This is a genomic window from Nonomuraea wenchangensis, assembly GCF_900111685.1.
Lineage (GTDB): Bacteria > Actinomycetota > Actinomycetes > Streptosporangiales > Streptosporangiaceae > Nonomuraea > Nonomuraea wenchangensis.
In genome coordinates this window covers 1-57,375 of the sequence record NZ_FOHX01000006.1, presented here as the reverse complement: position 1 = coordinate 57,375, position 57,375 = coordinate 1, and the positions used below count along the sequence as shown (strand labels likewise).

Genomic DNA, 57,375 nt, shown 5'->3' with positions numbered 1-57,375 from the left:
ACCGGTCACGTCGTCGGCCCAGGTGCGCCAGATGGCCAGCGGGTCGCCGTACAGGTCCTCCATGTCGTCCCTCGACGACCAGAGGAACAGCGTCGGGCAGGTGACGCGGCGGCCCGCCGCCTGGTCGGCGTCGTCGGCGGCCCGGTCCACCGTCAGCCCGGCCCGGTAGTCCTCGCACATGGCGTGGACCGTGACCGGGTCGTGCACGGCGCGGCGGAAGTCCAGGTAAGCCTCCGGCCCCATCTGCTCCTCCGTGGCCCCGTACCAGGCGTCGGGGTCGGCGTTGATGAGGTGCTCCGCCGGCTTGTCGGTCTGGCCGAGGAAGAACCAGTGCCACCAGGCCGCGGCGAAGCGCGCGTCGGCGCGGGCCAGCGCCTCGCCGATCGGGATCGCGTCCATCACGACCAGGCGGGTGACCTCGCCGGGATGGTCGGCGGCCAGGCGGTGGGCGACGTACGCGCCCCGGTCGTGCCCCGCCACGGCGAAGCGGTCGTGGCCGAGCGCCCGCATGAGGGCGACCAGGTCCCGCGCCATCGCGCGCTTGCCGTAGGGGGCGTGGTCGGGGGTGGTGGGCGGCTTGCCGGAGCGGCCGTAACCGCGCAGGTCGGGGCAGACCACGTAGTGGTGGGGGGACAGGAGAGGGGCGACGCGGTGCCAGGTGGCGTGCGTACGCGGATGACCGTGCAGGAGCAGCAGCGGGGTGCCGGAGCCGCCGTGCCGGACGTACAGCTCCGTCTCGCCCACGTCGATCACGTCGGTCGCGAAGTCGTCGAACATCCGCGGCCACTACCCAGCCGGGCGGCTACCCGCTCATCGCCGCCCCGCCGGCGGGCGGGCGCCCTCCACCGCGTACGTGACCAGCGTGGTCAGCACCTCCTTGACCGAATCGCGGCGCCGCACGTCGCACAGCACGATCGGGGTCGTCTCGCTCAGCCCGAGCGCGCGCCGCACCTTGGCGGGCTCGTACCTGCGGGCCCCGTCGAAGCAGTTCACGGCCACCACGAACGGGATGCCGCGCTGCTCGAAGTAGTCCACGGCGGGGAAACACTCCTGGAGGCGGCGGGTGTCGGCCAGCACCACCGCGCCGAGCGCGCCGAGCGCCAGCTCGTCCCACATGAACCAGAACCGGTCCTGCCCCGGCGTCCCGAACAGGTACAGCCACAACCCGTCGCGGATCGTGATGCGGCCGAAGTCGAGCGCCACGGTGGTGGTGGTCTTGGACTCCACGCCCGACAGGTCGTCCACCCCGACGCCCCGCTCGCTCAGCAGCTCCTCGGTGTGCAGGGGACGGATCTCGCTGATGGTCCCGACCATGGTCGTCTTGCCGACGCCGAACCCGCCCGCGATGAGGATCTTGATGGCCAAGGCCGGGGCGACGGCCGTCGTCCCCGGCTCAGAGGCTGCGTAGCCCATGCAGCACTTCCCTGTAGATGCGTTCGTCGATCGTCTGCGCCACCGGGCGCGGCCGTTCGATGGTGACCAGGCCCTCGCGCCGCAGGTCGCCCAGGATCACCCGGGTGATGTTGAGCGGCAGCCTGAGATGCGCCGCGACGTCGGCCACCGGCGTGGGCCGGCGGCACAGCGACAGCACGGCGCGGTGCTCGGGGATCAGGTCCGCGAACTCGTGCGACCCGGCGACCGTCACGACGATGGCCACCAGGTCGAACGTCTCCCCCTGCGGGCGCGCCCGGCCCCCGGTCAGTCCGTACAGCCGGATCAGGGGGCCGGGATCCTCTCCTGTCACGGTCTCGCGCCGTTCCAGGCGGGTGCCGGTGCCGCTCCCCTCGGCTGCGCGGAGAGGTGCTCGCCGACCCTCTTGACCATCAGCGCCATCTCGTAGGTGACCATGCCGAGCTCGGCGTCGGCCGCCGCGAGCACCGCCAGCCGGGCTCCCTGGCCCGCGGCGGTGACGAACAGGAAGCCCCCTTCCATCTCGATGATCGTCTGCCGTACGCCGCCCAGGCCGAAGTGCCGGCCCGCGCCCATGGCGAGGCTGTGGCTGCCGGCGGAGATGGCGGACAGGTGCTCGGCGTCCTCACGGGTCAGGTCACGGGAGCCGCCCATGGCGAGCCCGTCGGCGGACAGCACGATGGCGTGCCGGACGCCGGGGACGCGCTGGGTGAGGTCGTCGAGAAGCCAGCTCAGTTCATTTCTGGGGTCGGGCATCGGGATGGTCGTCCTTTCGGTTCCACACGTCTTGTCCTTGCGGCTCGTCGGCCAGGCGGCGTCCTTGCTGCCAGCCTTGCTGCATGGACGACATGAGCTGTGCGAGCTCCTCCGGCGAGCGTACGGAGACGCCGCGCGCCTGGGTCCGTCTCGCGGTGCGGAGCTGAGGGGCGAGGCTGGCCTGCGGGACCCGCATGGGCAGCCCGTCCAGGTCCTCGTCGGCCTCCTGCGGCGGAACGGTCACGCTCCAGCCCGGAGGCGGGCCCGGCGGGACGGCCGGGGCGGGGCGCGCGGGCGGCGCGGGCGGCGGTTCCGCGGCGGGAGCAGCGCCGCCGCCCCTGCCGTTGCCCGCCCGCGACGGGGGAGCGGCCTCGAACCAGGTGCCGCGCTCGGGCCGCGCCGGCTCCTCCGCCACCGGCTCCGGCGCGCTCTCCGCCGGCTGCTCCTCCGGGTCGTCGCCGGGGGCGTCCCCGGGCGCGTCGGCGAAGCGGACCGGGTGGCCGTTGAGCACCTTGGCGTCGAGAGGCGGCCCGAGGGGCGGGTCGAGGGGCGGGCGGGGCTCCGGCGCGCGGTGCCGCGACTCGGCGGGCGCGGAGTCGATCGCCCGCATGGGCCGGCCAGCCGTCACCGGCCCGGCCGGCCGCGCCGGGGCGTCCACGCCGGCCAGCAGCCCGACGGGCAGCAGCACGATCGCGGTCGTCCCGTCGTACGGCGAACGCCGCAGCGAGATCTTGATGCCGTGCCGGGCCGCGAGCCGGGACACCACGAACAGCCCGAGCCGGTCGCTGTCGGCCAGGTCGAACTCCGGCGGCTCGGTGAGCCGCGCGTTCAGCTCGTCCAGCGTGGCCTGGTTCAGCCCGAGTCCGCGGTCCTCCACCTCCAGGGCGAAGCCGTTGGCCGCGGTCATGCCGCGGATCTGCACGGAGGTGTCCGGCGGGGAGAAGACGGTGGCGTTCTCCACCAGTTCGGCCACGAGGTGGATGACGTCGGTGACCGCCGCACCGACCAGCATCGGGGCCTGCGGCATGGGCGCGACGGTGACGCGGGTGTAGTCCTCGACCTCCAGGACCGCGGCCCGTACGACGTCGAACAGCGGCACCGGGTCGCGCCAGCGGCGCGCGGGCACGGAGTCGGACAGGATGATGAGGTTCTCGGCGTGCCGCCGCATGCGGGTGGTGAGGTGGTCGAGCTTGAACAGGTCCTCCAGCACCTCCGGCTCGTCCACCCGGCGCTCCATCGTGTCGAGCAGCGCGAGCTGGCGGTGCAGCAGCGCCTGGTTGCGCCGCGCCAGGTTGAGGAACACCTGCCCGACGCCCTTGCGCAGCGTCGCCTGCCCGACCGCGGCCTCGACCGCGGTGCGGCGCACCGCCGCGAAGGCGTCCACGACCCTGTCCACCTCGGCGGTGTCGGCCGGGTCGAGGGGAGGGGCCTCGGTGGCGGGGTCCACGTCGTCGCCGCGGCGCAGCCGTTCCACCAGGCGGGGCAGCCGCTCCTCGGCCAGCTCCACCGCCGAGCCCTGGAGCCGGCGCAGCTCGGAGATGAGCGAGCGGCCAAACCGGTACGACAGCGCGAGCGACAGCACCATCACGGCGAGCCCCGCGAGCAGGACCAGCCCGATCCGCCAGTAGGCGCCGCTCTTCTGCGCCTCGGCCTCCTCGGCGGCGCGGGCCAGCTCGCTCTGGGTGCCCCGGTTGATGAGGCCGAGCAGCGCCTCGGCGTCGCCCTTCCACTGGGCGGCCTCGACCGGCGGCGCCCCGCCGGTGTCCCAGCTGAACAGCTCGTCCTCGGTCTCGATCACCCGCCGGTACTGCGGGCTGGAGACGAGCTCGTCGTAGTTGGCCTTCAGCTCGGGGCCGGCGTCGCGCTCGGCGTTGGCGAAGACCAGCCGGCGGCTGCTGAAGGCGGCCACGAACGCGGCCCGGTCGGTGGGCGACATGCGGCGGTGGACGATGGTGCTGGTGAGCACCGCGTGCTCGCGGCCCAGATACTCGGCGGTGGCCGCGTAGGCCGCCATGCCGCGGACCGAGCGGAAGGAGGAGACGTCGCTCAGCGCGTCGCGGTCGTTGAACTGCCGGTTGGCGACGGCGATGACGTTGTTGTACGCCTCGATGATGGTCAGCGGCGGGGCCAGGACGCCGCCGTCGGCCGAGGCGCGCAGCGACTGCAGCCCGTCGAGGGCCTGGACGAGCGCGCGCACCTGGGCGGGGGTCTCCTGGCCGCCCTCGGTGACGTCCACGGTGCCGATGACCTCGCGCAGCCGTTCGACCTTGACGTCGGTGTTGCGGCGCTGGTCGATGAGCGGCGCGTACGCGCCGGTGCTGCGCGGCGCCTCGGCCGAGAGCTGCCGCTCGCGCTGGAGCTCGATGATGAGCTGCAGCACCGGCGAGCCGATGGCCTCCCAGCGGTCCTGCGTCTGAGAGACGTCCATGATCTCCTGGACGCTGGAGTAGGCGATGAAGCCCCACAGTGCCACCATCGACACCAGCGGGAGTAAGAGGATCCGGAGCAGCTTGGCACGGATCGGAGGGGGCGAACTCATACGATCATGTCCAATTCCGCCGAGCAGCCGCAGGCCGGTATCGCCCCCCGAGGATGCCCGTCACGACTGATTACTCCTTACAGGTCCGTCCACTATGCCGATGGGGCACATGTACTTCAAGGTACGGATGCGAAGAAAGCGGCTTATAGCGGGTTGACTCTTTGTCAACACACCGATCGTGAACGTAACTGTTGGCATGTCACCTAATGTGACGAAATTTCAGCCACTTTCCGAACATTGTTCCGGAGTGATCGGAAGGGTCAGGCGGCCTCGGCCGCGGCCAGCAGGGACGAGAGCTTGTGCAGGCCGCGCGAGGTGCGGGCCTTGACCGTGCCGAGAGGGACGCGGAGGCGTTCGGCGATCTCCTGCTGGGTCAGCTCGCCGTAGTAGGCGAGCTCGATGACCTGGCGCTGGGCGTGGGAGAGCTCGGCCAGGGCGCGGCGGATCCGGTCGCGGTCGGCCAGCTCCTCGTCCGCCGGGCGCTGCGCGGGCACCGCCGCCTCTGCCGCGGCGTCCAGCGGGACCGTGGACGGGCGGCGGGCGCGCAGGTGGTCCACGGCGCGGCGGTGGGCGATCACGTACAGCCAGGCGGCCTGGCTCCTGGACGGGTCGTAGCGCTCGCGGGAGCGCCAGGCGTCGGCGAACACGACCTGGAGCAGGTCGTCCACGTCCTGGGGTGAGATGAAGCGCCGCAGGTAGGAGCGGAGGGCGGGCGCGTGCGCGCGGTAGCTGTCGCTCAGGGTCTCCTCGTCGTCGCGCTCGGAGTGCCGCTGCTGGCTGGTGGTCGGAGTCATCCCCATGGTCCGTCCTGCTCCCCGGTAAAACCTATTCAAAACCTATTCATATCGGGAGGAGGGGGACAGTACAACGTCATCGGGGGAAAGACACACTCAAGGCAGGGCCCGCCGGATTTGGGACAGCGCCTCGCGGAAGGTATCTACCCTGATCACGCCCTCGGGAAGAGCCCCGTACCAGCCTCGGCCGCCGACGATCAGCCGCGCCGCCGGGCGCAGCCGCGGCAGCGCGGCGAGCGGAGCGGTAGCGCCCGTGAGCTCCTGCTGCGACCAGACGAACACCGCCGCCGGATGCAGCCGGCGCATCGCGTGCGCCAGCGCGGCGTAGGGCGTGCGGGCCCCGAGGACGCGGGTCTCCACGCCCTCCTCGGCCAGGGCGGCGGACAGGGCGTGCACGGGAAGGGTGTGCTGCTCGTCCTCGGCGCAGGCGAGCAGTACGGGGCGGCGGCCTGACGGGGCGGCCTGCCGGAGCGTGTGCCGGTGCAGGGCGGCGAGGATGCGGTCGGAGAGCAGGTGCTCGACGTCGATGCCCGCGCCCGAGTCGTCCTGGCGGCGGCAGACGGCGTCGAAGGCGGGCAGGACCAGCCCCTCCCACGTCGGCCGGACCCCCTGCGCCGCCAGCGACGACTCCAGCAGGTGGGAGACGGCGTGACTGTCCAGCACGAACGCGGCCCGCACAAGCGAGGCGACCCCGGCCCGCGCAGGCCCGGCCGAGGGGACGGCCTCGCCCGGGGCCCCCGCCGCACCGTCCTGCTCCCTGGCCGGCTCGCCGGTGAGGGTGAGGGCGTGGCGGGCGGCCTCGGCGGGTGGCAGGCCCTCGGCGATCAGGCGCTTCATCTCCCGCAGCCGGTGCAGGTCCGCGGCGTCGTAGCGGCGGTGGCCGCCCGCGCTGCGCCGGCTCGGGCCGAGCCCGTAACGCAGGTTCCAGGTGCGCAGCGTGGGCGCGGGCACGCCGAGCAGCCGCGAGACGGCCCCGATGCCGTACCCGGCCTCTTCCTCACTCACCGAACGTCCCCGTCCCCGTGCTCGTCATGGTCGTCCCGCTGGTCCGGACCCTTTTCCGGCACTCCCGTGACCATCCTTTCGCGATCCGCCGACCGCCGGATGCAACCGGCGGGGGATGCCTTCGCGAAGACATATGTACCGACAAGGAGACAGGACGCATGACAATCGTGACCTCGCACACCGTCACCCCGGCCGGCGGCGCAGGGAACGGCCGGGTGCGCCGCCTGGTCGACCAGCGTCTCGGCGAGCTGCTCGACCAGGAGCTCGCCCGGCTGGGCTTCCTCGGCGAGGAGGGTGTCGGCCTGGTCCGCCGCCACCTCGCCGCGTTCGCCCGGGACGGCGGCAAGCGGCTGCGGCCGGCGTTCGTGTACTGGGGGCACCGCGCGGCCGGCGGCACGGCCGCGGAGCTCGGCGCGGTGCTGAACGCCGCCTGCGCCGTCGAGCTGGTGCACGTCGCGGCGCTGCTCCTCGACGACGTCATGGACGAGGCCCCCGGCCGCCGGGGCCGCCCGGCCGCGCACGTCGCGCTGGCCGCCGAGCACCGCCGCGCGGGCCTGCGCGGCGACCCGGCCCGCTACGGCGAGTCGCAGACCACCCTGCTCGCCCTGCTGGCCCTGGCCTGGGCCGACGCCGCGCTGCTCGGCTCCGGGCCGCACCTCGCCGACGCGCTCGGCGTCCTGACCCGGCTGCGCGTGGAGGTCACGGCCGGGCAGCAGCTCGACCTGGCCGGCACCGCCGCCGGCGCGGACACCGGCCGCACCCGTACGATCGCCCTCTACAAGTCGGCCAAGTACACCATCGAGCGCCCCCTGCACCTCGGGCACGCGGTGGCGGGCGGCGAGCCGGCGGCCCGGCGGGCGCTGAGCGCGTACGCGCTGCCGCTGGGGGAGGCGTTCCAGCTCCGCGACGACGTCCTCGGCGTCTTCGGCGACCCGGGCCGCACCGGCAAGCCCGCCGGCGACCTGCGCCAGGGCAAGCCCAACCACCTCGTAGCCGACGCCAGGGAACGCGTGGGGCCGCGCGGCGCCGCCCTCCTCGACACGGTCACCACCGAGCGGGACGCGGCCGTGGCCCGCGAGCTGATCGTCTCCTGCGGCGCGCTGGACGCGGCGGAGCGGCGCATCTCCGGCCTGGCCGCGCGGGCCGTCGGGGCCCTCGGCACGCTGCCCGGCCTGCCCGGCGACGCCCGTGCGGCGCTCACCGAGCTGACCGTGCTCGCCACCGACAGGAGCCGCTGATGCCCCGGCTCGGACCCGCCGTGGTGATCGGCGCCGGCCTCGCCGGTCTCGCCGCCGCCGTACGGCTCGCGGCGGCCGGCCGGGAGGTCACCGTCGTCGAGGCCAGGGACGAGCCGGGTGGCTGCTGCGGGAGCGCCAGGCTCGGCCCGTACCGGTTCGACACCGGCCCGTCTGTGCTGACCATGCCCGGCGTGCTCGCCGAGACCTTCGGCGCGGCGGGGGAGGAGTTGCGCGACTGGCTGCCGCTGCGCCGCCTCGACCCGGCGTACCGCATGGTCTTCCACGACGGCTCCCGCCTGGACCTCACCACGGACGGCGCGGTCATGGCCGAGCGGGTGCGCGAGCTGTGCGGGCCCGCCGAGGCGGCCCGCTACCTGCGTTACCGTCGGCTGCTCGGCGAGCTGTTCGCGGCGGAGTGGCCCGCGTTCATCGACGCCGACATGACCAGGCTGGGCGCCCTCGCCCGCCCGCTCGCGCTGGCCAGGCTCGCCGCGCTCGGCGGTTTCCGCCGCCTGGACCGGCTCGCCGCCCGCCACCTCACCGACGAGCGGCTGATCAGGGCCCACACCTTCCAGTCCCTGTACGTCGGCCTGTCCCCGCAGCGCGCCCTCGGCATCTACGCCGTCATCGCGCACATGGACACCGTCGGCGGCGTCTACTTCCCCGAGCGCGGCGGCATGCACGCCATCCCGTCCGCGCTGGCCGCCCTGCTGGAGAAGCTGGGCGCGCCCGTCCGGTACGCCGCCCGCGCCCGCGAGGTGCAGGCCGATCGGGACGGCGTCACCGGCGTCCTGCTGGAGGACGGCGAACGCCTGCCCGCCGCGCACGTGGTGGTCGCCTGCGACCGGTACGCGGCCCGGCGGCTGCTGCCCGTCCTGGCCACCGACTGGCGGATGCGCCGCCCCCGGTTCTCGCCGTCCTGCCTGGTCGTCCATGCCGGGCTGGAGCGCCCGCCGGCCGGGCAGGCGCACCACACGCTGCACTTCGGGCGGGCGTGGCGGGAGACGTTCGCGGCGCTGGAGTCGGGCCGGCCGCAGCCGGACCCGAGCCTGCTCGTCACCTGCCCCGCCACGGACGAGGACGCCGCGCCGCCGGGGCACGCCACGCTCAGCGTCCTGGAGCCCGCGCCCAACCTGGAGTCCGCCGACTGGGACCGGCTCCGCCCCCGGCTGGAGGAGCGGCTGCTCGGCCGGCTGGCCGCGCTCGGCTACGGCGACCTGTCCGCGTCGCCCCGGCTCGTCCTCGACCCGCCCGCGTGGGCGGCGCTCGGGCACACCGCGGGCACCCCGTTCGCGCTCGACCACCGCTTCACCCAGACGGCGTGGCTGCGCCCGTCCGGCGCCGCTCGGCGGGTGCCCGGACTGCACTTCGCCGGCATGCACACCGCGCCGGGCGTCGGGGTCCCCCCGGTGCTCATCTCCGGCCGGCTCGCCGCAGAACGCATCCTGACTTTGTAAAGGGCACCCGTTGACGCTCACCGCCAGCTACGAACGCTGCCGCCAGTTGCACGCCCGCTACGGCCGGTCCTACTACCTGGCCACGCTGCTGCTGCCCGCGTGGAAACGCCGCCACGTCCACGCGCTGTACGGTTTCGCCCGCTACGCCGACGAGATCGTCGACTCCTTCACCATGACCGCCGACCGGCGGGCGGCGCTCGACGCGCTCTGCGAGCGCACCGGGAGGGGGCTGGCCGGCGAGCCGGTCGCGGACCCGGTGCTGCCCGCGTTCCTGCACACCGTGCGCTCGTTCGGGATCGCGCACGGCGACGTGGACGCCTTCCTCGCCGCGATGCGCGCCGACCTGTCGGTCACCGGCTACGCCACCTACGACGACCTGCTCGGCTACATGGAGGGGTCGGCGGCGGTCATCGGCACCATGATGCTGCCGGTGCTGGAGGCGCTGCCCGGCCAGGAGGCCGCGGCCAGGGAGCCGGCCCGCCAGCTCGGCCTGGCCTTCCAGCTCACGAACTTCCTGCGCGACGTGCGGGAGGACCACGCCCGCGGCCGGGTCTACCTGCCCGCGAAGGACCTCGCCGCGTACGGGGTCGAGCCCGCCGACCTGGGCCGGTCTCGGACGGGGCCGGCGGTGCGCGAGCTGCTGGCCTTCGAGGCGGCCCGCGCCCGCGAGCACTACCGGGCCGCGGCGACGGGCATCGATCTGCTGGTGCCCTCGTCCAGGCCGTGCGTGCGCGCCGCCGTCGAGCTGTACGGCGGGATCCTCGTCGCGATCGAGCGCGGCGGCTTCGCGGTGCTGGAACGGCGGGTACGGGTGCCGCGCCACGTCAGGGCCGCCGCCTTCGCCCGCCATCTGCTGGCCTCCGCCGGGGCGGGCCGCCTCGAACGCCGCGTCCGCGTGGAGCTCCCATGACCGGCCCGTACGCCGTGCACGCGGGCGGGCGGGACGCGGTGGCGCTGGACGCGATGGGCGGCGATCACGGGCCCGCCGAGACCGTGGCGGGCGCGGTGGCGGCCCGGCGGGAGCACGGGGTGCCGGTCGTCCTCGTCGGCCGGGAGCCGGACCTCGCCCGCGAGCTGGCCGTCCACGACGCCGTGGGCGAGATCCCGGTCGTGCACGCCCCCGACGTCGTGCCCATGACGGAGCGGGGCGTGGGCGGCGCCGCCCTGCCCGCCTCCAGCCTGGCCGTGGGCTGCGGCCTGCTCGGCGCAGGCGAGGCCGCCGCGTTCGTGTCGGCCGGCTCCACCGGCGCGGTGGTCGCCCAGGCCGTGCGGCTGGTCGGCAGGGCCGAGGGCGTGCTGCGTCCCGCGCTCGGCGTCGCGCTGCCGACGCTGCCCGGCGGGGCGAGCGTGCTCGTGGACGCCGGCGCCACCGCCGACCCGACGCCGGAGATGATGGCCCAGTTCGCGCTGCTCGGCGCCGGGTACGCCCGCGCCGTGCTGGACGTGCCCGACCCGGTCGCCGGGCTGCTGTCGATCGGCTCGGAGCCCGGCAAGGGCAACCGGCTGGCCCGGCGGGCCGAGGAGCTGCTGCGCGGCCTGCCGATGCGCTTCCACGGCAACATCGAGGGCGACGACGTGCTGTCCGGCGCGGTGGACGTCATCGTCACCGACGGTTTCACCGGCAACGTCGTGCTGAAGAACGTCGAGGGGTGCGTACGGACCGCGCTCGCCATGGTCGCGCGGGCCGGCCTCGCCGAGCCTGGCGCGCTGGCGCGGGTGGCCCGGCGCTACGACCCGCAGACGCACGGCGGGGCGGCGCTGCTGGGGCTGCGCGGCACCGTGATCGTCGCCCACGGCTCCTCGACCGCCGCCACGGTCGCCCGCGCCTGCGCGGTCGCCCACTCCCTGTCCTCTTTGGAACCGGTGTGATGCTCCGTCCCGGGTCAGGCCAGGGGGTCGGAGCCGTTCCAGGTGCCTTCGCTCCCGTACGGGCTGAACCGGGCGAACAGCTCCTCGCTGTACCAGTCGTCCGCGCGCACCCGCGCCACCACCCTCAGATGCTCGTCGTCCCCGTAGGCGAAGCGGCGCATCGCCGCCGCGTCCCGCCACAGGGAGAACGTCGCCTGCCGGGCCAGCGGCCACTCGCCGACCCCGACCGAGGCCAGGCAGCCGTCCTGCCGGGCCAGCAGCCGGTCCACCCGCGGCACCGAACGGTAGAAGGCCGCCAGCCGCCGCGCCCTGATCGAGGCCCGCGTGAGCACGGCGACCGGTCCGCTCCCGCCCTGCCTGACGACGTCCGGCGGGAAGGGGTCGCGGCCGCCCCAGGTGCCGCGCGAGCCCAGCGGCGCGAGGCGGACCTGCCACCGCTCCACCGCCTCCGCCCGCCACCGCCCGGCGATGGGCGAATCGCGCAGGAACGCCTCCAGGTCGGCCTCCTCGCGCCAGACCGCGAACAGCGCCCACCGGCGCAGGTCCGCGCCCAGCGACATCGACCGGCCGCGCCCGGTCCCGAGCAGCCGCCAGAACGTGAGCCCGCCGGTGCGCCGCAGCAGCGGGCGGTCGAAGGCCATGTGACGCATGGCGTCCGCGGAGTCATACCGGATGAGGTGGAACGAGGCCATGGACGTACTGGTGATGTCGGTCATCGTCGGCTACCTGCTGGGGTCGGTCCCGGTGGCGGTGCTGCTGGCGCGCGGGCACGGGTTCGACCCGCGCACGGTGGGCGACCGCAATCCCGGTTTCTGGAACGTCAAGGAGCAGCTCGGCTGGCGGGCCGCCGTGCCGGTGTTCGCCGGTGACACGCTGAAGGGCGTGCTCGCGGCGCTGGCGGCGCTGCTGGTCAGCGGCGGGCACACGACCGCCGTCGGCGCGGTGACGGGGGACAGCGTCCTGCCCGTGTACCTGGCGGTGGCGGCGGCGATGGCCGGGCACGCCTGGCCGGTGTTCGCCGGGTTCCGTGGCGGGCGGTCGATCCTGACCTTCGCCGGCGGGGCCGCGGTCATCTGCCCGCCCGGGTTCGCGCTGGCCGTGGCGGTGCTGGTGGCCGTGGCGCTGGCGGCGCGGTCGTTCGCGGCCGGGGCGCGGGTGGCGGTGTTCGGCCTGCCCGTCCTGCAGTTGTTGTTCGTGCCGGCCGAGGTGGTGGCGGGGACGGGGGCGCTCATGTGCCTCATCGGCCTGCGTTTCGGTCAGGCCGCGCTGTCGGGCCGCCGGGAGTGAGGCCGGTCCCCGCCGGATACGTCCGGCCGCGCCACTCGCGTACCGGGCGGAGCGTCGCCTGGGTGAGGCGGACGGCGGCGGCCGGGTCCAGCAGCGGAGACAGCAGCAGGCCGAGGCCCGGCCGGCGGTAGCTGCCGCGCAGCGCGCCGGTCAGCAGCAGGCGCACGGCCAGCAGCGCCGCGTCCAGCCTCGTCGCCCGGCCGGCGGCGAGGCGCAGCACCGGCAGCGCCGCCGTCAGCCAGATCACCGCTAGGTCGGCGGCCCGCCAGCCGGCGCCGGTCACGTCCGCGAGCGGCAGCGAACGCCCCCACTCGCGCCACAGCTCCGCGGTCGAGTCGTGCATGTCGACCTCCAGCAGCGCGCCGCCGTCCAGGAAGCCGACCCGCCAGCCGCGTCCCGCCAGGAACCGGGCGAGGGCCACGTCGTCGGTCAGATGGCCGCGTACGGCGGCGAAGGCGTCGATCCCCGTCATCGCCGCACGGCGGAAGGCCAGGCACTGGCCGTTGGCCAGGGTCCGGTGCGGCGGGGGCGGCGCCGCCGGGCCGACCGGGCCGAACCGGTAGACGAGCGTGGCCAGCATCGAGGCGTGCAGCGCCTGTTCCAGCGGGCCGTCACAGGCGAACCGGGGGGCGGCGCTGACCAGGTCGTACGCGTCCAGGGCGCGGGCCAGCGCGCCGAACAGGCCGGGCTCGGGGCGCGTGTCGGCGTCGAGGGTCACGACGACGTCGCCGCGGGCGGCGGCCACACCCTGCCGCAGCGCCCACTGCTTGCCGACCCAACCCGGGGGGAGCGGCTCGCCGCGTACGACGGTCGCGCCCAGCCCGGCGGCCAGCGCGGCGGTGCCGTCGGTGGAACGGTCGTCCACGACGATCACCTCCTTGACGGCCGGGTCGGCCAGCACGGCCCGCAGACACGGCCCGATCCGCGCCATTTCGTTACGCGCAGGCACCACGACAGAGATCCCCAGGGCGCTGCCGAGAGGGGCCGCCATCTCACGCCCGGCCCCGCTCCCGGCCCCGGCCCCGCTCCCGCTCGTGGTCCCGCTCCCGGCCCCGGCCCTGCTCCCGGCCCCGGTCCCGTTCCCAGTCCCGCTCTCGGCCGCCGTGGCGGAGACCCAGGCGGAGGGCGCTGCTGTGAGCGGCGGGAGGCGTCGGCGGCCCCGGGCGAGGCGCGCGAGCACGACCCCCGCGGCCACCACCTGCGCCCCCGCCACCAGCCCGCCCGCCACCAGCCGGCCGTTCACCAGCGCGCCCCTCACCAGTCCGCCGCTCATCGGCCCGTCCCTCCTCCTTGGGCCGACGTGCGGGGGTGGGTGAAGTCGTGGCCGATGAGGCCGGTGACGATGTGGGCGCCCAAAGTCACCATGGGGAGCCCGCCGCCGGGGTGCGCCGTGCCGCCGACCACGTACAGGCCGCGTTTCGGCCCCCGGTTCCCCGGCCGCAGGAACGGCGCCAGCCGTCCCCGGTACGCGCTGCCGTAGATCGCCCCCGCCCAGGCCCCGTACCGGTCGCGGAGGTCGGCGGGCGTCAGGACGTCCACGAAGCGCAGCCGCCCGGACAGGTCGAGCCCGCGTCCGGCGAGCCGTTCCAGCACCAGGTCGCGGTAGGCGTCCACGCCGACACGCCACCGGCCGGGGTCGCGGGCGGGGACGTTGACCAGCATCGTCAGGTTCTCCGTCCCGGCCGGCGCCTGGCCGGGGTCGTCGACGGCGGAGCAGCCGACGTACACGGTCGGGTCGTACGGGGGTTCGCGCCGGTCGAAGATGTCGGCGAACTCCCGCTCGTAGTCCCCGGAGAAGAGCACGGTGTGGTGCGCCAGCCCGGGGGTGCGCCCCTCGACCCCGGCCATCAGCAGGAACGCCGACGACGACGGCCCGAGCCTGGCGAGGCGACGGAACCGCCGCCGGTCCGGCAGCAGGCGGCCGTAGAGGGCGGCGGCGTCTACGTTCGCCACCACGACGTCGGCCCGCTCGTGGCCGCCGCCCGCGAGCCGTACCCCGGTGACCCGCCCGTCGTCCATGGTGACGGCCTCGACCGGGGCGGACAGGTGCACGTCCACCCCGGCCTCCTTCAGCAGCGCCGCCAGGTCCTCGGCGAGCCTGGGCAGGCCGCCGGGGACGTACCAGCCGCCCTGGCCGTGCTCCAGCGCGGGCACGCAGGCGAGCGCGGCCGGCGCCCGGTACGGGCTGGACCCGGCGTAGGTGGCGTAGCGGCCTACGTACTGGCGCAGGCGCGGGTCGCGGAAGAAGCGGCGGGCCAGCCCGTCGAGGGTGCGGGCGGGCGCGACGGCGAGCAGGTCGCGCGGCCGGGCCTCGCGGGGCGGGCGGCCGAGCGGCCCGGCGAAGAAGGTACGGCCCGCGGCCCGCAGGCATCCCTCCGCCCAGGCGTGGAAGGCCCGCCAGGCGGCGCCCTCGCCCGGCGCGAGCCGTTCGACCTCGGCCGCCATGAGCTCCGGGTCGCGGCGGGCGGTCAGCGTGGAGCCGTCGGCGAACCGGTAGCGGCACAGCTCGGCCGGCTCGACCAGCTCGCGTTCCAGCCCGAGGTCGCGGAAGAGCGCGGGCATGGTGAGCAGCGACGGCCCCATGGAGAAGGTGAACCCGTCCCGCCGGTGCTCGGCCAGCTTGCCGCCGAGCCGGGGCAGCTGCTCGTACAGGCGTACCCGGTGGCCTCTGCGGGCCAGCAGCAGCGCCGACGCCATGCCTCCGACGCCGCCGCCGATCACGATCACTTCCGCCACAGCCGCCTCCACGCGAGCGCGGCGAACGCGCCCATCGACATGCCCCCGGCCGCGGCGACCAGCGGGTCGGGCGGCTGGAACACCGCCGCGAACCCGACCGTCTCCATGACCGCCATCGTGGTGTAGACGCCCGCCAGCCCGCGTGACGGGCGCGGCCCGCCGCCGAGTATGCGCTCCAGCAGCAGCATGACCAGCGCGGACACCAGCAGCCAGCCGGCGAAGTTGGTCAGCGGGATGCCCCGGTACGCGCCCTGCTCGGCCCACGTCCACAGGCCGAGCCCGACCATCTGCGGGTCGAGGAAGAGGTCCCACGCCGTCAGCGCGAACGCCCCCACGGCGATCCGCGGCCGGCCGGTCGCGACCGCCGCCGCCACCCCGTACGCGGCCAGCCCCATCCCGCCCCAGGCCAGCGCCACCACGACGGGCACGCCGCCGAGCTGCGGCCACAGCAGGCCGGTGTAGTGGTACTCGCCGAACGGGAACCCGGTGCGCACCCCGACGGCCTCGGCCGCGTACCCGGCCGCGACCACCGCCCCGAACGCGGCGAGCGTCCGCCGCGCGCCCCAGCCGGCCGCGGCGAACCCGATCGCGCTGACCGCCAGCACCGCCACGACAATCCCGGTGAAGCGCACCGGCTCCGCGCTGATCCCGGACGCGACCTGAAGGGCCACCATGGCCGCCAGCGCCGCCAGCCCCACCGCCCGTGCCGCCCGTGCGACCCTGGCCGCCGGTGCCCGCGGCGCCGTCGCCCGCGGGGTCGTTCCCCGCGCGCTTCGCGTCGTCTCACTCACACCTTTCCTTTCGTGAGCCCGGCGCCAGCGGTTGCATCAGTGAGAAATCAGACAGATTGCCGGATAGCAAATGATGCGAACGCATCAGTCGCTCTGATCTAGTAATCTCGCTTACGGATCCACGGAGACATCTGCCTGTGTGTCCTGTTCCAGCTGTGATGATCACGCACGGGCGAGTTCCGGGTGTGTGTGGAAGCCCGCTGTCGGGTCATCGAAGGCGCTTGGTCAGAGAATCTCGACGACAAGGGCGGACATGAGTGACACGACAGCCGGCGGGCCGGGCACGACCACCCGCGCGGGCGCCGAGGTCGGCGAGTCCGAGCTGCGGCTGCTCCTCGCGGGCCTGACGGCGGTCAGGGACGGCGACTTCCGCACCACGCTCCCCGAGGACGCCGACGGCCTGCTGGGCGAGATCGCCTCGGTCTTCAACGGCATGGTGAACCAGCTCTCGCTGTTCACCTCGGAGGTCACCCGCGTGGCCCGCGAGGTCGGCACCGAGGGGCGGCTGGGCGGCCAGGCCGAGGTGCCGGCGGTGTCGGGCACGTGGAAGGACCTCACCGAGTCCGTCAACGCGATGGCCGGCAACCTCACCGACCAGGTGCGCAGCATCGCCCAGGTCACCACGGCGGTCGCCCGCGGCGACCTGTCACAGAAGATCACCGTGGACGCCCGGGGCGAGATCCTGGAGCTGAAGAACACCGTCAACACGATGGTCGACCAGCTCTCGTCGTTCGCCGACGAGGTGACCCGCATGGCCCGCGAGGTCGGCACCGAGGGCCAGCTCGGCGGCCAGGCGGACGTCAAGGGCGTGGCGGGCACCTGGCGCGACCTCACCGACTCGGTCAACTTCATGGCCGGCAACCTCACCGACCAGGTCCGCAACATCTCCCAGGTCGCGACCGCCGTCGCACGCGGCGACCTGTCGCAGCGCATCACGGTCTCGGCCCGCGGCGAGATCCTGGAGCTGAAGAACACCCTCAACACGATGGTGGACCAGCTCTCGTCGTTCGCCGACGAGGTGACCAGGGTGGCCCGCGAGGTCGGCACCGACGGCCGCCTCGGCGGCCAGGCCGACGTCAAGGGCGTCTCCGGCACCTGGAAGGCGCTCACCGAGTCGGTCAACGTCATGGCCGACAACCTCACCGCCCAGGTGCGCAGCATCGCCGAGGTCACCACGGCGGTCGCCAAGGGCGACCTGTCGCAGAAGATCCGCGTGGACGCCCGCGGCGAGATCCTGGAGCTCAAGGAGACCATCAACACGATGGTCGACCAGCTCTCTGCCTTCGCCGACGAGGTCACCCGCGTGGCCCGCGAGGTCGGCACCGAGGGCAACCTGGGCGGCCAGGCCACCGTGCGCGGCGTGTCCGGCACGTGGAAGGACCTCACCGACAACGTCAACGTCATGGCCTCCAACCTGACGAGCCAGGTGCGCAGCATCGCCCAGGTGGCCACGGCGGTGGCCCGCGGCGACCTGTCACAGAAGATCACCGTCGAGGCCAAGGGCGAGGTCGCCGCGCTGGCCCAGACCATCAACACCATGGTCGACACGCTCGGCGCGTTCGCCGACGAGGTGACCCGGGTGGCCCGCGAGGTCGGCACCGAGGGCCAGCTCGGCGGCCAGGCCCGGGTGCCCAACGTGGCCGGCACCTGGAAGAACCTCACCGACAACGTCAACTCCATGGCCGACAACCTGACCAACCAGGTGCGCAGCATCGCCCAGGTCACCACGGCGGTCGCCCGCGGCGACCTCACCCGCAAGATCGACGTGGACGCGCGCGGCGAGATCCTGGAGCTGAAGACCACCATCAACACGATGGTCGACCAGCTGTCCTCGTTCGCGGCCGAGGTCACCCGAGTGGCCCGCGAGGTGGGCTCGGAAGGCCGGCTCGGCGGCCAGGCCGAGGTGGAGGGCGTCTCCGGCACCTGGAAGCGGCTCACCGAGAACGTCAACGAGCTGGCCGGCAACCTGACCCGGCAGGTGCGCGCCATCGCCGAGGTGACCAGCGCGGTCACCTCCGGCGATCTGACCCGCTCGATCACCGTCGACGCCGAGGGCGAGCTGGCCGACCTCAAGGACAACATCAACTCGATGGTCAAGTCGCTGCGCGAGACCACCACGGCCAACGAGCAGCAGGACTGGCTGAAGTCCAACCTCGCCCGCATGTCCGGCCTCATGCAGGGCCACCGCGACCTGGCGACGGTCGCCGAGCTGGTGATGAACGAGCTGGCGCCGCTCGTCTCGGCCCAGTACGGCGCGTTCTTCCTCGCCGAGGAGAGCGAGCTGAAGCTGATCAGCGCCTACGGCTACCCCGTGGAGGCCGAGCGCGCCCCCCGGTTCCGGCTCGGCGACGGGCTGATCGGCCAGGCCGCGCGCAGCCGCCGGACGATCGCGCTGACCGAGAACATCCCCTCCGGCGTCATCACCATCGACTCCGGCCTCGGCCGGATCGAGCCCGCCTCGCTCGTCGTGCTGCCCGTGGTCGTCGAGGAGCAGGTGCTCGGCGTGATCGAGCTGGCCTCGGTCCAGGAGTTCACGCCCGTGCACCGGGCGTTCCTGGAGCAGCTCATGGAGACGATCGGGGTCAACCTCAACACGATCGTCGCCAACGCCCGTACCGACGAGCTGCTGAAGGAGTCGCAGCGGCTCGCCGCCGAGCTCCAGGCCCGCTCCGAGGAGCTGCAGAGCCAGCAGGAGGAGCTGCAGCGCTCCAACGCCGAGCTGGAGGAGAAGGCCCGCCTTCTGGTCAGCCAGAACCAGGACATCGAGGCCAAGAACCTTGAGATCGAGCAGGCCAGGCAGGAGCTGGAGGACCGCGCCCAGCAGCTCGCCCTCGCCTCGAAGTACAAGAGCGAGTTCCTGGCGAACATGAGCCACGAGCTGCGCACCCCGCTCAACTCGCTGCTCATCCTGGCCCAGCTCCTGGCCCAGAACCACACGCGCAACCTCACCCCGAAGCAGGTCGAGTACGCCGAGATCATCCACTCGGCCGGCTCCGACCTGCTGCAGCTCATCAACGACATCCTCGACCTGTCGAAGGTCGAGGCGGGCAAGATGGACGTCAACCCCGAGTGGGTGCAGCTGCGCCGTCTGCTCGACTACGTCGAGGCCACCTTCCAGCCGATGACCAGCGAGAAGAGCCTCGACTTCACCATCGCCACCGCCCCCGGCATCCCCAACGAGCTGCTGACCGACGACTCCCGGCTGCGCCAGGTGCTGCGCAACCTGCTGTCGAACGCGGTCAAGTTCACCGAGACCGGCCGGGTCGAGCTGCGCATCGAGCCCGCGGCCCCGGCCGAGCTGCCCGCCACCGTGCGGGCCAACGGCCCGGCACTCGCGCTGCGGGTCGTCGACACCGGCATCGGCATCCCGGAGCAGCAGCTCGAAGTCATCTTCGGGGCGTTCCAGCAGGCCGACGGCACCACCAGCCGCAAGTACGGCGGCACCGGCCTCGGCCTGTCCATCTCGAGGGAGATCGCCTACCTGCTCGGCGGCGCGATCAACGTGCAGAGCACGCCGGGGCAGGGCAGCGTCTTCACGCTCTTCCTGCCGGTCGCCCACCCCGCCTTCACCGACGGCCCCACCCGCGCCGCCGCCGCGGCGGCGGCCCTGCCGGAGGGCGCGGAGGAGCGCGGCCTCGCCACCCCGTCAGGCTCCGGCCCGGCCGCGGGCGGCGGCACGCAGCACCGGCGGCTGCTGGTCATCGAGCAGCGCGCGGGCGGCCTGCTGTCGCTGGTCGCCGAGAGCGTCGTACGCGAGCTGACCGACACCAGGGACGACACCGTCGAGATCATCAGGGCCGCGGGCGCCGAGGAGGCCGCGGCCACGCTCGCCGCCCAGCCCTGCCACGGCATGGTGCTCGACCTCGACATGCCCGACCTGGCGGCGTTCCAGCTCCTGGAGGCCATGGACGGCGACCCGGCGCTCGCGGTCGTGCCCGTGCTGGCCTACAGCAACTGGCGCACCACCTCCCAGCAGAAGGCCCGCCTGCGCGAGCGCGCCGAGAACCAGGCACTGGAGCTGCTGTCCAGCCTCGACGAGCTGCGCGAGCGGATCGCCCTGCACCTCACGGCCGAGCAGCCCGGCGACGTGCTGCCGCTGATCCGGCCCGAGGCCGTCGGCACGCTCGCCCGCCAGGAGGTGGACGGCGAGCTCGCCGGCCGCACCGTGCTCGTCGTGGACGACGACACGCGCAACCTCTACGCGATCACCAGCATCCTGGAGATCCACGGCATGACCGTCCTGCACGCCGAGAACGGCCGCCTGGGCATCGAGACGCTGCTCAACCACCCCGACATCGACATCGTCCTGATGGACGTGATGATGCCGGAGATGGACGGCTACGTCGCCACCGCCAAGATCCGCGAGATGCCGCAGTACGCCCAGCTGCCGATCATCGCGGTGACCGCGAAGGCCATGCCGGGCGACCAGGAGAAGGCCCTGAGCGCCGGCTCCAGCGACTACGTCACCAAGCCGGTGGACGCCGAACACCTGCTCACCCGGATGAGGCACTGGCTCGACGTGCGGGAGCAGCCCCGCTCATAGGCGTACCGCGCGACGAGACCCCCGACCGTCCACGATCCGGCCCGACCGGCGAGGAGTACCCCACAGTGGGAGCCACAGTGCACAGCCCGCAGGAGCCGGGCCTTCCGGCGCCCGCCCCGTCCGAGGCGGTGAGCAACCTCGGGCGGCTGGCCGTCACCATCGACCGGCTGCGCCGGCAGATCCAGGAGGCCCAGCGCGCCGCCGAGGGCCGCGCGCTCATCGAGGTGGCCAAGGGCATCCTCATCGAGCGGCTGCAGTGCGGCCTGGCGGAGGCCGCGCAGCAGCTCGAACTCCTCGCCGAGCAGGCCGGGGTGACCCAGCTCGAACTGGCCGCCGACATCATCAACCAGGCCGCCCAGGACCGCATCAGCGAGGCCACGCGCGAGTTCCTCGACTCCGCCCGCGCCGCCGCCGCCCAGGCGGAGGCGGCCGAGGCGGCGGAGGCAGCCGAGGTGGCCGTGCGGCTGCGTTCGGCGGAGAACGGCATGGTGGAGGCCCCGGACGCGCAGGCCGTGGCCGCCTCGCTGCTGGAGCACGCGCTGAAGCCGCTCGGCGCGACGAACGTCGCCGTCTGGACGGTCGGCTCCGACGGCTCGCTCACCCTGGCCGCCAGCGCCGGCTTCAGCGTCGTCGAGGCCGACCGGTGGCGCTACGTGCCGCCCGGCGTCAACACCCCCGCCCGCAGCGCGCTCGTCGAGCGCCGGGCCGTGTGGGTCCGTTCGCTCGGCGACGTCGGGCTGCCGTCGATCGGGATGACCCTCACACCGGACGGCGGCCGGGTGACCGTGCCCGCGGGCACCGGCGGCCGCATCATGGGCGTGCTGGAGATCGGCTGGCCGGGCCCGGTCGGCCCGCAGCCGCCGCAGGTCCACAAGCAGGTCGAGGCGCTGGCCGAGCTCTGCTCCCACGTCCTCGAACGGCCCGTCGAGCCGGGCGGCGGCGCCGGGCAGGCGGAGCTGATCGGCCTCGCCGAGGCGCTGCCGGACGCCGCGCTCGTGCTGCAGCCGCACCTCGACGCCGACGGCCGGCTCACCGACTTCCGCATCACCCACGCCAATCCGCACTTCGTGGACCCGGCAGGCCGGCCCAAGGGCGCGGTGACCGGGTCGCTGCTGCTGGAGGCGTACCCGCTGGCGGCCGACGAGGGCGGCCTGTTCTCCGTGGTCGAGAACGTGCACGCCACCGGCGAGCCGTTCAAGGCGGAGAACATGACGCTCACCGCGCTCGTGGACGACGTGGCGCTGCCGGGCATCGCCAGCGTCAGCATCACCCGGCACGGCGACGGCGTGCTGCTCATCTGGCGGCTCCAGGACGAGATCACCCGCCTGGCGAGCCTGCTCCAGCACGCCCAGCGGCTCGGTCGCATCGGCGGGTTCGAGGAGAACACGCTGTCCGGCGAGATCACCTGGAACCGGCAGCTCCACGACCTGTACGGGATGAAGCCCGGCGAGCCGCCCATCCCGCTCGAACGGCTGGCCGACCACGCCCACCCCGACGACGCCGTGCTCATCAGCCGTTTCCTGCAGACGCTGCTGCACCGCCGGCGGCCCGCCTCGACCGCGTTCCGGCTGCAGCGCTCCGACGGCATGGCCCGCCACATCCGGGTGGTGGCCGAGCCCGTGCTGTCGCCCGACGGGCGGCTGCTCGCGGTGCGGGGGGCTTACCAGGACGTGTCCTCCCAGCACTGGACGGAGGTGGCGCTGGCCGCCACCCGCGACCAGCTCGCCCACACCGAGCAGCAGGCCGCCGAGCGCAACCGGCTGGCGCTCCAGCTCCAGCAGGCGATCATGCCGCCCACGCGCGGCCCGATGGAGGCGTTCGACCTCAACATCGCCGTCCGCTACCGCCCCGCCGAGAAGGAGCACCTGGTCGGCGGCGACTGGTACGACGCCGTGGTCCTCCCGTCCAAGCAGATCCTGCTGTCCGTCGGCGACGTGGCCGGGCACGGCATCGAGGCGGCCACCGGCATGGTCGTCCTGCGCAACGCGCTGCGCGGCCTGGCCGCCACCGGCGCCGGCCCCGGCCAGCTGCTGACCTGGCTCAACATGGTGGCCCACCACCTGACCGAGAACGTCACGGCCACCGCCATCTGCGGCCTGTACGACCCGGAGACCGGCGTGCTGCGCTGGGCGCGGGGCGGGCACCTGCCGCCCATCCTGATCCGCGGCGACGAGGTGGCCGAGCTCGACCTCATCGGCGGCGTCCTGCTGGGGGCGCTGTCGGAGGTCACGTACGAGGAGAGCCGGATCCAGCTCATGCCCGGCGACACGCTCCTCATGTACACCGACGGGCTGATCGAGCGGCGCGACCGCTCACTGCAGCACTCCCAGCAGCAGCTCCTGCGGACGGCCGGCCATCCGGCGGCCTCGCTGGAGCACCGCCTCGACCACATGCTGACCCACAGCAACTCCGACACCGACGACGACACCTGCCTGGTCGGGATCCAGCTCATCGCGCCGGGCGCGTCCTGACTCCCGCCCTTCCTGGAGGTGCGGCCGGGACGTTATGACGGTTCGCGCATGGGTGGGCATTGATCGGGTAGGCCGGGCGCTATGTCCGTTTCGCGTTACGAAGGCCTGCTGCTCGCCGGTCGATACCGGCTCCAGGCCGAGCTGGGCCACGGCGGCATGGGCCGGGTCTGGCGCGGCCACGACGAACTCCTCGACCGCCCGGTCGCGGTCAAGGAGGTCACCCTCGACCAGCGGCCGCCGGCAGAACGCGAGGCGCTGCTCGGGCGCACCATGAGCGAGGCCCGCCTCGCGGCGCGGCTCAGCCACCCGCACGTCGCCACCGTCTACGACGTGGTCGTGGCCGACGAGCGGCCGTGGATCGTGCTCCAGCTCGTCCCCGCCCCCACGCTGGCCGGCGTGCTAGCCGAGCGCGGGCCGCTGACTCCCGCCGCCGTCGCCGCGCTCGGCCTGCAGGTGCTGGACGCCCTGGAGGCGGCGCACGCCGCCGGCATCGTGCACCGGGACGTCAAGCCCGCCAACATCCTCCTCGACTCCGGCGAGAGTCACGCCGTGCTCACCGACTTCGGCCTGGCCACCAGCATGGAACGGCCGGTCGAGCTCACCGAGGCGGGCTTCGTGGTGGGGACGCCCGCGTACATCGCCCCCGAACGGGCGCGCGGCGGGCCGCCGACGCCCGAGGCGGACCTGTGGTCGCTGGGCGTGACGCTGTACACGGCGGTCGAGGGGCGTTCGCCGTTCGAGCAGGGGAATCCGCTGGCCACGATCAGCGCCGTGCTCACCGCGGCGCCGGCGCCGTTCGAGCTGGCCGGGCCCCTGGCGCCGCTGCTCATGGGGCTCCTGGAGAAGGACCCGGAACAGCGGTGGACCCCCGCCGAGGCCCGCCGTCACCTCACCCGCGTCGCCACCGCCGACCCCGCCGACTCCGCCGACCCCGCCGACCCCGCCGTCCCGGCCGCGTCCCCCGCGCCGTCCTCCACGCCGTCCCGGCCGGGTTTCCGCTCCTGGTCCGGGGCCGGCGCCTGGCACGGTGTACGCGCGCTGGCCGGCGCCATGACCCGCCCCCGGCCGGCCACGTCCGCCACCGCCGGCCCCCAGACCCAGAGCCTCCTCCTTCCGCCCCCGGCTCCCGCCCCGACGCGGACGGGAGTCGCCACGCCCGTGCCCTCGGACCCCGGCTTCTCTCCATCCGTCCCCGAGACGGGGAGTGTCGCGCCCGCGCCGTTCGGCCGGAGAACGGGTGGCACGCCCTCCGCGCTCGGCGTCGGGAGCGGCGCGTTCGAGGTGCTGGGGCGGTGGCTCGCGAGCGGGCAGGTACGGCAGGTGGCGGGGGTGGCGGCGCTCATCGTGGCCGTGCTCGCCGTCACCGGCTGGCCCGGTGACGGCGGCACGACCGGTGGCGGCGGCCCTGAGCAGCGGGTGGAAGCGGCCCTGCCCGCGACCGCGGCGCAACCCGTCACTCCGGAACGGCCGGGGGACACCGACGCGCCGACGCAGCGGGAGACGCCCAGACAGCCTGCGGACAACGGGCAGCCCGCGACCCCCGAACAGCCGGCCGCGAAGCAGGAATCCTCGGCCGACCTGCGGGTACGCTCCGTCGCCGTCCGGCGGACCGAGATCGGCTCCAGGCGGGACACCGGCAGGACCACCGAGGAGAACACCGGGAGGCGCACCGCCGGGCACCCGCCGGGCCAGGCCGAACGGGGCAGGCACGCCGCCCCCTTCGTGCCGCCGGGCCAGGCCAAGAAGGGCCTGACGGGCTTCCCCGGCAAGGGGCACGCGAAGGGCCGCGAGTGACGGGCCGTTGAGCTCGGTCACCGGCCCAGGTTCGGTCCATGTGCCCACGGCGGCGGCAACATGTGCTCCCAAAGTGAGGTCGAGCACCCACCGCCCAAGGAACATACGAGGCATGGACACGAATAAGGGCAACTGCTCCTGCGGTCACGGCTCGTCCTGCTCATGCTCGTCCGACTGCTCCTGCGGCTGCAACTCCTGACGGCCGGCCGGCCGCCCGAAGAGATCGACACACCCCCATCGAGAGCGCCGAGCCGCGGCGCGTGACGAGCGCCGCGGCCCCGGCCAGCTTTCAGAGCGGGAGGGCCGCCTCCACCTGTGTGCCCGTCCCCGGCGAGGTGATGAGGCAGGTGCCGCCGAGTTCGGCGGCCCGTTCGCGCATCGAGGCGAAGCCCACGCCGGAGCGCCGCGCCGCCGGCAGCCCTTTGCCGTCGTCGCGCACCCGTACGACGAGCGCGCCCGCCGAGCGGGCCAGCGTCACGGTGACGTGCCCGGCGGCGGCGTGCTTGCGCACGTTCGTGAGGGCCTCCTGCGCGATCCGGTACGCGGCCACCTCCACCGCCGCCGGCAGGTCGTCCGTCTCGCCCTCGACCACGACCTCCACGGGCGGCCCCGGTTCGGCGGCGAGCGCGCGCACCGCCCCGGCCAGGCCCAGGTCGTCGAGGGTGGGCGGGCGCAGGCCGTACACCAGCTCGCGGACCTCCTGGCTGACCGCGTCCATGCCGGTCCGCAGGTCCAGCAGCAGCGCGTCGGCCGCGCTGGGCGCCTCGCGCAGGTTGATCCTGGCGATGGAGAGCGACATCGCCATGTTGGTCAGCGCCATGCCGAGGCCGTCGTGCAGGTCGCGGCGGAGCCTGCGGCGTTCCTCCTCACGGGCGGTCAGGATGCGTTCCCTGGAACGTTGCAGGTCGGCGGCCATCAGCACGGCGTGCGCCACGTCCGCGACGTAGGGGACCGCCGCCCCGATCAGCCGTTCGGTGTAGGCGGCCGAGAAGCGGCGCGGACCCGGCGGACCGACGAGCATGCGGCCGACCGGCTCGCCGTGCCACACCAGCGGCACCACCCGCGGCTTCGCCCCGGCCACGCCCAGCTCCACCCGCATCTCGGCCCTGCCGGGCTCGCCCGCGGCGTCGGCGGCCCCGCCGACCTCGACGACGACGCCGGTCACGCCGAGCCCGTCGCGCACCACGGACGTGACGGCGGCCAGCGCGTTCGCCGGCTCCCTGGCGCCCACCTCGATCGTCAGCCGCCTGGCCAGCTCCTCGGGGCGGCCGTGCCGGCCGTACAGCATGGTGTCGGTCATCCGGCGCAGCCGGGCGCGCAGCGGCTGGAACAGCGCGCCCGCCGCGAGCGTGGCCGCCAGCCCGGCGATCTGGTCGTAGTCCGACAGCACCAGCCCGGCCAGGGCGCTGACGCCGAAGTACACCGCGCCGACGGTGACGACGAGGCCGGTCGCGACGACCGTACGGCTGATGACGGTGTCGATGCCGTACAGGCGGTGACGCAGCACCGCGAACGCGATCGCCACCGGGATCAGCCCCGTCCAGACCGTCGCGAGCGCCCAGTAGTCCGGCCCGAGCAGCACGAACGCGGTGTAGACGACGAACGCCGACAGCGGCCAGGCGATCTGCCGCCGCCCGGCCGGCGCCGCCCGCCGCATGCGCCCGACCAGCGACAGCACCCCGAGCACCACGCAGCCGTTGATCACCAGCGTCAGCCCGGCCTGCAGGCTCGCGTTGTAGGGGGCCAGGGCCTCGACGGCGAGCGGGTTGGGGATGACCTCGGGATAGCGCTGGGTGAGCGGCGCGGGCCGTACGGCGTTGCGCACGCCCTCGGCGAGGTTCGCCGCCACGCTCAGGACCGCCACCGCCAGCCAGCGCCGCGACGGCAGCCGGTCGTCGGGGGAGAGCAGCGGCAGCAGGGACGCCAGCGTGCACGCGGCCACCGCCCAGCCCGCCACGGCCACGACGCGCAGCCATCCGGCGCTCTCCAGGTCGCCGCCGGCGGCCGAGGCGTTCTGCAGCCCGACGGCCATGACGGCGACCGAGGAGCCGAGCCCGCCCACGCACATCACCCAGGCGAGGCGCAGCCGCGGCCGGTGCCGGATCAGGAACGCCCCGGTCAGCGGGAACGCCAGCCCCGCCGCGTGGTCCGGCACGAACGGCGGCCACGGCGCCCATTCCCGGGGCACCGACAACTGCACGGCCGTGCCGGCGAGGGTCAGCGTCACCGCGAGCGCGGCCAGCGCTCCCGCCGCCCATCGCGCTCCGCCCGCGTCCGAACCAGCCCGCGAAGCGGATAACGTGTCCGTCACCGTGCCCGTCCCGTCTGCCTGGGGAAGCCGCACGTCATCCCCGGTCCTGCCGGCCACCATGGTACGACGCCGCAGATAGGGACGATCTACCGTGTTCTCGGCCGGGGATTCCCTGGTTACACTCCAGTGCGGAGCCCAGCCGCCCCTACCGGGACGGACGCTCCGCTCGTCACCCGCCGGGGAGGGTCGCTCTCTCCGGCATGCCTTCGCGCCGGGTGACGCGACGCCTCCGCGAGCGGGCAGGACGAGGTCCACGCAGCCCCTCGACGAGGAGGTTCTCGTGTCATCCAGCGCCCTGTTACCCCGCGCGCGCAGGCTCGTAGCGGTCGCGGCGGGCCTGAGCGCCGTCCTGGCCCTGAGCCCGGCGGCGCTCGCCACCCCGGAGCCGTCGCCGTCGCCGCCCGGGAAGTGGACGGCCGTCCCGCTGACCGGCGCCGAGCTGGTGGACGGCGCCAAGTCCCCGTCCGGCAAGCTCGCCAAGAGCGATCCAGCCCTGCTTCGCGGCACCTCCACGAAGCCCGTCAACGTCGTCGTCAAGCTCGACTACGACTCGCTCGCCGCCTACCGCGGCGGCCTTCCCGGCCTGCCCGGCACCAGCCCCGCCGTCACCGGCAAGGCCCTCGACACCGGCAGCGCCGACGCCCGCAAGTACACCGGCCACATCCAGAAGGTCGAGGACGCCTTCCTCGCCGAGCTGGCCGCCAAGGTGCCCGGCGCGGCCGTCGGCCAGCGCATCAGGACCGTGTACGGCGGCATCGCGCTGCGCATCCCCGGCGACAAGGCCGACGAGGTGCTGAAGCTGCCCGGCGTCGCGGCCGTCCAGGAGGACAGGCTGGAGCAGCTGCTCACCGACTCCAGCCCGGCCTTCATCGGCGCCGACGCCGTCTGGCCGAAGCTCGGCGGCAGCGGCACGGCCGGCAAGGGCGTGATCGTCGGCGTCCTGGACAGCGGAGCCTGGCCCGAGCACCCGTCCTTCGCCGCCCGGCCGGGACTGCCCGCGCCGCCGCCCACGAAGGACGGCACGCCGCGCGAGTGCGACTTCGGCGACAACCCGCTGACGCCCGCCAACGACCCGTTCACCTGCAACAACAAGCTCATCGGCGGGCGGGCGTTCCTGGAGACGTACAACGAGGTCGTCGGCGGGGACGTCTACCCCGACAGCGCCCGCGACTCCAACGGCCACGGCACCCACACCGCCACCACGTCGGCCGGGGGTCCGGTGGCCGACGCCAACCCGCTCGGCATCAGCCGTGGCCCGATCAACGGCATCGCGCCCGGCGCGGCCGTGTCGGTCTACAAGGTGTGCGGTGCGGAGGGCTGCTTCCAGTCCGACTCGGCGCAGGCGGTCGCGCGGGCCGTCCTCGACGGCGTCCGGGTGATCAACTTCTCCATCTCCGGCGGCAGCGACCCCTACAGCGACCCGGTCGAGCTGGCCTTCCTCGACGCGTACGCGGCCGGCGTGCTCGTCTCGGCCTCGGCCGGCAACTCCGGTCCCGGCGCCAACACCACCGACCACCGCAGCCCGTGGGTCACCACGGTCGCCGCGTCCACGCAGGGCCGTACGTTCCAGTCGACGCTCACGCTGGCCGGCGGCGGCGCGACGGCCACGGTCAAGGGCGCCTCCATCACCGCGGGGCTCGCCTCGCCGCTGCCCGTGGTGCTCGCCTCGGCGCCGCCGTACTCACGGCCGCTGTGCGACGCGCCCGCGCCCCCCGGGCTGTTCACCGGCAAGATCGTCGCCTGTGAGCGCGGCCCCAACCGGGTGCTGAAGGGCTACAACGTCAAGCAGGGCGGCGCGGCCGGGATGATCCTCTACAACGCGTTCCCGTTCGACGTCTTCACCGACGCCCACTGGCTCCCGACGGTCCACCTCGACAAGCCGGAGGCGGACGCGCTGCTCGCCTTCCTGTCCGCCCACCCGGGCTCCACCGCCTCCTTCACCCAGGGCACGAAGACGGCCTGGCAGGGCGACCGGATGACGTACTTCTCCTCGCGCGGCCCCGGCGGCGACTTCCTCAAGCCGGACGTGACCGCGCCGGGCCTGCACATCCTGGCCGGCATGACCCCGACGCCCGAGTCACCGCTCGAAGGGCCGCCCGGCAACTCCTTCCAGGTCATCTCGGGCACCTCGATGTCGGCCCCGCACGTGGCCGGCGCGGCGGCGCTCGTCTTCGCCCTGCACCCGGACTGGACGCCGGGCCAGGTCAAGTCGGCGCTGGAGACCACCGGCAAGACGTCGGTCACCAAGCCGGACGGGACCACCCCGGCCGACCCGTTCGACATGGGCGGCGGGCGCATCGACCTGACCAAGGCCGGCGACCCCGGCCTGACCCTGGACGAGAGCGCCGCGAACTTCGCCGCCTCCGCGACCGACCCCGCCGGCCGCATCGACCTCAACCTGCCGTCGGTGAACGCCCCCGTCATGCCGGGCGTCATCACCGTCAAGCGCACCGTCACGAACGTCACGAACAAGACGCTCGTCTTCACCGCCACGGGCCGGACGGTCAACGGCGCGGCCGTCGCCGTCGTGCCGCCGCTCGTCACCGTCGCGCCCGGCAAGAGCGCCAAGATCACTGTGGTGATCACCGCGCCCGACCTGCCCGACGGGCAGTACTTCGGGCAGGTGGACCTCAAGCAGGTCGGCGGCTCGCGCGCGCTGCACCTGCCCGTGGCGTTCTACCGCCAGGAGGGCATCGTCCCGGTCGAGCAGACCTGCGCGCCGGCGACCATCGCCAGGAACACCGGCGAGTCCACCTGCACCGTCACCGTCCAGAACAACAGCCTGGAGGCCGCCGAGGTCACCGCGCTGAGCACGCTCGACGCGCGGCTGCGGCTGAACAGCGTGACCGGGGCCACGAAGGTCGGCACCCAGATCGCCACCGCCAAGGCCACGCTGGCCGCCCGGCAGCCCGACCGGCCGGCGATCGCGCCCGGCACCGGCCCGGCCGGGTACATCCCGCTCGACATCTTCGGCGTCGCCCCGATCGCGATCGGTGACGAGCAGGCGGTCAACCTCAACGTGCCCGCGTTCACCTACGCCGGCAGGACCTACAACAGGATCGGCGTCGTCTCCAACGGCTACACCGTGGCGGGCGGCACGAACGGCTCGGACGACATCTCCTTCCAGCCGCAGACGCTGCCCGACCCGGCGCGGCCGAACGGCGTCCTCGCCCCCTACTGGACCGACCTCGACGGCACCGGCGCGCCCGGCGTCTACGCCACCATCCTCACGGACGGCGTCAACCGGTGGGTGGTCGTCGAGTGGCGGGTGAACCTGTACGGCACCGGCGACCTCAAGGTCTTCCAGCAGTGGATCGGCGTGAACGGCGCCGAGGACATCAGCTACGCCTACGACCCCGGCAACCTGCCCGGCGCGCCGCCCGCCGCCGCGGGGCTGACCGTGGGCGCCGAGAACGCCGACGGCACCGCCGGCAGCCAGATCTCCGGGCCGCCGACCGAGGACCTCGTCGTGACGAGCACGCCGGGCGCGCCCGGCGGGACGCTGACCTACTCGATGAAGATCAAGGGCGTCAGCGCGGGGGCTGGCAAGGTGACCACGGCCACCTCGACGCCGCAGGTCAAGGGCATCACCGTGGAGGTGGACACGATCAACGTCCAGTGATGGGCCGGGCCGCGGGCGTCGCCCCGCCCGCGGCCCGTTCCGCGCATTCTCGCGAGGAGGTTGCGAGGCCTCCCCGCCTGTGTCTGAATGACGACGGAGAGCTTTTCCTGGCACACGGGAGGAGCGATGGGGCGTGAGCCACTGAGTCACGGCGAGCGGGCCAGGACCGCCGCCGCCGACGCCCGGCGGGCCGCGGAGGCCCGCGCGCTGATCCAGGACCGGCTGGTCCGCATCAGGGCGGGCGCGTACGAGCCCGGCGAGCAGCCGCTCCCGCTGCCCGGCCACGATCCCGGCGAGGCCGCCCGGCGTGTGTGGTCGGCGGCCCTGCGCAGGTCGGAGGCCATGCTGAAGCTCGCCGCCGCGCACGAGCGCAGCGCGCTCCTCCGGGAGCGGCTGGCCGGCTGCGCCGGCCTGGACGACGGGCCCGACCTCCGGCTCGCCCGGTGGCACCGCCACCTGGCCCGCCGCCTGCGTGTCCTCGCGGGGCTGCGCTCGGCGACCTACCCGAGGACTCGGCGCTAGGCTGGGCACGACGAGCGCGAGGGCGCCCGAGGGTGCGGAAGGGGGTCCCGTGGGCCGGTCCGAGACGCCACGCGTCACGATCCACGAGGTGGCCCGGCGCGCCGGCGTCTCCCACCAGACCGTCTCCCGCTACTTCCGGCACAACGAAGGGCTGAAGCCGGAGACCCGCAGGAAGATCGACGAGGTCGTCCAGGAGCTCAACTACCGGCCCAACCTCGTCGCCCGGTCCATGCGCACCCGCCGCACCAACCGGCTGGCGATCACCCTGCCCGCCTCCGCCCACCTGTGGCCGATGCGCCTGCTCGGCGCCGCCTCGGCCGCCGCGCACGCCGAGGGCTTCCAGCTGGAGGTGGTGAGCGTCGTGGGCGACGCGAGGGCGAGGGCCGAGCGGGTGCTGGAGCTGGCGGCGTCGGGGCAGGTGGAGGGCATCCTGTCGCTGTCGCCGCTGGACCTCGACCCGGCGCAAGCCCCGGTCCCGGTGGTCGTCACCGGCGACTACGACGACAACCTGCGCGGCGTCAACGAGCTGGCCGACGCCTCACCGGTCGCGGAGATCATCGACTACCTCGCCGGGCTCGGTCACCGGGTCTTCCTGCACATCGCGGGCGCGCAGACCTTCACCTCCGCCCGCAACCGCAAGCGCGTCTACGAGCAGACCATCGAGAGCCGCGGGCTGACCTCGTACGGCGTCGCCGCCGGCGACTGGAGCGCGCGGTCCGGCTACGACGCCGTCCACGCCCTGCCCGACGACTGCGGCGTGACCGCGATCGTGGCCGCCAACGACCACGTCGCCATGGGGGCGGTGCGGGCCGCGCTCGCCCGCGGCTGGCGGGTCCCCGGCGACGTCAGCGTCTTCGGCTGGGACGACGAGGAGCTGGGCCGCTTCGCCACCCCGTCGCTGTCCACGGTGGCGGTGGACCGCGAGGTCCAGGGGCGCGAGGCGGTCGCCAGGCTGGTCGCGGAGGTGCGCGGCGAGCCGGCGCCCGAGCCCGCCGCGCGCTCACTCAACCAGGTCATCATCCGCGAGTCCGCCGGCCCACCCCCGCGCTAGGTCAGTCCGGGACGGGGGTCCACGTTCTCAGTCGGCCGCACATGCCGAAGGCGCGGGGGCCCGGGCGGGGGGTGGTGCGGACCACGGTCGCCTGCCCGAGGTGGGCGGGGTCGCCTCCGGCGAGGGCCGCGAGCTGGGCGCGGGTGCGCTCGGTCTCGGCCGCGACGGTCTCGTTCCACAGCGCCGTCCACGCCTCCACCCGGGGCCGGACGAGATCCGCGGCGAGCCGGTGCAGGTCCGCCAGCGCAGCCTCGCCCCGCCGTCCGACGTCGTCGAGGAGCCGCCCGAAGCCGGTGATCGCGAGGTCGCGCCGGGCGCGGGCGGCGGCGGCCCGCTCGGCCTCCGTCCCCCCGGCCGGGAGCGTGGCGGCGGCCAGGTACGCCTCGCGGTCGCGCAGCACCTCCTCGGGAAAGGTCAGAACGGCGTCCCCGGCCTCGGGCAGCCCCGCGTTCTGCATGACCACCACCAGCCGCAGCCCCTCCTCGTTGACCAGCCGGTGCACGGTGCCGGGGGAGAACCACAGCACCGAGCCCGGCTCCAGCCGGTCCCTGGCGAAGCCGGCGGCGCTCAGCGTGTGGACCTCGCCGCGGCCCTCGGTCACGACGTACGCCTCGGTGGAGACGGTGTGCAGGTGCGGGGTGCCGCCGTGGCCGCCGTCCGGGCACGCCCAGTCGTAGACGCGCAGGTCGCTGACCGCCGTGCCGCCGGGGAAGAGCGGGGTCACAGCGCGAACTCCTCGCCCAGCTCGTCCAGCTCGGCCCGGTCGCACAGGTGGTCGACGAAGACGTGCCGGTGCGCGAGTTCGAGTGTGCCGCCGGGGGCGAGCGTGAACTCCTCGTCGAAGGAGGGGGAGGGGCTGATCACGGCGAACGGCTCCCGCCGTACGAACCACTTGATCGGCACGGCCGCGCTGGAGCGCCCGGCGAGGACGAGCACGGTGGCGCCGCCGTCGATCTCGTCGTGCTGCCCGGCGAGTGCCAGCCAGTCGGCCTGCTCGCCCATCATCTCGGCGCCGCCGCGCCCGCCGGCCGCGAGGATCGTGCCGCCGGTGAAGGAGCGGGGGCCGCGCCAGCAGAAGCCCGCGTACCCGGCGAGTGGGCGGCCGTGCGTGGTGGGGCTGCCGAAGTCGAGGGCGGCGCCGCGGACGTTGCGCAGCTCGGTGGCGAAGTCCAGCGCCCAGAGCCCGCGCCCGGGGTCCACCCCGTGGAAGTCCAGCCGCCGCCGCTCGGTGATCCAGTGCTCGCCGGCCGCGGTCACCCAGTGCAGGGTCTCCTCGACCGTGACCCGGTCGCCGTCGGCGGTGACGGCGGTGAAGTCCACGTGGCGCATCTGCCCCAGGTTGTCCTCCATCTGGTAGTCGCGCTCGGCCGAGTACGTGGGGCCGCCCCAGAAGTTCTGCCCCGACAGGTGGGCCCAGGTCATCTGCAGGCCCTTGTGCCAGCGGTGGTCCCAGGGCCGGTAGGACGACAGGGGCGCGCCGCTCAGGCTGCGCAGGGGATGCAGGTAGGGCTTCGGGGCCTCGGAGTCGGGGGCGTCAGGCCGGTGGACGTAACGGGCGATCTCCATCTCGCCGGCGGTGACGGCGAGGGCGCTGCCCTCGTCGCGGACATCCAGCTCGCGGTCAGTCACGGTCGCTGCTCTCCTCGTGCTCGCGGCGCAGTACGGCGGTGGCGCGGGCCGGGTCGCCGCCGTTGAGCGCGTGGTAGAAGGGGTTCGGCGGGCCGAGCTCGGCCCGGGTCACGGGGCGGCCGGTCAAGGCCGACTGGTACATCCCGGTGATCAGCTCCATCACCCTGCGCCCGTCGGCCCCGGACGCGGGCGGGCGCTCGCCCGCGCGCATCGCGGCGAGCACCTGGCCGAGCTGCGCCCGGTGGGAGCTGGGCACGTCCTCCTCCGGCGGCCAGCCGGCGATCCGGTCCTGGTCGGTGACGTGCGGCGCGGGCGTCCAGCGCCAGTGGGAGTTGGCGTAGCCGTACAGGTGCTCGACCTCGACCGTGGCGTCGGTGAAGTCGAAGCGCAGGTAGCTCGTCTCGCGCGGGGACAGCACGCTGTTGACGATCGAGGCGATCGCGCCGCTCGCGAACCTGACGATGGCGAACGAGACGTCCTCGGTCTCGGTGCGGCGGCCGAGCGTGGCGGCCACGGCGTGCACCTCGTCCCAGTCGCCGAGCAGGTCGAGCAGCAGGTCCATCTGGTGGATGCCGTGGCCCATGGTGGGGCCGCCGCCCTCGGTCGCCCACTTGGCGCGCCAGGGCACCTCGAAGTAGTCGTGGCCGCGGTACCACAGCGTGTTGCACACGGCGACGTGCGGCCGGCCGAGCTCGCCCGTGGCGAGGTGCCGGCGCAGCCGCCGGGCGGCGCTGCCCGAGCGGTGCTGGAAGACGTAGGCCGCGTACGGGCCGCCCTCCTTCTCGCAGGCGGCGATCTCGTCGTACTCGGCGAGTGACAGCGTGGGCGGCTTCTCGCACCACACCCACGCGCCCGCGCGCAGGCCGGCCATGACCGCCTCCCGGTGCGCGACCGGCGGCGTGGCGACGACGAGGAGGTCGGGGCTCTCGGCGGCCAGCATGGCGGCCAGGTCGGTGTAGCGGCCGGGGATGCCGTGGGCGTCCGCCAGCTCCCCGGCGCGGACGGGGTCGAGGTCGCAGACGGCGGTGACGCGGACGGCCTCGCCCGCGGCGGCCAGGGCGGGCAGGTGGACGCCGCTCGCGATGCCGCCGGCTCCGGCGACGGCGACCCGGATCGGGGTCGGCGGTTCAGGCACGGGCACTCCTCACACCATGAAGGTCACAGCGTAAAGTGATCGATCACTTTTCCGCGCCCAACGTATTTTCCGAGGCAGTGGCCTGTCAACGCCCATCCCGATAAATGGGTGGAACGAGTGAGCACTCGCTCATTACACTCCCTCCCATGACGAAACGGCGAAGAGTGCCGGCCATGGCGCCGGAAGCCCGTCGTGCCGTGCTCATCGCCGCCACGGTTCCCCTGCTGCGCGCGCACGGCACCGCGCTCAGCACCCGGCAGATCGCCGAGGCCGCGGGCGTGGCCGAGGGGACGATCTTCGGCGTCTTCCCCGACAAGGCCTCGCTGCTGCGGGCGGCGCTGATGAGCGCGTTCGACCCCGAGCCCGGTGTGGAGGCGCTGAAGGCCATCGATCCGTCGCTGGACCTGCGCGAACGGCTGTGCAGGGCGGTCACGTTGCTGCGCGAGGGCATGAGCGCCAACGCCAGGCTCATGGCCGCCCCGCGCGAGCTCATGACCGAGGACGCCGAGTTCCACCAGCGGATGTTCGACACCCGCAACCGCATCGCCGCCGGTCTCGCCGCCCTCATGGAGCCCGACCGCGACCGTCTGCGCCGCGCTCCCGAGGCCGCCGCGCACCTGTTGCTCATGCTGATCGCGGTGCGCGTGCACCACGGCCTCACCATCGGCGACTTCGGTGACATGGACGACGAGGAGACCGTCTCCGTGCTGCTCGACGGGCTGCTCGTGCGGCCCTTACCCACCCCACCCACAGAAAGCGCCCCTTGATGCTGCTCCGCCTCCTGCGGGTCCAGCTCAGGCCGTACGGGAAAGAGATCACGCTCGTCGTCCTCTTCCAGTTCGTGCAGACGCTGGCCACGCTCTATCTCCCCACACTGAACGCCGACATCATCGACGACGGCGTCGTCAAGGGCGACACCGCCTACATCATGCGCGTCGGGCTGGTGATGCTCGGCGTCACGCTCGTCCAGGTGGTCTGCTCGGTCGTCGCCGTCTACTACGGCGCCCGCACCTCCATGGCGCTCGGCCGCGACCTGCGGGCCGCGATCTTCCACCGGGTGCAGGACTTCTCCGTCCAGGAGGTCAACAAGTTCGGGGCGCCGTCCCTGATCACCCGGACCACCAACGACGTGCAGCAGATCCAGCTGCTCGTCCTCATGACCTTCACCATGATGGTCGCGGCGCCGATCATGTGCGTCGGCGGCATCGTGCTGGCGCTCAACCAGGACGTCACGCTGTCGTCGCTGCTGCTGGTCGCGCTGCCGGTGATGATCGTCATCGTGGCGCTGGTCGTCGCGCGCATGCGGCCGCTGTTCCGTACCATGCAGGAGCGCATCGACCGCATCAACCAGGTGCTGCGCGAGCAGATCACCGGCATCCGGGTCATCCGCGCCTTCGTGCGCGACACCCACGAGCACGAGCGCTTCGGCGTCGCCAACGACGAGCTGACGGACGTCTCGTTGCGCGTCGGCCGGCTGATGGCGCTGATGTTCCCCACCGTCATGCTGGTCGTCAACCTCTCCAGCGTCGCCGTCGTCTGGTTCGGCGGCCACCGCATCGCCGGCGGGGACATGGAGGTCGGCGCGCTCACCGCGGTGATCTCCTACCTCATGCAGATCCTCATGTCGGTCATGATGGCGATGTTCATGTTCATGATGATCCCGCGTGCCGAGGTGTGCGCCGAGCGCATCGAGGAGGTGCTCGACACCGAGCCGACCGTGCGCCCGCCGGCCGCGCCCGTCACGCCGGAGCGCCACCTCGGCGAGCTGGAGCTGCGCTCGGTCGACTTCCGCTACCCCGGCGCCGAGGAGCCGGTGCTGTCCGGCGTGAGCTTCACGGCCCGGCCCGGCCGCACCACCGCGATCATCGGCAGCACCGGCAGCGGCAAGACCACCCTGCTCAACCTCATCCCGCGGCTGTTCGACGCGAGCGCCGGCGAGGTGCTGGTGGACGGCGTCGACGTACGCGAGCTCGACCCGGCCGCGCTCTCCCGCGCGGTCGGCCTGGTCCCGCAGACGCCCTACCTGTTCTCCGGCACCGTCGCCTCCAACCTGCGCTACGGCCGCCCGGACGCCACCGACGAGGAGCTGTGGCGCGCCCTGGAGGTCGCCCAGGCCCGCGACTTCGTCGAGGCCATGCCCTGCGGCCTGGAGGAGCCCATCTCCCAGGGCGGCACGAACGTCTCCGGAGGGCAGCGCCAGCGCCTGGCCATCGCCAGGACCCTCGTGCACCGGCCCGAGATCTACCTGTTCGACGACTCCTTCTCCGCCCTCGACTACGCCACCGACGCCCGGCTGCGGGCCGCGCTCACCGAGGAGATCACCGACGCCACGCTCGTCATCGTCGCCCAGCGCGTCAGCACGATCCGCGACGCCGACCGCATCCTCGTGCTCGACGACGGCCGCCTGGTCGGCACCGGCACCCATGCCGAGCTGATGGACGACTGCCCGACCTACCGGGAGATCGTGCTGTCCCAGCTCACCGAACAGGAGGCAGCATGACCGCCGCGCAGGCGCCCGCGCGCCGCCCGCAACCCGGCTTCGGCCCCGGCCGCATGATGGCCGGGCCCGCCGAGAAGCCCTCCGACTTCCGCGGGACGCTCCGCAACCTGATGCTGCTGCTGCGTCCGGAACGGAGGCTGCTCGCCGTCGTCCTCGCCCTCGGCACGGCCAGCGTCGCGCTCACCGTGGCCGGGCCCAAGATCCTCGGCCGGGCCACCGACCTGATCTTCTCCGGCATCATCGGCGTCCAGCTCCCCGCCGGCGTCACCAAGGAGCAGGCTGTGGCCGGGCTGCGCGCCCGCGGCCAGGACACCTTCGCCGACATGGTCGCGGCCATGCACGTGGTGCCCGGCCAGGGCATCGACTTCGACGCGCTCGCGTACGTGCTGGCGTGGGCGCTCGCGGTCTACGTGCTGGCGGGGCTGCTCGGCGTCGCCCAGTTCCGGCTGACCACGACGGTCGTGCAGCGGGCCGCGTACCGGCTGCGTGAGCGGATCGAGCTCAAGCTGTCCCGGCTGCCGCTCAGCTACTTCGACGGCCAGCCGCGCGGCGAGGTGCTCAGCCGCGCCACCAACGACACCGACAACATCGCCCAGTCGCTGCAGCAGACGATGAGCCAGCTCGTCTCGTCGGTGCTGACCGTGGTCGCGGTGCTCGCCATGATGTTCTGGATCTCGCCGGTGCTGGCGCTCATCGCGCTGGTCACGGTGCCGGTCTCGATCTACGTCACCGCGATGATCGGCAAGCGCTCGCAGCCGCAGTTCGTCAAGCAGTGGTCCTCCACCGGCAAGCTCAACGGCCACATCGAGGAGATGTACGGCGGGCACACGCTGGTCAGCGTGTTCGGCCGGCAGCACGAGGCCGCCGAGACCTTCGACCGGCACAACGACGCCCTGTACGACTCCAGCTTCCGCGCCCAGTTCATCTCCGGCGTCATCCAGCCGGCGATGATGTTCATCGGCAACCTCAACTACCTGCTGGTCGCCGTGGTCGGCGGGCTCAAGGTCGCCTCGGGCTCGATCTCGCTGGGCGACGTGCAGGCGTTCATCCAGTACTCGCGCCAGTTCAGCCAGCCGCTCATGCAGGTGGCCGGCATGGCGGCCCTGGTGCAGTCGGGCGTCGCCTCGGCCGAGCGTGTCTTCGAGCTGCTGGAGGCCGCCGAGCAGTCGCCGGAGCCGGCCCAGCCGGCCCGCCCCGAGCAGGTCAGGGGCCGGGTGGCGTTCGAGGACGTGTCCTTCCGCTACGACCCCGAGCGGCCGCTGATCGAGGACCTGTCGCTCACCGTCGAGCCCGGCCAGACGGTCGCCATCGTGGGCCCCACGGGAGCGGGCAAGACCACGCTGGTCAACCTCATCATGCGCTTCTACGAGGTGACCGGCGGACGCATCACGCTCGACGGCGTCGACATCGCCACGATGTCCCGCGAGGAGCTGCGCGGCAACATCGGCATGGTGCTCCAGGACACCTGGCTGTTCGGCGGCACGATCGCGGAGAACATCGGCTACGGCGGCGACAAGGCCACCCGCGAGCGCATCGAGGCCGCCGCGGAGGCCGCGCACGTGGACCGTGTCGCGCACACCCTGCCCGACGGCTACGACACCGTGCTCGACGAGGAGGGCGGCACGGTCAGCGCGGGCGAGAAGCAGCTCATCACCATCGCCCGCGCGTTCCTGTCCGACCCGGCGATCCTCATCCTGGACGAGGCCACCAGCTCGGTCGACACCCGGACCGAGGTGCTCATCCAGCGGGCGATGAGCACCCTGCGCGAGGGCCGTACGAGCTTCGTCATCGCCCACCGGCTCTCCACGATCCGCGACGCCAGCCTCATCCTGGTCATGGAGAACGGGCGCATCGTCGAGCAGGGCACGCACGAGTCGCTGCTCGCGGCCGGCGGCGCCTACGCCCGGCTCTACTCCGCCCAGTTCGCCGCGGCCGTGGTGGAGATGGACTAGCGGCCCAGGTCGTCACCAGCGGGGCGGGCCGGTCACCAGCGCAGGAGCACGGTGCCCGCGCTCACCCCGCCGGCCAGGCCCACCAGGGCGACCAGGTCGCCGCGCCGTACGCGGCCGGCCCTGATCGCCTGGTGGAGCTGCACGGGAAGGCTGGAGGCCACCAGGTTGCCGTGCTCCTCGATCGTCACCTCCACCCGGCCCACCGGGATCCCGGCCAGCTCGCAGAAGGCGTGCAGGGACGGCAGCGACGCCTGGTGGACGCAGATGGCGGCCAGGTCGTCCCAGTCCAGGCCCCGGTCGGTCAGGGGACGCCGCAGCACGTCCAGGTCGAGCTTGCACATGCCGATGGCCAGCTCCTGGAAGTCGACGGTGAAGACGCCGATCTCCAGCCCGCCCTCGGGGAGCGGCGTGACCGGGACCCGCGCCGAGCGCCAGGCGGGCGAGTACGCGCAGAACCGGTGCCCCAGCACGCCCGGCGTGGTCGCCGCCTGCAGCAGCAGCGCCGTGCCCGAGTCCGAGACGGTGTAGGAGGGGATCGCCGCGTTGAACTCGTTGTCCGGGCCCAGCCGCCAGCGGATGGCCGAGCTCGCCCGCTCGCCGCACGCGATGAGCACCGTGCGGTACCTGCCCGCCGTGATCAGCGTCTCGGCCAGCTCGATCGCGTTCAGCACGCTGTTGCAGGCGTTGCGCACGTCGAACACCGGGCAGTCCGCGCCCAGCTCGGCGGCCACGATGTGCGCGTTGGCGGGCTCGACGACGTCCGTGCTCACCCCGGCGAAGATGATCAGATCGAGGGCCGGCGGCGTGTGGCCGGTCTCCTCCAGCAACTGGCGGGCGGCCTGCGCGGCCAGCCCCGCGACCGTCTCGCCTGGCTCGGCCACATGCCGCCGCCGCACGCCCGTGGCGTGCTCGATCAGGCCGCGCGGCACGTGTGCCCCAGGATTGCGGGCGGCGAGCTCCTCCTCCAGCTCGGCGCTGGTGAGCGTCCGCTCCGGCAGGTGAACGGCCACCCCGGCCACGTGGGCGTAGCGCATGCCCATTCCCCCCTTGTGTCCCCGTGGCGCCCACCCTAGGGAGCGTGCGCAAGGCGGCCAGGACCGCACACCGCCGAACGGGCAAACTTGATCAATTCCTTAACGGCGGACCTCGCGTCACAAGTGATCATCTTTCCTGCCATCGGCCAGGCTAGGCGGCACGGCCATCACGCTGACCTGCGCGAAAGGGAGCCCGACGTGAGTGACGAAGAGATCCTGGCGGTGGTGCGCGAACGCTGCGCGCACATCCTGAAGGTCGACCCCATGAGGGTCACCGAGGACGCCCTGCTGCGCGAGGACCTGGAGGCCGACAGCCTCGACCTGGCCGAGCTGCACGTCACGCTGGAGGACGAGTGGGGGCCGCTGCCGCGTGAGGCCTTCGCCGACGTACGGACCGTGGGCGACGTGCTGGCCCGCGCCCGCGAGCTGGCGCCGGAGCGTCTGGGATGAGCCCGGCGACCGGCGGACGGGCAGCGGCGGGGCCGCGCACCCGGGTGGCCGTCACCGGGCTCGGCGTGCGCACCCCGGCCGGCGCGAACCCCAAGGAGCTGTGGGACACGCTGCTCGCCGGCCGCTCCACCGCGCGCCGCATCACCTCCTTCGACACAGAAGGGCTCGGGGCCACGTTCGCCTGCGAGGTCCCCGGCCCGGACGTCGAGAGCTACCTGACGCCCAAGCAGGCCTCCCGCCTGGACCGGGTGGCGCAGCTCGCGGTCTGCGCGGCCGGCGACGCCATGGACGACGCCGGACCGGTGCGCACGCCGCCCGAGCGGCAGGCCGTCGTCACCGGCAGCGGCTTCGGCGGCGCCCTGACCTACGAGGCCGGCCTGCTCGCCGGCCGCCACGCGGGCCGCGGCAACCCCGGCCCGCTGCACGTACCGATGGTCATGCACAACGCGATGGCGGCGGCGATCAGCATCCGCCACCGGATCCTCGGCCCCAGCCTGTCCGTGGCCACCGCCTGCGCCTCCGGCGCCCACGCCATCGCCGAGGCCGCCCGGCTGGTCCGCGACGGCACCGCCGACCTCGCCGTCGCGGGCGGCTCCGAGGCGTCCATCACGCCGTCCGTGCTGCTGGCCTTCGAACGCTGCCGCGCGCTGTCGCTGCGCAACGACGAACCGGAACGGGCCAGCCGGCCCTTCGACCGGGACCGTGACGGGTTCGTGCTGGCGGAGGGGGCCGCGTTCGTCGTCCTGGAGAACCTGGAGCACGCCCTCGCACGCGGCGCCCGGATCTACGCCGAGCTGTCGGGGCTCGGGTTCTCCTCCGACGCCCACCACATCACCGCGCCGCCCGAACAGGGCGACGGGGCCGCCCGCTGCATGCGCGCCGCCCTCGCCGACGCCGGGCTGACGCCCGGCGAGATCGCGCACGTCAACGCGCACGGCAGCAGCACCCCGCTCAACGACCTGGCCGAGGCGCGGGCGATCAACCAGGTGTTCGGGACGGTACGGGTGCCGGTGACCTCCACCAAGGGGGTGACCGGGCACGCGATCGGCGCCGCCGGAGCCATCGAGGCCGTGGCCGCCGTCCTCGCGCTGAACGAGTGCGCCGTCCCGCCGACGGCCAACCTGAGCGTGCTCGACCCGCAGTGCGACCTCGACGTCGTCGCCGAGGCCCGGCCCATGCCGGCCGCGCCGGTCATGTCCAACTCCTTCGGCTTCGGCGGGCACAATGCCACCCTGATCTTCTCGCCCGCACCGTCATGACCCGCCCGCTCGTCCGGCTTCGGGACGAGTGGGCGGGTCATGACCGGTACGTGCCCGTCAGGTGACGGGTTGTCCGGGTGGCCGGTGCCCCGCCGATGGCGGGGCGGTCAGCCCGTGCCGCCCACCGGCCGGCCGGCCACTGAAGGCGGCCCCGACGGGGACAGCGGCGTCAGGCTGCCGGTCGGCCGAACGCGGTTTCGGACCTACACGTCGGCGGGCGCGGGCGCAGGGGCCTCTTCGACGGCGGGCGCGGGCGCGGCGGCCTCGTCCACGGCCGGCTCAGGTGCGCCGACCTCTTCGGCGGCGGGCTCAGGCGCGGCGGCCTCTTCGACGGCCGGCTCGGGCGCGGCGGCCTCGTCCATGACGGGCGCGGGTGCGGCAGCCTCGTCCACGGCCGGCTCAGGTGCGCCGACCTCTTCGGCGGCGGGCTCGGGCGCGGTGGCCTCGTCCACGGCCGGCTCAGGTGCGCCGACCTCTTCGGCGGCGGGCTCGGGTGCGGCAGCCTCGTCCATGGCCGGCTCGGGTGCGCCGACCTCTTCGGCGGCGGGCTCAGGCGCGGCGGCCTTGTCCATGACGGGCTGAGCCATGACAGCCCCGTCCGCGACGGGCGCCGGCGCGGCGGCCTCGTCCGCGGCGGGCTGAGGCGCGGCGGCCTCGTCCGCGGCGGGCTGAGGTGCGGCGGCCTCGTCCACGACGGGTGCCGGCGCGGCGGCCTCGTCCATGACGGGTGCCGGTGCGGCGGCCTCGTCCACGGCCGGCTTGGGCGCGGAGCCCTCGTCCACGACGGGCGCGGGCGCGGCGGCGTCCTCGACGACGGGTGCGGCCGCGGGGGCCTCCTCGACGGCCGGTTCGGGTGCGGGCGCGGGTGCGGCTTCGTTGACGGCCGGCTCGGGCGCGGGAGCGGGCTCGGGCGCCGGAGCCGGCACGGGTTCGGGCGCGGGTGCGGGCTCCGCCGCGATGGGAGCAGGTGCGGGTACGTCGGGCGCGGGTGCGGCGAATGCCGGGCTCGACGCGGCGAGCGGCAGCACGGCTGTGGCCGTTCCGGCGGCGATGACGGCGATGAATCGGCGCATGTCTTGGACTCCTAGTCACGTTGAGTAACGTATTGCTACGAATAGTTACCGCGCGCGGATCGCCCAAAACACGACACACCGGGAGGGAGCGCTTTTCATGGATGGAGCCCGGCTCTTCGCCGCCGAGGCCGCGCTGACCGGACGCTGGCCGCATGCCGGTCCCGAGGCCGTCGTCTGCCGCATCGACGGACGGCGTGGCAGAGGCCCGGAGACGCTCACGTACCGCGAGCTGGACGACCTGATCGGCCGCACCGCCCTGGCCCTGGGCCGCGCGGGCATCGGCGCGGGGACGACGACCGCGGTCATGGTGCCGCCGGGCCGGGAGCTGGTGGCGCTGATCCACGCCCTCCTCCGGCTGCGGGCCGTGCCCGTGCTCATCGATCCGGGTCTCGGGCCGCGCGCCATGAGGAGGTGTCTGGCCGAGGCCGCGCCGCAGGCGTTCATCGGCGTGCCACTCGCCCACCTCGCCCGCGTGCTGCTGGGCTGGGCCCGCGGCAGCGTACGGACCACGATCACCGTGGGCCCGCGCACGCTGCGGCTGGCCCGCCCGCCGCTGCCCACTTCCTGGCCCGCGCCGCGCAGTGAGGGCGACGGCCAGGCGTTCGTGGCCTTCACCTCCGGCTCCACCGGCGTGCCCAAGGGCGTGCCGCTCCGGCACCGGCACCTGGCCGGGCAACTGGAGCTGCTGGAGCACCTGGGGGTGCTGCGGCCGGGTGCGACGGTCTGGTCCACGTTCCTGCCGTTCGCGATCGCCGCGCCCGTCATGGGCTGCGCCTCCGTCGTCCCCCGGCTGAACCTGCGCCGGCCGGCCCGCAGTGATCCCGCCGCGATGGCGGAGTCGATCCGCGCGCACCGCGTCACCGGCCTGTTCGCCGCGCCCGCGCTGCTGGACGGGCTGGCCCGCCACTGCCTGGAGCGCGGCCTCACGCTGGACGGCGTCCGGACCGTGCTCACCGCGGGCGCGCCGCTGCCGCACGCGGTCCTGCGCCGCGCCCTCCGTTGCCTGCCGGAGGGGGCCGAACTGCTCTCCGTGTACGGCGCCACCGAATGCCTCCTGGTCAGCGCCGCGAACGCGGCCGAGCTCACCGGGACCGCCGAGGACACGGCGAGAGGGGCGGGCACGTTCCTGGGCGCGCCGCTGCCGGGCAACCGAGTCCGCGTCATCACTGTCACGGACGAGCCCATCCCCTCCTGGTCGGACGACCTGCTGGTGCCGCCGGGCACCGTCGGGGAGATCACCGTGACCGGGCCGGCGGTGAGCGACCCGTACCTCGGCCGCCCGTACGACACCGCCCTGGCCCGCATCGACGACGGCGGCACGCCCGTGCACCGCATGGGAGACCTGGGGTGGATGGACGAGCGGGGCCGACTCTGGTTCGCCGGCCGCAAGGGCGAGCGGGTCCGCACCGCCGATGGCGACCTCTACACCGACCAGGTCGAGCCGGTCGTCAACGACCTGCCCGGCGTGCGCCGCACCGCGCTCGTGGGCGTGGGGCCGGAGGGCCGCCACCGGCCGGTGCTCTGCGTGGAGTGCGAGCCCGGCGTCTCCGGGCGCGAGCGCCGCGCGGTCCTCGCCCGGGTACGCGAGCACGCCCCGGCCGCCGTCGCCGAGGTGCTGGCGCATCCGGGGTTCCCGATGGACGTCCGGCACGCCAGCAAGATCCGCCGCCCGTTGCTGGCCCGCTGGGCCGCCCGCGAGCTGGGGGAGGCCGGGCGATGAACGTGCTGGTGACCGGCGGCGGCGGCTTCCTCGGGCAGGCCGTGTGCCGGCTGCTGGCCGCGCGCGGCGACCGGGTGACCGCGTTCCAGCGCAGCCGGCGTCCGGAGCTGGACGCGTACGGCGTCCTCCAGCGCACCGGCGACGTCCGCGACCTCGACCGGGTCCGCGCCGTCGCCGCCGGGCACGACGCGGTGGTGCACTGCGCCGCGCTGGCCGGGCTGTGGGGCGCGGCCAGCGACTTTCGCGCGATCAACGTGCACGGCACGGCCCACGTGGTCGACGCCTGCCTGAGCGCCGGGATCGGCCGCCTCGTGCACGTCTCCTCGCCGAGCGTCGTGCACGACGGGCGCGACCTGGAGGGCGTGGACGAGTCCGTCCCGTACGCCCGCCGCCACCTCGCCCCCTACCCGGCGACGAAGGCGGCGGCCGAGCGCATCGTGCTGGCCGCGAGCGGCTCGCGGCTGGCCACCGTGGCGCTGCGGCCGCACCTCATCTGGGGGCCCGGCGACCCGCACTTCCTGCCGCAGCTGACCGCGCGGGCCCGGCGCGGCCGGCTGCTGCTGCCGCGCGCCCCCGGCAAGCTGATCGACACCGTGTACGTCGACAACGCGGCCGAGGCGTGCCTGCTGGCCCTGGACGCGCTCGCTCCAGGCCGCCCGGTCGCCGGGCGCGCCTACTTCGTCGCCCAGGACGAGCCGGTCCCGATCGCGCAGTGGGTCAACGGCCTGCTGGCGGCGGCCGGGCTCGGCCCCGTACGGCCTCGGGTGCCCGCCCGGCTGGCGCGGCTGGCGGCCGGGCTGGTCGAGCACGGGTGCCGGCTGGCGGGGACGAGCCCCCCGCTCACCCGGATGATCGCCGTGCAGGCGACCACGTCCCACTGGTTCGACCTGTCGGCCGCCCGCCGCGACCTCGGCTACGCGCCGCGCGTCACGACGGCGGAGGGCCTGTCCCGGCTCGCCGCCCACCTCTCGGCCGCCCCGGCGGGGAGCTGAGCGTGGACGACGCCCGCCTGCCCGGCTACCCGTTCGCGTCCCACTGGTTCGCGAGGGACGGCCTGCGCCAGCACTACGTGGACGAGGGCGAGGGCGCGCCGGTGCTCATGCTGCACGGCAACCCGTCCTGGAGCTACCTGTGGCGGCGGCTGATCACGGCGCTGCGCGGCGAGCACCGCTGCCTCGCGCCCGACCACATCGGCATGGGTCTGTCGGACAAGCCGGGCGAGGACCGCTACGCCCACACCCTGGCCTCCCGCGTGGCCGACCTGGACGCGCTGACCGCCCACCTCGTGGAGCACGAGGGTGTGGCGGACTGGGGCTGGACGCTGGTGATGCACGACTGGGGCGGCCCGATCGGCATGGCCTGGGCCGCCCGCCATCCCGGCCGGGTGGCCCGGCTCGTCGTGCTCAACACCGCCGCCTTCCCCAACCCGTACGGCGAGCGCGTACGCCCCGCGCTGCGGCTGCCGTTCTGGCTGCTGCGCGAGACCGTGGCGGGCGAGCGCCTGTTCCTGCGCCATCACGCCTTCGCCCGGCTGGCCACGCTGCCGCCGTTCGGGCTGCGCCGCCGCCTGCCGAGGGACGTGCGCGCCGCCTTCCTCGCCCCGGGCCGTGACCCGGGGCACCGGGTGGCGGTCCGCCGCTTCGTCACGGACATTCCGTTGGGCCCGGCCGACCGGGCCTGGCCGCTGCTGGTCCAGGCCGCGGAGGGCGTGCGCGCGTTCGCCGACCGGCCCGTGCTGATCGGCTGGGGGCTGCGCGACCCGGTCTTCGACCGCGCGATGCTGCGCGAGTGGCGCCGCCGGCTGCCGCACGCGACGGTGCGCGCCTACCCGGACGCCGGCCACTACGTGCTGGAGGACGCCCACGAACGGCTGGTGCCGGAGATCGCCGCCTTCCTGCGCCGCCGAGCGACCCTTGATCATGAACGCCGCCGCGCGTAGCCTTCCCCCGGATCACCTACAGGCGGGAGTCGCACCTTCATGACAATGATGACCAGAGCGATGTCGCTGGCCACGGTGGTCGCCGTGACGGTCCCGGCCGCCGGGCTCCCGGCACACGCCGGCGCGGTCGCCACCCGGGCGGCGGTCGCCTGCCCCCAGGTCTTCGGCCATGGTGGCTATCCGACCGGCGCCAACCCCTGGGACCGCGACAAGATCCGCCAGCCCAACAACCCGCGGGCGCTCAACGACCAGAAGAGCTGGGGCGCCGACGGGGTGGAGGGCGACGTGCAGCTCACCCGGCAGGGCACCAAGGCCGTCATGTGGCACAACACCTCCACCAACGGGCTGACCGGCACCAAGCAGAACATCACCGACCTCTGGTGGGCCGCCGGCACCGGCAACCTGCAGAGCCGCACCATCACCCGCGGCCCGTACACGGGGGAGCGGGTCTACACGCTGCGCGAATGGCTCGACCAGGTGCGCTCCCGCGGCCTGGTCGCCCTCCTGGAGATCAAGCCCGAGACGAAGCCCATCCTGTCGAACGCCACGTACGCGACGGCCGCCTGGAAGGAGATCTCCGACCCGATCAAGGAGCGGCAGGGCGCGCAGCGCATCCTGGTCTACTCGACCGACACGTGGATCCAGGCCGAGCTGGCCAAGCGCCACCCCACCCTGCTCAAGGGCGGCGCGGCCCGCTGGACCGACAGCGTGGGCTGGGAGGAGCCGCCGCCGTCCTGGACCGGCAACACCGCCCACTGGCAGAGCGTGCTCGCCGCGGCACCGGCGAGCGTGATGACCAACTACACCAAGGAGTACCGCGCCTGGCTCAAGGGCAGGTGCGCCTGACCCTCAGTCGATCCTGCGGCACACGGTCACCGGCAGGCGGGCGGACCACGTCCTGGTGACGGAGTCGTACGCCTCGGCGTAGCCGTTGCCGCTGCCGTTGCACGGGGAGGCGAGCGGCGTGTCCACGTAGACGGCCCCGCCCGGCGTCACCGGGTGCGTACGCGCGACCGCCCACTTGCCGAAGGCCGAGACGCCGTTGCGGAACTTGACGCTCACGTAGACCCGGCCGCCGACGGTGAAGTTGCCGCCGGCCACCTTGAGGTGACCGGCGTAGGTGTAGGTGAACAGGAAGGGCCGGTCGCTCCGGGACGTGTCCGCGTGCGCGGGGCCCGCGAGGGTCGTGGCGATCACGGCGGCGGCGGTGACGCCGAGCAGGGCGCGCAGGTGACGGTTCATTCGGCTCTCCCGGGTGACGGTCCGTGCGATACGTCACCATTGAGCGCCGGGGCGCTTGCGGCCCGCCTGCGGACCGCTGGACGCCTGGTTCAGAGGCGCAGGCGGGCGACGGTGGCGGCCTCGTCCCAGACCTCGCCGTACTTCGCCTGGATGTCGAACAGCGACGCCTCGTGCGGGCCGGGGTCGCGGTCGCCCACCGCCTGCCTGACCACGATCGGCACGAACCCGTGCTGGACGGCGTCCACCGCCGTCGCCCGCACGCAGCCGCTCGTGGACACGCCGCAGATGACCAGCGTGTCCACCCGGGAGGCGGTCAGCGCGGCGGCGAGCGCCGTGCCGAAGAACGCGCTGGCATACTGCTTGACGATCACCAGCTCGTCCGGCGCGGGCGCGACCTCGGGCATGAGCGCGCCGAGCGGCCCGTCGCCGACCAGGTGCCGCAGCGGCGCGACCTTGCGGAAGAACAGGCCGCCGTCCACGCCGCCCGGCCCGTACGCCACCCGCGTGTGCACGACCGGCGTCCCGGCCGCGCGGGCGGCGGCCAGCACCCGGGCCGCCGGGCCGAGGCAGTCCCGCGAGCCCATGTAGAGCTCGGCGCCCGGCTCGAAGTAGGCGCGCATCAGATCGACGAGGATGAGCGCCGGGCGCTCGCCGAACTCCAGCGAGCGCCCGAACACCTCCTCGTGCGGCCTGCTCACACGCGCACCGGCGGCGTCGGCGCCGGCAGGCCGGTCTCCTCCTCGCAGCGGGCGAGGATCTCGTCGAGGGGCGGCCCCATGTCGAACACCGGCAGCTCGCCCCGCCCGGACCGCAGCCGCTCGCGCAGCGCGGCGGTGGCCGCCTCGTCCACGGCGCCGTCGCCGGCGCACACCACGCCGTAGCGGCGCGCGCCCTCGGCGGTGACCAGCCCGCGCCGCACCTCCAGGCCCACCAGGCCGGGATCGCGGGCCAGCGGGTCGCCCCACCCGCCGCCGCCCCAGGTGACGAAGTGCAGCAGGTCGCCGGGACGCACCTCCACGTCGTGGACCTTGCTCGGCAGGATCTCGGTCCCGCCGCCGGCCCGCTCGATCCACTTGCGCCCGCGCGCCCCCGGCTCGCCGCCGTTGACGCCCCACGGGTAGGTGAGCCAGCGGTCGTCGTGGATGGCGATCGTGCCGGGTTCGAGGAAGCGGTAGGCGACGTCCACGCCGTTGCCGCCCCGGTGCAGGCCCGCGCCGCCCGTGTCGGCGACCGTCTCCCACCGCTCGATCCGCAGCGGATAGTACGACTCCAGGAACTCGCACGGGATGTTCGTGAACGACGGCCAAAGGGAGTGCCCGTCCGGCCCGTCGCCGATCGGCCGGCCGGGGATGCCGCCGAAGCCGATGGAGTAGAGCTGGAAGCCGTCGCCCGCGTACATGAAGTGCGGGGAGGAGGAGAAGCCCGCGGCGTTCAGCAGGTCGGGCGTCTTCTGCCCGAGCAGCCCGCCGAACAGGTCGAAGATGCGCCCGATGCCGTGGTTGCGGCCGTTGAGCGCGGCGGGGTAGCGCGGCTTCCAGAAGCTGCCCTCGGGGATGTGCACGTCCACCAGCGGGTAGAAGCCGTCGTTCCAGAGGATCTGCGGGTCGGCCACCGTGATCAGGTAGATGCCGAAGAACATCCGGGCGAGGTTCTCGTTGATGTAGTAGTTGATCGGCCCCTCGGCCTGCGGATCGCTGCCGGTGAAGTCCAGCAGCACCTTCTCGCCGGTGCGCGTCAGCGACAGCACCAGCTTGTAAGGGCCGTGCCCGCGCCCGTCGTCGCAGATGTAGTCGGCGAAGGTGAGCGTCTCGCCGTCCTCGAACAGCGTGGTGAGCAGCACCTTCATGGCGTCGTAGTTGCGCTTCAGCAGCGCCTCCAGCGCGGAGGTGTAGGTCTCGGCGCCGAAGCGGGCGCACAGCTCCTGGATGCGCCGCGAGGCGGTGCGGCAGGCGGCCACGATGCCGTTGAGGTCGGCGCGGTTCCAGTCGGGCTGGCGCACCTGGTTGAGTATGACGCGCAGCACGTCCTCGTTCAGCACGCCCTTCGCGTACAGCTTGACGGGCGGGATGACCACGCCCTCCTCGAAGATGGTGCGCGCGTCGGTCGGCATCGAGCAGGCGGTCTTGCCGCCGACGTCGGACATGTGGCCGAACATCGACGCCCAGCCGACCACCCGGCCGTCCACGTAGATGGGCATGACCACCAGCCAGTCGTTGGCGTGGCTGATCGCGCCGTCGCACGAGTACGGGTCGGAGGTGAGCAGCACGTCACCCTCCTCGATCGTCCCGTCGTAGCGGTCGAGCAGGGCGGGGATGGAGAGCCCGAACTGCCCGACGACCATGCGGCCCGACGGGTCGCCGATCAGCGGGAACTCGTCGTGCTGCTCACGGATGCCGGGCGACAGCGCGGTGCGGAAGAGCACCTCGTCCATCTCATGGCGGGCGTTGCGCAGGGCGTTCTCGACGATGTCGAGCGTGACGGGGTCGACGGCCACGCGGGCGAGCGGCTCCGTCGCGGTCTCGATGATCTGGGCCATCATGCCTCCAGGGGGCGGATCAGCAGGCAGCCGCTGTCGTGCACGCGTGCCGCGTGCCCGGGCAGGATCAGCGTGGTGGAGTCCATCTCGACGACGATGGCGGGGCCGGTGATCACCGATCCCGCGCGCAGCGTCGCCCGGTCGTACTCGGCGGCGGTGGTCCAGCCGCCGTCGATCCACACCTCGTGCCGGCCCACGGGTTCGGGGTCGGCGGTGGCCGGCTCCAGCCGGACCGGCCGGACGTTCGGGCGGGGGCCGCTCACCATGGCGCGGGCGCTGACCAGCTCGTGCTCGTTGCTCAGCAGGAACGAGAACAGCCGCTCGTGCTCGGCGTCGAACAGCCGGCCCAGCTCCTCCAGGCCGGTGTCCAGGCCGACGGTGATCGGGATCTCGAAGCCCTGGCCGTGGTAGCGGACGTCCACCTGGTAGCCCACCTCGGCCACCTCGGCGTCGAGCCCGCGGGTCGCGGTCTCGGCGAGCTCGGTGAGAAGCTCCTTGAGCTCGGTGTCGGTGAGCTGGGAGAAACGCCGGACGTAGGTGCGCGCGGCCTCGTCCCGCAGGCTCGTGGTGGCGTCACCGTACGCGCACAGCACCCCGGGCGAGGGCGGGATGATGACCGGCCACGCGCCGGTCAGCCGGCCCAGCGCGTTGGCGTGCAGCGGCCCGGCCCCGCCGAAGGCCACCAGCGCGAAGTCGCGCGGGTCGTAGCCCTGCTGGACGGAGACCAGCCGGAGCGCGCCGAACATGTTCTCGTTGACGATGTCCACGATCCCCTGGGCGGCGGCCTCCGCCGACGGCAGGCCCATGGCCTCGGCCAGCCGGGCCACCGCCGCCCGGGAACGTTCCCTGTCGAGCTCGATCTCGCCGCCGGCCAGCCGGGCCGGCAGGTAGCCGAGCACCACGTTGGCGTCGGTCACCGTCGGCTCCTCGCCCCCGCGGCCGTAGGCGGCGGGGCCGGGCACGGCGCCCGCCGACTGGGGTCCGACCCGCAGCGCTCGGGTCAGCGGGGGGACGTGCGCGATCGAGCCGCCGCCGGCGCCTACCGTGCGCACGTCCACCGACGCGGAGCGCACCACCAGGTCGCCGACCCGCGTCTCGCGGCCGATCCGCGGGCGCAGGCCCTGCACGAGCGCCACGTCCGTGGAGGTGCCGCCCATGTCGAAGGTGAGGAAGTCGGGGAACCCGGCCTGCCCGGCGAACCAGGCGGCGCCGGTCACGCCGCCCGCCGGGCCGGACAGCAGCAGGTTGACCGGGCTCGCCGCCGCGCCTGACACCGACGCCAGGCCGCCGTCGCTGCGCAGCACGTAGAGCTGGCCGTCCACGCCGCCCGCCGCGGCCTTGGCCGCCAGGTTGTCGACGTAGCCGGCGACCTGCGGCTGCACGTAGGCGTTGGCCACGGTCGTGATGGCGCGCTCGTACTCGCGCATCTCGGGCAGCACCGCCGAGGAGATCGAGACCGGCACGCCGGGCAGCTCCTCGGCGGCGAGCTCGGCGACCCGGCGCTCGTGCGCGTCGGCGGCGTACGAGTGGAGCAGGCAGACGGCCAGCGCCTCGACGCCGCGCAGGCCGCGCAGCTTGCGCCGCAGGTCGTCCTCGTCGAGCGGGGTGACGACCGAGCCGTCGGCGGCGATCCGCTCGACCGCCTCGACCGTGTCCTCCAGGGCGGCCAGCGGCTCGGGCTTGGGCCAGATGATCCAGCCGGCCAGGCCGCCCGGCACGTAGGAGCGGGCGATCTGCAGCACCTGCCGGAACCCGGCGGTGGTGACCAGGCCGACCCTGGCTCCCTTGCCCTCCAGGACGGCGTTCGTGGCGACGGTGGTGCCGTGCAGGATCTCGCCGATCGCGGCGGGCTCGACGCCCGCCTCGGCGCACACCTTCTCGAGACCGGCGAGGACGCCGATCGACTGGTCATGGGGGATGGAAGCGGTTTTGGCGCGATAGCTGCGCCCGGAGTGCTCGTCGATGAGCAGGACGTCGGTGAAGGTTCCTCCGACGTCCACGCCGAGGCGGTAACGCATGGCGACGCTCCTTGGTGCTAGATGATCCCGTCGGCCGAGAGACGGTCCGTCTCCTCCGGGGTGAGGCCGAGCAGGCCGTGGTAGATCTCGTGGTTGTGCCGGCCCAGCTCCGGTCCGGCGGACCGGACCGCGCCGGGGGTCTCCGACAGCTTCGGCGCGACGTTCTGCATGGCCAGCTCCCCGAAGTCGGGGTGCGGGACGCGGACGATGGCCTCGCGGGCGGCGAAGTGCGGGTCGGCGAACATGTCGGCCGCGCGGTAGATCCGCCCGGCCGGCACCCCTCCCGCGTGCAGCAGATCGAGCAGGTCCTGGGCGGGCAGCGTCGCCGACCAGGCCGCGATGAGGGAGTCCAGCTCGGCCATGTTCACGCCGCGGGCGGCGTGGCTGGCGTAACGTTCGTCCTCCGCCAGCTCGGGGCGGCCCATCACGGCGGCCAGGCGCGTGAACACGCTGTCCTGGTTGGCCGCGATGAGGACGCTGTCGCCGTCCGCGGTGGGGTAGACGTTGCTGGGCGAGACGTTGGGCAGCACGGCGCCGGTGCGTTCCCGCTGGTAGCCGGCCTGCTGCCACTCCGGCAGCAGCGACTCCATCATGGCCAGCACCGACTCGTAGATCGCCGAGTCGACGACCTGGCCGCGGCCGCTGCGCTCGCGCTCGTGCAGCGCGACCAGCGTGCCTAGGCAGGCGTACGTGGCGGCCAGCGAGTCGCCGAGCGAGATGCCGGCCCGCGACGGGGGCAGCGACGGGTCGCCGGTGACGTACCGGATGCCGCCCATGGCCTCGCCGATCGAGCCGTAGCCCGCGCGGGGGGCGTACGGGCCGGTCTGGCCGTAGCCGGTCACCCGGGTGATGACGAGCCGGGGGTTGAGCTCGTGCAGCCGCTCGGGGCCGAGGCCCCAGCGCTCCAGCGTGCCGGGGCGGAAGTTCTCCAGCAGCACGTCGGACTCCGCGACCAGGCGGCGGACGAGCTCCTGGCCCTCGGGGGTGCGCAGGTCGCAGGTCACCGACTTCTTGTTGCGGGCCACGACCGGCCACCACAGGGACTTGCCGTGCGGCTTCTCCCTGCCCCACTGGCGCATGGGATCGCCCTTGCGCGGATCCTCGACCTTGATCACCTCGGCGCCGAAGTCGCCGAGCAGCTGGCCGCAGAACGGCCCGGCCAGCAGTTGACCGAGTTCGACGACCCGGACGTCGCCGAGCGGCAGTCCCCTCATCGTTTCCCTTCCTGGTTGCGAGGGCCCAGCAACGACGCGCGGGCCGAGAACAGGTGAGCCCTCATGACCGCCTCCGCCCACTCGGGGTCCCCGGCGCGTACGGCAGCCGCGATCTCGAGGTGGTGGCCGGTGCTGCGGTCCATCGCCTCCTTGTCGAAGGAGCCGTAGGTGCGCAGCAGGACGGGGGAGTGGATGAGCATGCTGATCTGCTGGGCGAGCAGGGTGCTGCCGCCGAGCCTGACCAGGCCCTGGTGGAAGTCGGCGTTGAGCCGGTAGACGGCGTCGAGGTCGTCCCGGTCGGCGTGCTCGCGCAGCTCCACGGCGATGGCGTGCAGCCGGTCGGCGTCCTCCGGGGCGGCGGCGAGCGCCGCCTGGCGGGCGGCCAGCCCCTCGATCCTGGCCCTGAGCTCGAAGATCGACTCCAGGTCGTCGCGGGGGTATTCGACGACCCTGGCGCCCTTGTTCGCGACGAGCTCGACCAGCCCTTCCGCGGCCAGCCGGCGCAACGCCTCCCGCACGGGGGTGCGGCTGACGCCGAGCGCCTCGGCCAACTCGACCTCGGCCAGCCGGTCTCCTGGGGCGTACTGGCCGCCCAGGATGAGGCTTCTGAGATCATCTACGGCCGACATGTATACATCTCCTCGCTCAGGTGGCAGCATCTTGGCTCAAAGAAGCTTTCACACGCAAGAGGTTGCATACAACATGACGCTGGAAGTCATCGAGGTCGGCCCTCGGGACGGCCTGCAGAACGAGCCGGTTCCGGTGCCCACCGACGCCAAGATCGCCTATCTGGAGGCGCTGGTGGCCGCGGGCGTGCGCCGCATCGAGGCGGTCAGCTTCGTCCATCCCGGGCGCGTGCCGCAGATGGCCGACGCCGAGCGGGTCATGGCCCGCGCGCCGCGCGTGCCCGGCCTGCGCTACGCGGGCCTGGTGCTGAACGAACGCGGCCTGGACCGGGCGCTGGAGACCGGCGTGGACGAGGTCAACGTCGTGGTCGTGGCGACCGAGACGTTCTCGCTGCGCAACCAGGGCATGCCGGTGGAGCGGGCGGTGGAGACCTTCGGCGCCGTCGCCGCGCGGGCCCGCGCCGCCGGGCTGGGCGTGACGCTGACCGTGGGGGCCGCGTTCGGCTGCCCGTTCGAGGGCGAGGTGGACCCCGGCCAGGTGGCCGAGCTGGTGGCTCGCTGCCCGGAGGCGCAGGAGGTGGCGCTGGCGGACACGATCGGCGTGGGCACGCCGGCCGACGTCCGCCGCCTGACCGCCGCGGTGCGCGAGGTCACCGCCGCGCCGCTGCGCTTCCACTTCCACAACACCCGCAGCACCGGGTACGCCAACGCGGTGGCCGCGCTGGAGGCCGGGGCGGCGGCGCTGGACGCCAGCGCGGGCGGCATCGGCGGCTGCCCCTTCGCGCCGGAGGCGACCGGCAACATCGCCACCGAGGACCTGGTCTACCTGCTGGAGCGGATGGGCGTCCGCACCGGCATCGCCCTGCCGGCCGTGGCCGGGGCGGGGCTGGCGATCGGGCGGAGCCTGGGCAAGGAGGTCCCGGCCCAGCTCGGCAGGGTCGCTGCTTGGCCGCCCTGACCGATGAATCGGACATATACATATAAGGCGGACTATGTGGGTATGAAGGTATTGGGATCGAGTGCCCATGGGACGCCCCGGCTGTCATGGAAGCCGGGGCGTCCGCCGTGCGGGGGTATCTGACTCAGAACCTATACAAACCGGACAATGAGCGGATAATCTGGCGTTGCTCCAGCGGGGTTGCCTGGAGCGCCAACGTCCGGACGCCCCCGGCCGCCCTCGCGCCGCCGGGGGCGTTCGCGTGCCGTCCCTCGCCACCTCGTAGAGTCGTGCCGACGGAAGGGCGCGATCATGACCATCTCCACCGCCGACCTGTACGACGAGCACGGCGACCAGCTCGACTCCTGCCACCTGCAACTGCGCCAGTACGGCGGCCGCCGCGCCTTCTCCGGCCGGATCGCGACCGTCCGCTGCCACGAGGACAACGCCCTGCTCAAGTCGGTGCTGTCCGAGCCCGGAGAGGGACGCGTCCTGGTCGTGGACGGCGGCGGCTCCCTGCGCGCCGCGCTCATGGGCGACGTCATCGCGGGCATCGCAGTGGCGAGCGGCTGGGCCGGCGTGGTGATCAACGGCGTGGTCCGCGACGTCGCCGCCCTCCGCGACCTGGATCTGGGCATCAAGGCGCTCGGCTCGAACCCGCGCAAGAGCGCCAAGACGGGCGCCGGCGACCGGGACGTCCCGGTCGCCTTCGGCGACGCCGTCTTCCATCCGGGGGCCGAGCTCTTCTCCGACGAGGACGGCATCCTCGTCACCCGCCCCTGACGAGGTCACGATCCGGTATCGCCGTTTGTGAGGGCTCTTGACGCCTCGCGGCGCGGGAGTGACAGTCGAGCCACATCGTTGAACCGGTTCGCTCGATTCCGGCGGCTGCCTCATCGTGCTCCTGTCCTTCCGGCCTGCCCGGTCCCCTGCGGATCGTCGAACGGGTTCGATGAATTCGTACGAGCCGGGAGGTGAGAGTGGCGACGATCGGAGACGTGGCCCGGGAGGCCGGGGTGAGCCGCAGCACGGCGTCGTACGCGCTGTCGGGCAAGCGGCCCATCTCGGAGGAGGTGCGGCGGCGGGTGCTGGCCGCCGCCGAGGCGCTGGCGTACACGCCGAACGCCGGCGCCCGTGCGCTCGCCACCGCCCGGACCAAGGTCCTCGGTCTGCTCGCGCAGTTCCATGACGACGAGTTCGCGCCGGCGATGTTGCAGTACATCCTGGGGGTCACGAACACCGCCCGGGACCTGGGTTATGACACGCTGCTGGTCACCGAGGCCGACGGGGTGCGGGCGCTGCGGCGCATCACCGACTCGCGGATGGTCGACGGCGTGGTCCTCATGAACATCGCCCAGGAGGACGCCCGGCTGCCCATCCTGCGCGCCGCGCCGCAGCCGGGCGCGCTGGTGGGGCTGCCCGGTGACTGCTCGGGGCTGGACGTGTTCGATCTGGACTTCGAGGAGGCCGGGCGGGTGATGGTGGACCATCTTCACCGGCTCGGTCACCGTGAGCTGATCCTGATCTCGCATCCGGAGCACGTGGTCGAGCGGGGCGGCGCGTACGTGTGGCGGCTGCGCGACGCCGCGCTCGACCGCGCCCGCCGGCTCGGCCTCACCCTGCACGCCGTGTACGGCGAGTCCCGGCAACCCGCCGTGGGCCGCCAGCTCCACAGGCTGCTCGACGCCTACCCGGCGGCGACCGGCCTGCTGATCAACAACGAGGCGGCCGCCGCGGCGCTGCCGTCGGTCACCTACGAGCGGGGGCAGCGGGTGCCCGAGGACCTGTCGGTCATCGGCCGCTACTCCGCCGACTTCGCCGCGACCTTCTCCCTGCCGTATTCGTTCGTCGAGAGCGCACCCGACCGCCTCGGCTCCATGGCCGTGCGGCAGCTCGTGCGCCGCGTGGAGTCCAC

Annotated in this window: 46 protein-coding genes (1 of these 46 only partly in view); 23 read left to right on the top strand and 23 right to left on the bottom strand. The window is 73.9% G+C overall.

Annotated elements, in window-relative coordinates; all coding sequences use genetic code 11:
- From BMW85_RS19355 to BMW85_RS19325, 7 genes are all read right to left on the bottom strand, one after another.
- Positions 1-777, bottom strand: the 5' portion of a protein-coding gene (locus BMW85_RS19355) for an alpha/beta fold hydrolase (protein ID WP_091083113.1). It extends 84 nt beyond the left edge of the window; only the first 777 of its 861 coding nucleotides appear in the window; it begins with the start codon at positions 775-777; the stop codon falls past the left edge of the window.
- 33 nt (positions 778-810) lie between these two features.
- Positions 811-1,413, bottom strand: coding sequence for a GTP-binding protein (locus BMW85_RS19350; RefSeq protein WP_091083110.1), 603 nt, complete (start codon positions 1,411-1,413; stop codon positions 811-813).
- A complete protein-coding gene (locus BMW85_RS19345; protein WP_218155853.1) occupies positions 1,394-1,744 on the bottom strand; it encodes a DUF742 domain-containing protein in 351 nt (116 codons plus the stop codon). Before BMW85_RS19345 ends, BMW85_RS19350 begins: the two co-directional genes overlap by 20 nt.
- Complete coding sequence (locus tag BMW85_RS19340) at positions 1,741-2,166, bottom strand: roadblock/LC7 domain-containing protein (protein ID WP_091083104.1); 426 nt, start codon at positions 2,164-2,166, stop codon at positions 1,741-1,743. The genes BMW85_RS19345 and BMW85_RS19340 overlap by 4 nt, the downstream gene beginning before the upstream one ends.
- Positions 2,147-4,705: a sensor histidine kinase gene (locus tag BMW85_RS19335; protein WP_091083102.1), complete on the bottom strand. Its 2,559-nt coding sequence runs from the start codon at positions 4,703-4,705 to the stop codon at positions 2,147-2,149. The genes BMW85_RS19340 and BMW85_RS19335 overlap by 20 nt, the downstream gene beginning before the upstream one ends.
- A gap of 260 nt (positions 4,706-4,965) precedes the next feature.
- The gene (locus BMW85_RS19330) at positions 4,966-5,505 is read right to left on the bottom strand and encodes an RNA polymerase sigma factor (protein ID WP_091083099.1); all 540 of its coding nucleotides are present in this window, start codon (positions 5,503-5,505) and stop codon (positions 4,966-4,968) included.
- A 90-nt stretch (positions 5,506-5,595) separates the two neighbouring features.
- Positions 5,596-6,504, bottom strand: coding sequence for a MerR family transcriptional regulator (locus BMW85_RS19325; RefSeq protein WP_091083097.1), 909 nt, complete (start codon positions 6,502-6,504; stop codon positions 5,596-5,598).
- Positions 6,505-6,662: 158 nt separating this feature from the next.
- Here BMW85_RS19325 and BMW85_RS19320 point away from each other — a divergent pair, with 158 nt between their 5' ends.
- The 4 genes from BMW85_RS19320 to plsX are packed head-to-tail and all read left to right on the top strand — an operon-like array spanning position 6,663 to position 11,068.
- Positions 6,663-7,742: a polyprenyl synthetase family protein gene (locus tag BMW85_RS19320; protein ID WP_177240762.1), complete on the top strand. Its 1,080-nt coding sequence runs from the start codon at positions 6,663-6,665 to the stop codon at positions 7,740-7,742.
- Positions 7,742-9,199, top strand: coding sequence for a phytoene desaturase family protein (locus BMW85_RS19315; RefSeq protein WP_091083092.1), 1,458 nt, complete (start codon positions 7,742-7,744; stop codon positions 9,197-9,199). Before BMW85_RS19320 ends, BMW85_RS19315 begins: the two co-directional genes overlap by 1 nt.
- A gap of 10 nt (positions 9,200-9,209) precedes the next feature.
- Positions 9,210-10,109 carry a phytoene/squalene synthase family protein gene (locus tag BMW85_RS19310; RefSeq protein ID WP_091083090.1) on the top strand — a complete coding sequence of 300 codons (900 nt, stop codon included), beginning with the start codon at positions 9,210-9,212 and terminating at the stop codon, positions 10,107-10,109.
- Positions 10,106-11,068 (top strand): phosphate acyltransferase PlsX, encoded by a 963-nt coding sequence (plsX, locus tag BMW85_RS19305; RefSeq protein WP_091083087.1) that lies wholly within the window; start codon positions 10,106-10,108, stop codon positions 11,066-11,068. The genes BMW85_RS19310 and plsX overlap by 4 nt, the downstream gene beginning before the upstream one ends.
- 14 nt (positions 11,069-11,082) lie before the next feature.
- On the opposite strand, the gene BMW85_RS19300 is transcribed toward plsX, so the two are convergent.
- Positions 11,083-11,784, bottom strand: coding sequence for a spheroidene monooxygenase (locus BMW85_RS19300; RefSeq protein ID WP_245774928.1), 702 nt, complete (start codon positions 11,782-11,784; stop codon positions 11,083-11,085).
- On the opposite strand from BMW85_RS19300, the gene BMW85_RS19295 reads away from it, so the two are divergent.
- Positions 11,759-12,355: a glycerol-3-phosphate acyltransferase gene (locus BMW85_RS19295; protein ID WP_091083082.1), complete on the top strand. Its 597-nt coding sequence runs from the start codon at positions 11,759-11,761 to the stop codon at positions 12,353-12,355. The two genes, BMW85_RS19300 and BMW85_RS19295, sit on opposite strands and share 26 nt — an antisense overlap.
- Here the strand turns inward: BMW85_RS19295 and BMW85_RS19290 are convergent.
- The 3 genes from BMW85_RS19290 to BMW85_RS19280 are packed head-to-tail and all read right to left on the bottom strand — an operon-like array spanning position 12,306 to position 15,882.
- Positions 12,306-13,628, bottom strand: a complete 1,323-nt coding sequence (locus BMW85_RS19290) for a glycosyltransferase family 2 protein (RefSeq protein ID WP_245774927.1) — start codon at positions 13,626-13,628, stop codon at positions 12,306-12,308. The genes BMW85_RS19295 and BMW85_RS19290 overlap by 50 nt on opposite strands.
- Positions 13,625-15,091: a phytoene desaturase family protein gene (locus BMW85_RS19285; protein ID WP_245774926.1), complete on the bottom strand. Its 1,467-nt coding sequence runs from the start codon at positions 15,089-15,091 to the stop codon at positions 13,625-13,627. Before BMW85_RS19285 ends, BMW85_RS19290 begins: the two co-directional genes overlap by 4 nt.
- Positions 15,079-15,882, bottom strand: a complete 804-nt coding sequence (locus BMW85_RS19280; protein WP_091083079.1) for a carotenoid biosynthesis protein — start codon at positions 15,880-15,882, stop codon at positions 15,079-15,081. Before BMW85_RS19280 ends, BMW85_RS19285 begins: the two co-directional genes overlap by 13 nt.
- A 253-nt stretch (positions 15,883-16,135) precedes the next feature.
- Here BMW85_RS19280 and BMW85_RS19275 point away from each other — a divergent pair, with 253 nt between their 5' ends.
- The 3 genes from BMW85_RS19275 to BMW85_RS19265 all read left to right on the top strand — a co-directional run bounded on the left by BMW85_RS19275 (position 16,136) and on the right by BMW85_RS19265 (position 24,690).
- Positions 16,136-20,425, top strand: a complete 4,290-nt coding sequence (locus BMW85_RS19275) for a HAMP domain-containing protein (RefSeq protein ID WP_091083077.1) — start codon at positions 16,136-16,138, stop codon at positions 20,423-20,425.
- 65 nt (positions 20,426-20,490) lie between these two features.
- Complete coding sequence (locus BMW85_RS19270) at positions 20,491-22,896, top strand: SpoIIE family protein phosphatase (RefSeq protein ID WP_245774925.1); 2,406 nt, start codon at positions 20,491-20,493, stop codon at positions 22,894-22,896.
- A gap of 81 nt (positions 22,897-22,977) precedes the next feature.
- Positions 22,978-24,690: a serine/threonine-protein kinase gene (locus BMW85_RS19265; RefSeq protein WP_091083071.1), complete on the top strand. Its 1,713-nt coding sequence runs from the start codon at positions 22,978-22,980 to the stop codon at positions 24,688-24,690.
- A gap of 289 nt (positions 24,691-24,979) precedes the next feature.
- On the opposite strand, the gene BMW85_RS19260 is transcribed toward BMW85_RS19265, so the two are convergent.
- Positions 24,980-27,001, bottom strand: coding sequence for a sensor histidine kinase (locus tag BMW85_RS19260; protein WP_245774924.1), 2,022 nt, complete (start codon positions 26,999-27,001; stop codon positions 24,980-24,982).
- Positions 27,002-27,281: 280 nt separating this feature from the next.
- Between BMW85_RS19260 and BMW85_RS19255 the strand changes: the two genes are divergently transcribed.
- The 3 genes from BMW85_RS19255 to BMW85_RS19245 all read left to right on the top strand — a co-directional run bounded on the left by BMW85_RS19255 (position 27,282) and on the right by BMW85_RS19245 (position 32,196).
- Positions 27,282-30,623, top strand: coding sequence for a S8 family serine peptidase (locus BMW85_RS19255; RefSeq protein WP_091083066.1), 3,342 nt, complete (start codon positions 27,282-27,284; stop codon positions 30,621-30,623).
- Between the two features lie 126 nt (positions 30,624-30,749).
- Positions 30,750-31,145, top strand: a complete 396-nt coding sequence (locus tag BMW85_RS19250; RefSeq protein ID WP_091083064.1) for a hypothetical protein — start codon at positions 30,750-30,752, stop codon at positions 31,143-31,145.
- Between the two features lie 49 nt (positions 31,146-31,194).
- Positions 31,195-32,196 carry a LacI family DNA-binding transcriptional regulator gene (locus BMW85_RS19245; protein ID WP_091083062.1) on the top strand — a complete coding sequence of 334 codons (1,002 nt, stop codon included), beginning with the start codon at positions 31,195-31,197 and terminating at the stop codon, positions 32,194-32,196.
- Between the two features lies 1 nt (position 32,197).
- Here BMW85_RS19245 and BMW85_RS19240 read toward each other — a convergent pair whose 3' ends face one another.
- The 3 genes from BMW85_RS19240 to BMW85_RS19230 are packed head-to-tail and all read right to left on the bottom strand — an operon-like array spanning position 32,198 to position 34,960.
- Positions 32,198-32,920, bottom strand: coding sequence for a cupin domain-containing protein (locus BMW85_RS19240; RefSeq protein ID WP_091083059.1), 723 nt, complete (start codon positions 32,918-32,920; stop codon positions 32,198-32,200).
- A complete protein-coding gene (locus BMW85_RS19235) occupies positions 32,917-33,825 on the bottom strand; it encodes a DUF6807 domain-containing protein (RefSeq protein ID WP_091083057.1) in 909 nt (302 codons plus the stop codon). The genes BMW85_RS19240 and BMW85_RS19235 overlap by 4 nt, the downstream gene beginning before the upstream one ends.
- Positions 33,818-34,960: a Gfo/Idh/MocA family protein gene (locus BMW85_RS19230; protein WP_091083055.1), complete on the bottom strand. Its 1,143-nt coding sequence runs from the start codon at positions 34,958-34,960 to the stop codon at positions 33,818-33,820. The genes BMW85_RS19235 and BMW85_RS19230 overlap by 8 nt, the downstream gene beginning before the upstream one ends.
- A gap of 146 nt (positions 34,961-35,106) precedes the next feature.
- On the opposite strand from BMW85_RS19230, the gene BMW85_RS19225 reads away from it, so the two are divergent.
- Genes BMW85_RS19225 through BMW85_RS19215 form a run of 3 tightly spaced genes read left to right on the top strand, consistent with a single transcriptional unit; the run spans position 35,107 to position 39,412 of the window.
- Positions 35,107-35,727, top strand: coding sequence for a TetR/AcrR family transcriptional regulator (locus tag BMW85_RS19225; RefSeq protein ID WP_091083052.1), 621 nt, complete (start codon positions 35,107-35,109; stop codon positions 35,725-35,727).
- Complete coding sequence (locus BMW85_RS19220) at positions 35,727-37,460, top strand: ABC transporter ATP-binding protein (RefSeq protein WP_177240761.1); 1,734 nt, start codon at positions 35,727-35,729, stop codon at positions 37,458-37,460. Before BMW85_RS19225 ends, BMW85_RS19220 begins: the two co-directional genes overlap by 1 nt.
- Positions 37,457-39,412 carry an ABC transporter ATP-binding protein gene (locus BMW85_RS19215; protein ID WP_091083050.1) on the top strand — a complete coding sequence of 652 codons (1,956 nt, stop codon included), beginning with the start codon at positions 37,457-37,459 and terminating at the stop codon, positions 39,410-39,412. Before BMW85_RS19220 ends, BMW85_RS19215 begins: the two co-directional genes overlap by 4 nt.
- Positions 39,413-39,444: 32 nt before the next feature.
- On the opposite strand, the gene BMW85_RS19210 is transcribed toward BMW85_RS19215, so the two are convergent.
- Positions 39,445-40,446: a 3-oxoacyl-ACP synthase III family protein gene (locus BMW85_RS19210; protein ID WP_091084013.1), complete on the bottom strand. Its 1,002-nt coding sequence runs from the start codon at positions 40,444-40,446 to the stop codon at positions 39,445-39,447.
- Positions 40,447-40,644: 198 nt separating this feature from the next.
- Here BMW85_RS19210 and BMW85_RS19205 point away from each other — a divergent pair, with 198 nt between their 5' ends.
- Complete coding sequence (locus tag BMW85_RS19205; RefSeq protein ID WP_091083047.1) at positions 40,645-40,896, top strand: acyl carrier protein; 252 nt, start codon at positions 40,645-40,647, stop codon at positions 40,894-40,896.
- The gene (locus tag BMW85_RS19200) at positions 40,893-42,155 is read left to right on the top strand and encodes a beta-ketoacyl-[acyl-carrier-protein] synthase family protein (protein ID WP_091083044.1); all 1,263 of its coding nucleotides are present in this window, start codon (positions 40,893-40,895) and stop codon (positions 42,153-42,155) included. The genes BMW85_RS19205 and BMW85_RS19200 overlap by 4 nt, the downstream gene beginning before the upstream one ends.
- Before the next feature lie 203 nt (positions 42,156-42,358).
- On the opposite strand, the gene BMW85_RS19195 is transcribed toward BMW85_RS19200, so the two are convergent.
- Positions 42,359-43,228, bottom strand: a complete 870-nt coding sequence (locus tag BMW85_RS19195; RefSeq protein ID WP_091083042.1) for a hypothetical protein — start codon at positions 43,226-43,228, stop codon at positions 42,359-42,361.
- Positions 43,229-43,325: 97 nt separating this feature from the next.
- On the opposite strand from BMW85_RS19195, the gene BMW85_RS19190 reads away from it, so the two are divergent.
- The 4 genes from BMW85_RS19190 to BMW85_RS19175 are packed head-to-tail and all read left to right on the top strand — an operon-like array spanning position 43,326 to position 47,733.
- The gene (locus BMW85_RS19190; protein WP_091083039.1) at positions 43,326-44,948 is read left to right on the top strand and encodes a fatty acid CoA ligase family protein; all 1,623 of its coding nucleotides are present in this window, start codon (positions 43,326-43,328) and stop codon (positions 44,946-44,948) included.
- Positions 44,945-45,940, top strand: a complete 996-nt coding sequence (locus tag BMW85_RS19185) for an NAD-dependent epimerase/dehydratase family protein (protein WP_091083036.1) — start codon at positions 44,945-44,947, stop codon at positions 45,938-45,940. Before BMW85_RS19190 ends, BMW85_RS19185 begins: the two co-directional genes overlap by 4 nt.
- 2 nt (positions 45,941-45,942) lie before the next feature.
- Complete coding sequence (locus tag BMW85_RS19180; RefSeq protein WP_177240760.1) at positions 45,943-46,887, top strand: alpha/beta fold hydrolase; 945 nt, start codon at positions 45,943-45,945, stop codon at positions 46,885-46,887.
- Positions 46,888-46,932: 45 nt separating this feature from the next.
- Positions 46,933-47,733, top strand: coding sequence for a glycerophosphodiester phosphodiesterase (locus BMW85_RS19175; RefSeq protein WP_245774923.1), 801 nt, complete (start codon positions 46,933-46,935; stop codon positions 47,731-47,733).
- A 3-nt stretch (positions 47,734-47,736) separates the two neighbouring features.
- Here the strand turns inward: BMW85_RS19175 and BMW85_RS19170 are convergent, their stop codons facing one another.
- From BMW85_RS19170 to BMW85_RS19145, 6 genes are all read right to left on the bottom strand, one after another.
- Positions 47,737-48,129 carry a hypothetical protein gene (locus tag BMW85_RS19170; RefSeq protein ID WP_091083032.1) on the bottom strand — a complete coding sequence of 131 codons (393 nt, stop codon included), beginning with the start codon at positions 48,127-48,129 and terminating at the stop codon, positions 47,737-47,739.
- Positions 48,130-48,218: 89 nt separating this feature from the next.
- Positions 48,219-48,827 carry an isochorismatase family protein gene (locus tag BMW85_RS19165; RefSeq protein WP_091083030.1) on the bottom strand — a complete coding sequence of 203 codons (609 nt, stop codon included), beginning with the start codon at positions 48,825-48,827 and terminating at the stop codon, positions 48,219-48,221.
- Positions 48,824-50,668: a hydantoinase B/oxoprolinase family protein gene (locus BMW85_RS19160; protein ID WP_245774922.1), complete on the bottom strand. Its 1,845-nt coding sequence runs from the start codon at positions 50,666-50,668 to the stop codon at positions 48,824-48,826. The genes BMW85_RS19165 and BMW85_RS19160 overlap by 4 nt, the downstream gene beginning before the upstream one ends.
- On the bottom strand, positions 50,665-52,683 hold the full coding sequence (locus tag BMW85_RS19155) for a hydantoinase/oxoprolinase family protein (RefSeq protein WP_091083026.1): 2,019 nt from the start codon (positions 52,681-52,683) through the stop codon (positions 50,665-50,667). Before BMW85_RS19155 ends, BMW85_RS19160 begins: the two co-directional genes overlap by 4 nt.
- 17 nt (positions 52,684-52,700) lie before the next feature.
- On the bottom strand, positions 52,701-53,897 hold the full coding sequence (locus BMW85_RS19150) for a CaiB/BaiF CoA transferase family protein (RefSeq protein WP_091083023.1): 1,197 nt from the start codon (positions 53,895-53,897) through the stop codon (positions 52,701-52,703).
- Positions 53,894-54,526, bottom strand: coding sequence for a GntR family transcriptional regulator (locus BMW85_RS19145; protein WP_091083021.1), 633 nt, complete (start codon positions 54,524-54,526; stop codon positions 53,894-53,896). Before BMW85_RS19145 ends, BMW85_RS19150 begins: the two co-directional genes overlap by 4 nt.
- A gap of 73 nt (positions 54,527-54,599) precedes the next feature.
- On the opposite strand from BMW85_RS19145, the gene BMW85_RS19140 reads away from it, so the two are divergent.
- From BMW85_RS19140 to BMW85_RS19130, 3 genes are all read left to right on the top strand, one after another.
- The gene (locus BMW85_RS19140; RefSeq protein WP_091083018.1) at positions 54,600-55,481 is read left to right on the top strand and encodes a hydroxymethylglutaryl-CoA lyase; all 882 of its coding nucleotides are present in this window, start codon (positions 54,600-54,602) and stop codon (positions 55,479-55,481) included.
- A 291-nt stretch (positions 55,482-55,772) separates the two neighbouring features.
- Positions 55,773-56,243 carry a ribonuclease E activity regulator RraA gene (gene rraA, locus BMW85_RS19135; protein WP_091083015.1) on the top strand — a complete coding sequence of 157 codons (471 nt, stop codon included), beginning with the start codon at positions 55,773-55,775 and terminating at the stop codon, positions 56,241-56,243.
- Between the two features lie 197 nt (positions 56,244-56,440).
- A partial coding sequence (locus tag BMW85_RS19130; protein ID WP_091083013.1) for a LacI family DNA-binding transcriptional regulator occupies positions 56,441-57,375 on the top strand: 935 nt, incomplete at its 3' end.

Bases quoted from the DNA above. Each gene is read 5' to 3' on its own strand.
- BMW85_RS19350 (WP_091083110.1), bottom strand. From the start codon at position 1,413: ATGGGCTACGCAGCCTCTGAGCCGGGGACGACGGCCGTCGCCCCGGCC.
- BMW85_RS19340 (WP_091083104.1), bottom strand. From the start codon at position 2,166: ATGCCCGACCCCAGAAATGAACTGAGCTGGCTTCTCGACGACCTCACC.
- BMW85_RS19335 (WP_091083102.1), bottom strand. From the start codon at position 4,705: ATGAGTTCGCCCCCTCCGATCCGTGCCAAGCTGCTCCGGATCCTCTTA.
- BMW85_RS19330 (WP_091083099.1), bottom strand. From the start codon at position 5,505: ATGGGGATGACTCCGACCACCAGCCAGCAGCGGCACTCCGAGCGCGAC.
- BMW85_RS19320 (WP_177240762.1), top strand. From the start codon at position 6,663: ATGACAATCGTGACCTCGCACACCGTCACCCCGGCCGGCGGCGCAGGG.
- BMW85_RS19315 (WP_091083092.1), top strand. From the start codon at position 7,742: ATGCCCCGGCTCGGACCCGCCGTGGTGATCGGCGCCGGCCTCGCCGGT.
- plsX (WP_091083087.1), top strand. From the start codon at position 10,106: ATGACCGGCCCGTACGCCGTGCACGCGGGCGGGCGGGACGCGGTGGCG.
- BMW85_RS19295 (WP_091083082.1), top strand. From the start codon at position 11,759: ATGGACGTACTGGTGATGTCGGTCATCGTCGGCTACCTGCTGGGGTCG.
- BMW85_RS19300 (WP_245774928.1), bottom strand. From the start codon at position 11,784: ATGACCGACATCACCAGTACGTCCATGGCCTCGTTCCACCTCATCCGG.
- BMW85_RS19290 (WP_245774927.1), bottom strand. From the start codon at position 13,628: ATGAGCGGCGGACTGGTGAGGGGCGCGCTGGTGAACGGCCGGCTGGTG.
- BMW85_RS19275 (WP_091083077.1), top strand. From the start codon at position 16,136: ATGAGTGACACGACAGCCGGCGGGCCGGGCACGACCACCCGCGCGGGC.
- BMW85_RS19265 (WP_091083071.1), top strand. From the start codon at position 22,978: ATGTCCGTTTCGCGTTACGAAGGCCTGCTGCTCGCCGGTCGATACCGG.
- BMW85_RS19250 (WP_091083064.1), top strand. From the start codon at position 30,750: ATGGGGCGTGAGCCACTGAGTCACGGCGAGCGGGCCAGGACCGCCGCC.
- BMW85_RS19225 (WP_091083052.1), top strand. From the start codon at position 35,107: ATGACGAAACGGCGAAGAGTGCCGGCCATGGCGCCGGAAGCCCGTCGT.
- BMW85_RS19220 (WP_177240761.1), top strand. From the start codon at position 35,727: ATGCTGCTCCGCCTCCTGCGGGTCCAGCTCAGGCCGTACGGGAAAGAG.
- BMW85_RS19215 (WP_091083050.1), top strand. From the start codon at position 37,457: ATGACCGCCGCGCAGGCGCCCGCGCGCCGCCCGCAACCCGGCTTCGGC.
- BMW85_RS19210 (WP_091084013.1), bottom strand. From the start codon at position 40,446: ATGCGCTACGCCCACGTGGCCGGGGTGGCCGTTCACCTGCCGGAGCGG.
- BMW85_RS19200 (WP_091083044.1), top strand. From the start codon at position 40,893: ATGAGCCCGGCGACCGGCGGACGGGCAGCGGCGGGGCCGCGCACCCGG.
- BMW85_RS19195 (WP_091083042.1), bottom strand. From the start codon at position 43,228: ATGCGCCGATTCATCGCCGTCATCGCCGCCGGAACGGCCACAGCCGTG.
- BMW85_RS19190 (WP_091083039.1), top strand. From the start codon at position 43,326: ATGGATGGAGCCCGGCTCTTCGCCGCCGAGGCCGCGCTGACCGGACGC.
- BMW85_RS19185 (WP_091083036.1), top strand. From the start codon at position 44,945: ATGAACGTGCTGGTGACCGGCGGCGGCGGCTTCCTCGGGCAGGCCGTG.
- BMW85_RS19175 (WP_245774923.1), top strand. From the start codon at position 46,933: ATGATGACCAGAGCGATGTCGCTGGCCACGGTGGTCGCCGTGACGGTC.
- BMW85_RS19170 (WP_091083032.1), bottom strand. From the start codon at position 48,129: ATGAACCGTCACCTGCGCGCCCTGCTCGGCGTCACCGCCGCCGCCGTG.
- BMW85_RS19160 (WP_245774922.1), bottom strand. From the start codon at position 50,668: ATGATGGCCCAGATCATCGAGACCGCGACGGAGCCGCTCGCCCGCGTG.
- BMW85_RS19155 (WP_091083026.1), bottom strand. From the start codon at position 52,683: ATGCGTTACCGCCTCGGCGTGGACGTCGGAGGAACCTTCACCGACGTC.
- BMW85_RS19150 (WP_091083023.1), bottom strand. From the start codon at position 53,897: ATGAGGGGACTGCCGCTCGGCGACGTCCGGGTCGTCGAACTCGGTCAA.
- BMW85_RS19145 (WP_091083021.1), bottom strand. From the start codon at position 54,526: ATGTCGGCCGTAGATGATCTCAGAAGCCTCATCCTGGGCGGCCAGTAC.
- BMW85_RS19140 (WP_091083018.1), top strand. From the start codon at position 54,600: ATGACGCTGGAAGTCATCGAGGTCGGCCCTCGGGACGGCCTGCAGAAC.
- rraA (WP_091083015.1), top strand. From the start codon at position 55,773: ATGACCATCTCCACCGCCGACCTGTACGACGAGCACGGCGACCAGCTC.